General features: G+C 70.9%; 45 protein-coding genes, 1 tRNA gene and 4 pseudogenes (1 of these 50 running past the window's edge). 12 read left to right on the top strand and 38 right to left on the bottom strand.

Features of this window, described 5'->3' with window-relative positions; translation table 11 throughout:
- The 9 genes and pseudogenes from KIF24_RS00005 to KIF24_RS00040 form a co-directional block, all read right to left on the bottom strand.
- Nucleotides 1-535 (bottom strand): ISAs1 family transposase (locus KIF24_RS00005; protein WP_230414671.1); only part of this gene is annotated, 535 nt, incomplete at its 3' end.
- Between the two features lie 279 nt (nt 536-814).
- On the bottom strand, nt 815-1,396 hold the full coding sequence (locus KIF24_RS00010) for a hypothetical protein (protein WP_221082181.1): 582 nt from the start codon (nt 1,394-1,396) through the stop codon (nt 815-817).
- Between the two features lie 112 nt (nt 1,397-1,508).
- The gene (locus KIF24_RS00015; protein ID WP_331461041.1) at nt 1,509-2,852 is read right to left on the bottom strand and encodes an IS701 family transposase; all 1,344 of its coding nucleotides are present in this window, start codon (nt 2,850-2,852) and stop codon (nt 1,509-1,511) included.
- Nucleotides 2,853-3,173: 321 nt separating this feature from the next.
- Nucleotides 3,174-4,341, bottom strand: a pseudogene (locus KIF24_RS00020) (IS701 family transposase).
- 349 nt (nt 4,342-4,690) lie between these two features.
- Nucleotides 4,691-5,188, bottom strand: a complete 498-nt coding sequence (locus tag KIF24_RS00025; protein ID WP_221082183.1) for a restriction endonuclease — start codon at nt 5,186-5,188, stop codon at nt 4,691-4,693.
- A gap of 134 nt (nt 5,189-5,322) precedes the next feature.
- Nucleotides 5,323-6,324 carry a hypothetical protein gene (locus KIF24_RS00030; RefSeq protein WP_221082184.1) on the bottom strand — a complete coding sequence of 334 codons (1,002 nt, stop codon included), beginning with the start codon at nt 6,322-6,324 and terminating at the stop codon, nt 5,323-5,325.
- A 324-nt stretch (nt 6,325-6,648) separates the two neighbouring features.
- Complete coding sequence (locus KIF24_RS00035; RefSeq protein WP_221082185.1) at nt 6,649-7,143, bottom strand: SAM-dependent methyltransferase; 495 nt, start codon at nt 7,141-7,143, stop codon at nt 6,649-6,651.
- Between the two features lie 32 nt (nt 7,144-7,175).
- Nucleotides 7,176-7,388, bottom strand: a complete 213-nt coding sequence (locus tag KIF24_RS31975; protein WP_230414673.1) for a hypothetical protein — start codon at nt 7,386-7,388, stop codon at nt 7,176-7,178.
- 53 nt (nt 7,389-7,441) lie between these two features.
- On the bottom strand, nt 7,442-8,512 hold the full coding sequence (locus KIF24_RS00040) for a hypothetical protein (RefSeq protein ID WP_230414675.1): 1,071 nt from the start codon (nt 8,510-8,512) through the stop codon (nt 7,442-7,444).
- 974 nt (nt 8,513-9,486) lie between these two features.
- Here KIF24_RS00040 and murC point away from each other — a divergent pair.
- Entirely contained in the window at nt 9,487-10,932 is a 1,446-nt protein-coding gene (gene murC, locus KIF24_RS00045; RefSeq protein ID WP_221082186.1) for a UDP-N-acetylmuramate--L-alanine ligase, read from the top strand.
- Between the two features lie 3 nt (nt 10,933-10,935).
- On the opposite strand, the gene KIF24_RS00050 is transcribed toward murC, so the two are convergent.
- Nucleotides 10,936-12,333: a UDP-N-acetylmuramoyl-tripeptide--D-alanyl-D-alanine ligase gene (locus tag KIF24_RS00050; RefSeq protein WP_221082187.1), complete on the bottom strand. Its 1,398-nt coding sequence runs from the start codon at nt 12,331-12,333 to the stop codon at nt 10,936-10,938.
- A 543-nt stretch (nt 12,334-12,876) separates the two neighbouring features.
- Between KIF24_RS00050 and KIF24_RS00055 the strand changes: the two genes are divergently transcribed.
- The 3 genes and pseudogenes from KIF24_RS00055 to KIF24_RS00065 form a co-directional block, all read left to right on the top strand.
- Complete coding sequence (locus KIF24_RS00055; protein WP_221082188.1) at nt 12,877-14,088, top strand: esterase-like activity of phytase family protein; 1,212 nt, start codon at nt 12,877-12,879, stop codon at nt 14,086-14,088.
- Nucleotides 14,089-14,206: 118 nt separating this feature from the next.
- Complete coding sequence (locus KIF24_RS00060; RefSeq protein WP_221082189.1) at nt 14,207-14,425, top strand: hypervirulence associated TUDOR domain-containing protein; 219 nt, start codon at nt 14,207-14,209, stop codon at nt 14,423-14,425.
- Nucleotides 14,412-14,756, top strand: a pseudogene (locus KIF24_RS00065) (DUF3140 domain-containing protein); the annotation flags it as partial. The gene KIF24_RS00060 and the pseudogene KIF24_RS00065, both read left to right, overlap by 14 nt.
- A gap of 21 nt (nt 14,757-14,777) precedes the next feature.
- On the opposite strand, the gene polA reads toward KIF24_RS00065, so the two are convergent.
- From polA to KIF24_RS00105, 8 genes are all read right to left on the bottom strand, one after another.
- Nucleotides 14,778-17,477 (bottom strand): DNA polymerase I, encoded by a 2,700-nt coding sequence (gene polA / locus KIF24_RS00070; protein ID WP_221082191.1) that lies wholly within the window; start codon nt 17,475-17,477, stop codon nt 14,778-14,780.
- A gap of 120 nt (nt 17,478-17,597) precedes the next feature.
- Nucleotides 17,598-18,308, bottom strand: coding sequence for an ABC transporter ATP-binding protein (locus tag KIF24_RS00075; protein ID WP_221082192.1), 711 nt, complete (start codon nt 18,306-18,308; stop codon nt 17,598-17,600).
- The gene (locus KIF24_RS00080; protein WP_221082193.1) at nt 18,298-19,239 is read right to left on the bottom strand and encodes an ABC transporter ATP-binding protein; all 942 of its coding nucleotides are present in this window, start codon (nt 19,237-19,239) and stop codon (nt 18,298-18,300) included. The genes KIF24_RS00075 and KIF24_RS00080 overlap by 11 nt, the downstream gene beginning before the upstream one ends.
- A complete protein-coding gene (locus tag KIF24_RS00085; protein ID WP_407939842.1) occupies nt 19,232-20,410 on the bottom strand; it encodes a branched-chain amino acid ABC transporter permease in 1,179 nt (392 codons plus the stop codon). The genes KIF24_RS00080 and KIF24_RS00085 overlap by 8 nt, the downstream gene beginning before the upstream one ends.
- A complete protein-coding gene (locus KIF24_RS00090; protein ID WP_221082194.1) occupies nt 20,407-21,390 on the bottom strand; it encodes a branched-chain amino acid ABC transporter permease in 984 nt (327 codons plus the stop codon). The genes KIF24_RS00085 and KIF24_RS00090 overlap by 4 nt, the downstream gene beginning before the upstream one ends.
- 69 nt (nt 21,391-21,459) lie before the next feature.
- Nucleotides 21,460-22,611, bottom strand: coding sequence for a branched-chain amino acid ABC transporter substrate-binding protein (locus KIF24_RS00095; protein WP_221082195.1), 1,152 nt, complete (start codon nt 22,609-22,611; stop codon nt 21,460-21,462).
- Nucleotides 22,612-22,975: 364 nt separating this feature from the next.
- Nucleotides 22,976-24,196 carry a hypothetical protein gene (locus KIF24_RS00100; RefSeq protein WP_221082196.1) on the bottom strand — a complete coding sequence of 407 codons (1,221 nt, stop codon included), beginning with the start codon at nt 24,194-24,196 and terminating at the stop codon, nt 22,976-22,978.
- A 52-nt stretch (nt 24,197-24,248) separates the two neighbouring features.
- Nucleotides 24,249-24,869 (bottom strand): ANTAR domain-containing response regulator, encoded by a 621-nt coding sequence (locus KIF24_RS00105; protein ID WP_221082197.1) that lies wholly within the window; start codon nt 24,867-24,869, stop codon nt 24,249-24,251.
- Between the two features lie 107 nt (nt 24,870-24,976).
- Between KIF24_RS00105 and KIF24_RS00110 the strand changes: the two genes are divergently transcribed.
- Nucleotides 24,977-25,050: transfer RNA gene (locus tag KIF24_RS00110), tRNA-Leu, on the top strand.
- A 24-nt stretch (nt 25,051-25,074) separates the two neighbouring features.
- Here KIF24_RS00110 and KIF24_RS00115 read toward each other — a convergent pair.
- Complete coding sequence (locus KIF24_RS00115) at nt 25,075-26,250, bottom strand: trans-sulfuration enzyme family protein (protein ID WP_221082198.1); 1,176 nt, start codon at nt 26,248-26,250, stop codon at nt 25,075-25,077.
- A gap of 83 nt (nt 26,251-26,333) precedes the next feature.
- Between KIF24_RS00115 and KIF24_RS00120 the strand changes: the two genes are divergently transcribed.
- Together KIF24_RS00120 and KIF24_RS00125 are read left to right on the top strand one after the other, a co-directional pair.
- The gene (locus tag KIF24_RS00120) at nt 26,334-26,813 is read left to right on the top strand and encodes an Lrp/AsnC family transcriptional regulator (RefSeq protein WP_221082199.1); all 480 of its coding nucleotides are present in this window, start codon (nt 26,334-26,336) and stop codon (nt 26,811-26,813) included.
- Between the two features lie 121 nt (nt 26,814-26,934).
- A complete protein-coding gene (locus tag KIF24_RS00125; protein ID WP_407939846.1) occupies nt 26,935-27,936 on the top strand; it encodes an LLM class flavin-dependent oxidoreductase in 1,002 nt (333 codons plus the stop codon).
- 322 nt (nt 27,937-28,258) lie between these two features.
- On the opposite strand, the gene KIF24_RS00130 is transcribed toward KIF24_RS00125, so the two are convergent.
- On the bottom strand, nt 28,259-30,484 hold the full coding sequence (locus KIF24_RS00130; protein ID WP_221082201.1) for a rhamnogalacturonan lyase family protein: 2,226 nt from the start codon (nt 30,482-30,484) through the stop codon (nt 28,259-28,261).
- A gap of 219 nt (nt 30,485-30,703) precedes the next feature.
- Between KIF24_RS00130 and KIF24_RS00135 the strand changes: the two genes are divergently transcribed.
- Complete coding sequence (locus tag KIF24_RS00135; RefSeq protein ID WP_221082202.1) at nt 30,704-32,128, top strand: pyridoxal-dependent decarboxylase; 1,425 nt, start codon at nt 30,704-30,706, stop codon at nt 32,126-32,128.
- A 4-nt stretch (nt 32,129-32,132) separates the two neighbouring features.
- On the opposite strand, the gene KIF24_RS00140 is transcribed toward KIF24_RS00135, so the two are convergent.
- The 5 genes from KIF24_RS00140 to KIF24_RS00160 form a co-directional block, all read right to left on the bottom strand.
- The gene (locus KIF24_RS00140; protein ID WP_230414679.1) at nt 32,133-33,110 is read right to left on the bottom strand and encodes a sulfite exporter TauE/SafE family protein; all 978 of its coding nucleotides are present in this window, start codon (nt 33,108-33,110) and stop codon (nt 32,133-32,135) included.
- 148 nt (nt 33,111-33,258) lie between these two features.
- A complete protein-coding gene (locus KIF24_RS00145) occupies nt 33,259-33,720 on the bottom strand; it encodes an RrF2 family transcriptional regulator (RefSeq protein ID WP_221082203.1) in 462 nt (153 codons plus the stop codon).
- Between the two features lie 76 nt (nt 33,721-33,796).
- Entirely contained in the window at nt 33,797-34,678 is an 882-nt protein-coding gene (locus KIF24_RS00150; protein WP_221082204.1) for an acyl-CoA thioesterase, read from the bottom strand.
- On the bottom strand, nt 34,675-36,123 hold the full coding sequence (gene pyk / locus KIF24_RS00155) for a pyruvate kinase (RefSeq protein WP_221082205.1): 1,449 nt from the start codon (nt 36,121-36,123) through the stop codon (nt 34,675-34,677). Before pyk ends, KIF24_RS00150 begins: the two co-directional genes overlap by 4 nt.
- 243 nt (nt 36,124-36,366) lie before the next feature.
- The gene (locus KIF24_RS00160) at nt 36,367-36,732 is read right to left on the bottom strand and encodes a YciI family protein (protein ID WP_221082206.1); all 366 of its coding nucleotides are present in this window, start codon (nt 36,730-36,732) and stop codon (nt 36,367-36,369) included.
- Between the two features lie 176 nt (nt 36,733-36,908).
- On the opposite strand from KIF24_RS00160, the gene KIF24_RS00165 reads away from it, so the two are divergent.
- Nucleotides 36,909-37,265, top strand: a complete 357-nt coding sequence (locus KIF24_RS00165) for a hypothetical protein (protein WP_221082207.1) — start codon at nt 36,909-36,911, stop codon at nt 37,263-37,265.
- A complete protein-coding gene (locus KIF24_RS00170) occupies nt 37,262-37,780 on the top strand; it encodes a hypothetical protein (RefSeq protein ID WP_221082208.1) in 519 nt (172 codons plus the stop codon). The genes KIF24_RS00165 and KIF24_RS00170 overlap by 4 nt, the downstream gene beginning before the upstream one ends.
- On the opposite strand, the gene KIF24_RS34220 is transcribed toward KIF24_RS00170, so the two are convergent.
- Nucleotides 37,739-40,210, bottom strand: a complete 2,472-nt coding sequence (locus tag KIF24_RS34220; protein ID WP_331460974.1) for a CHAT domain-containing protein — start codon at nt 40,208-40,210, stop codon at nt 37,739-37,741. The two genes, KIF24_RS00170 and KIF24_RS34220, sit on opposite strands and share 42 nt — an antisense overlap.
- A 113-nt stretch (nt 40,211-40,323) precedes the next feature.
- On the bottom strand, nt 40,324-41,832 hold the full coding sequence (locus KIF24_RS31985) for a tetratricopeptide repeat protein (RefSeq protein WP_230414681.1): 1,509 nt from the start codon (nt 41,830-41,832) through the stop codon (nt 40,324-40,326).
- A gap of 204 nt (nt 41,833-42,036) precedes the next feature.
- Here KIF24_RS31985 and KIF24_RS00180 point away from each other — a divergent pair, with 204 nt between their 5' ends.
- Nucleotides 42,037-42,909: an aldo/keto reductase gene (locus KIF24_RS00180; protein ID WP_221082210.1), complete on the top strand. Its 873-nt coding sequence runs from the start codon at nt 42,037-42,039 to the stop codon at nt 42,907-42,909.
- A gap of 95 nt (nt 42,910-43,004) precedes the next feature.
- Here KIF24_RS00180 and KIF24_RS00185 read toward each other — a convergent pair.
- From KIF24_RS00185 to KIF24_RS00195, 3 genes and pseudogenes are all read right to left on the bottom strand, one after another.
- Nucleotides 43,005-43,348 (bottom strand): annotated as a pseudogene (locus tag KIF24_RS00185) (lipase); the annotation flags it as partial.
- A 187-nt stretch (nt 43,349-43,535) separates the two neighbouring features.
- The gene (locus tag KIF24_RS00190; protein ID WP_221082211.1) at nt 43,536-44,345 is read right to left on the bottom strand and encodes a TerC family protein; all 810 of its coding nucleotides are present in this window, start codon (nt 44,343-44,345) and stop codon (nt 43,536-43,538) included.
- Between the two features lie 71 nt (nt 44,346-44,416).
- Nucleotides 44,417-45,145 (bottom strand): transposase family protein, encoded by a 729-nt coding sequence (locus tag KIF24_RS00195; RefSeq protein WP_221082212.1) that lies wholly within the window; start codon nt 45,143-45,145, stop codon nt 44,417-44,419.
- Between the two features lie 472 nt (nt 45,146-45,617).
- Between KIF24_RS00195 and KIF24_RS00200 the strand changes: the two genes are divergently transcribed.
- Nucleotides 45,618-46,733: a tellurite resistance TerB family protein gene (locus KIF24_RS00200; RefSeq protein ID WP_221082213.1), complete on the top strand. Its 1,116-nt coding sequence runs from the start codon at nt 45,618-45,620 to the stop codon at nt 46,731-46,733.
- A 157-nt stretch (nt 46,734-46,890) separates the two neighbouring features.
- Here KIF24_RS00200 and KIF24_RS00205 read toward each other — a convergent pair whose 3' ends face one another.
- The 8 genes and pseudogenes from KIF24_RS00205 to gltB form a co-directional block, all read right to left on the bottom strand.
- Entirely contained in the window at nt 46,891-48,087 is a 1,197-nt protein-coding gene (locus KIF24_RS00205; protein ID WP_221082214.1) for a restriction endonuclease, read from the bottom strand.
- Nucleotides 48,088-48,495: 408 nt separating this feature from the next.
- Entirely contained in the window at nt 48,496-48,930 is a 435-nt protein-coding gene (locus KIF24_RS00210) for a hypothetical protein (RefSeq protein WP_221082215.1), read from the bottom strand.
- A gap of 46 nt (nt 48,931-48,976) precedes the next feature.
- Nucleotides 48,977-49,240, bottom strand: a complete 264-nt coding sequence (locus tag KIF24_RS00215; protein WP_221082216.1) for a DUF6244 family protein — start codon at nt 49,238-49,240, stop codon at nt 48,977-48,979.
- A gap of 192 nt (nt 49,241-49,432) precedes the next feature.
- Nucleotides 49,433-49,873: a hypothetical protein gene (locus KIF24_RS00220; protein WP_221082217.1), complete on the bottom strand. Its 441-nt coding sequence runs from the start codon at nt 49,871-49,873 to the stop codon at nt 49,433-49,435.
- A 482-nt stretch (nt 49,874-50,355) separates the two neighbouring features.
- Nucleotides 50,356-52,940 (bottom strand): annotated as a pseudogene (locus tag KIF24_RS00225) (FtsK/SpoIIIE domain-containing protein).
- 149 nt (nt 52,941-53,089) lie between these two features.
- Nucleotides 53,090-53,890: an SGNH/GDSL hydrolase family protein gene (locus KIF24_RS00230; RefSeq protein WP_221082218.1), complete on the bottom strand. Its 801-nt coding sequence runs from the start codon at nt 53,888-53,890 to the stop codon at nt 53,090-53,092.
- 206 nt (nt 53,891-54,096) lie between these two features.
- Nucleotides 54,097-55,608, bottom strand: coding sequence for a glutamate synthase subunit beta (locus tag KIF24_RS00235; RefSeq protein ID WP_221082219.1), 1,512 nt, complete (start codon nt 55,606-55,608; stop codon nt 54,097-54,099).
- Nucleotides 55,601-57,671 carry the end of a glutamate synthase large subunit gene (gene gltB / locus KIF24_RS00240; protein ID WP_221082220.1) on the bottom strand. It continues 2,678 nt past the right edge of the window, so only the last 2,071 of its 4,749 coding nucleotides appear in the window; its start codon lies off the right edge, out of view — the gene reads right to left on this strand; its stop codon occupies nt 55,601-55,603. The genes KIF24_RS00235 and gltB overlap by 8 nt, the downstream gene beginning before the upstream one ends.

The following is a 57,671-nucleotide window of genomic DNA, read 5'->3' on the forward strand; positions in this document are numbered from 1 at the left end:
TACCCTTGGCCTGCAGTAGCAGATGTGCTCCACGGCCGGTGATCTGCTCGGCGTGGCCGGTCTGGGTGTGCATGGCGTCGGCGACGAACAGGATATCGGTCAGGCTGCCGAGCACGGCCTGCACGGCGTCGAGCAGTGGGGTGAAGGCGGGAATCTCGTTGCTCTTCGTGTCGACGGTGACCTGGGCCAGGACGATGCCGGTGCTGGTGTCCAGCGCCGACAGCAGATGCGTCTGCCGGCCGCCACGCTGGCGTGCGCCACGCAGGGTCTTGCCGTCCACGGCGATCACCGTCCGGTAGCGGCGCGGCCGAGCGGCCACCGGTGGCGTCCGGGTGTGCAGCCAGCCGGCCAGAACCTTGCTGATCACAGTCGCGTCCAGGCGGATCAGCAGCCGCCACACCGTGGTGCCGGCCGGCACGCCCCGGGTGAACCCGAGCCGCCGCTGGTCCGCCTCGTCCAGGTCGTACAGCCAGTCGGCGATCGCGGCGAACGACGTGGCGCCGGCCAGGACCGCGCAGACCGCGACGGTCAGCAACGCGGCCAGGGATACCGCACCCCGTGCGGGTTGCGCGGGTCCGGGATCACGCTGACAGCGTCCAGGAGCCCACGACGTTCACCCTCGGTGATCGGCGGTGGTGGCGTCTCGCCGCTGGGGGTTGTCACAGTCAGTACGGAGATCAGGGATGATGACATCTGCGGGTGGAGTCCTCGGTGTCGTGCAGTCCTAGAGAAACTCCATGATCACCTTGAGGGCTTCACCCGCTTCAACCGCCTCCACACAGGCCAATCACCCAGCATCATCCCAGCTCACCGGCTAGCCGAGCGAGAACGCAACGGCCCTGGTACCAGACCGCCGTGCCAGCTTCGGTCGCCATACCTCGGGCTTGGGGTGAAAGGTTCGTCGGGCAATGCCTCTGCGGATTTCCTGTGGTGCCTTGGCCAGGAACTCCTCTATCGTCTCCAGCCCGTGCTTCCACCCGTTCACAAACGCTAGACAGTCATCAAGCCATGCACGCTCTAGCTTGGCTTGGCCGTGCCGACACCCCACAGGCCACCAGACGACAGGCCCACCCCAGTCATCGGAGAACGCCCAGTTTAGGAAACCTGGAACGGTCTCGCAGCGAGCCGCCTGTCCGAGAAACAGGTACCGCTGCCCGCCGGACGGGAGATCGATCCGGTACACCTCGGCCAGCTCGCATCCATGCGGAGGGCAGCGGACTATTAGTTCACGCTGCCGCCTGATCACCGCGTCAGGAAGGCTGCGGAACCAGACCGCCGCCTTGTAGACCCGAGCGTCGTACTCCTCGCGCTCTGCGGCCAGGTCACCGTACGACTCAAAGTTTGGATCTTGTTCGCCTGGCGCCAACACAAGAAAAAGTATGGCGAACAGCCGCAACCGGGCGCACTAGCTCCACGCCACCTGCGCCGGGAGAGCACCGGCCGCTCTCCCGTCCGCCTGACGCTGTCCGGCACGCTAGAGGCCACACTAGTACGGCAGCCGCCAATTGCTAGCTGACCAGGGCGTAGTTCCTGTTTAGGCGTGCGCGTTGGTGGAACCAGCGGGCGCGGGCTTGGTGTCGGCGTCGCCAGGTGAGCCAGTGTGTGTCGTGGCCGGGCGGCTGGGGGTGGTGGAGGGCGGTGGCGAGTATCCGTTTGACCTCGGGCACGGTCAGCGGGATCAGTCCGGGGTCGGCTGGTGGCGGCTGATCCGGTGTGTTCGGTGGCGGGGCCTGGGTGTCGGTGCGGTCGGCGAGGTGGGCGGCGGTGACCGCGCAGACGGCGAGGGCGGCCATGACCAGCACGGTGTGATGCTGGATCGCGGTGTAGAGGCGGGCTTGGCACTGGTCCAGGCCGAAGTGGTCCTTGCCGAACTCGAAGTCCTCCTCGACCGGCCAGCGCAGCCCGGCGGCGCGGATCAGCCTGGTCTTGGTCAGGATCTGTCCCTCGGGCACGTGGCAGTAGTGGAAGGCCAGTTCACCGGTGCGCAGGTGACGGCGCACGAGTAGATGGTGGCGGGGTGAGGCGGTGGCGAGCCACGCCCAGGCGTACCAGCGTTGTCCCTTCGACCCCGCCCCTGCCGAGCGGACCTCCCACCCGCGGTTGTCCCCGGCCAACTGGGTGACGGCCTGCGCGCAGGTCAGCCTGTCACCCGAGGGCAGGTCGATCATGAACGTGGAGGCGACTCGCAGCACGTACGCCTGCCCGCGAGTCTCGAAGAACTCCCGCAACTGGGTGCAGTTTCCGTACACCTCGTCGCCGCAGGCGACGTCGAAGCGCAGCCCGTCGGCGTATGCGTCCGCGCACAGGTCGATGGCCAACTGGCCCTTGGTGCGGAACTTCAACCCGGCCGGTAGTCCCATGCCGGCCGCAGCCTGCGCGTCGGTGATCTGCTCGGCCGGGATCCACTGACGCGCCCCGACCAGGGCGTGCCCGATCCGCTCCCGCACATACGACAGGTGCACCGTGTTGATGCCGTTGGCGACCCTGCCCGCGCACCCCATGTACTGCCGCTTCACCCCGGCCGTCGCGACGCCCTGCTTCGGCTGACCCGTCTCGTCCAACGCCCCCACGACCAGGCCACGCCGCCGCCGACGGCTCGCCGCCTCGTCCAGACCAGCAGCGGCGAACCGCCGCACCTGACTCATCGCGGCCGTCGTGTCCCACACCGCCCGGTTCAACAGCCGCTGCGTGCGATCCGGCGTGACATCCCCGACCTGCTCGGCGATGCTCCACCCGTTGCGCTTGGGCACCTGGCTGACCAGCGCCGACACGTATCTGCCCGCGTGTTGCCATGTCTGCGTCCGCACGAAACACGACCGCAGCCGCTCCAACAGGCCAGCCCGTGCCCGCACCGCCCGCCCAGCCGCTACCCTGCCAGCAGCAGCCGCCTTCGATCTTGTAGTTCTCACAAACACATGATCGACAGGCGGCTGCGTCCACTTCGCACACCCCACCACCGCATCCCGCCAGGTCAGACCGCCAATGGCGGCTGCCGTACTAGTACTGCTACGGCGGATCGTCACCTTTGAGTGCTGCGAGTCGTTTGTGGTAGTGGCTGGCTTTCGCTTGGGCTTGCCGGTGGCGGCGCCAGTGCGACCAGTGCAGCACGTGCTCGGCTGCGGTGCGTCCTTTGAGGACGAGATTGGTGAACAGGCGGCGGATCTCGTTGCTGCTCAGTGGGATGAGCGTGTCCGGGCTGTGATCGTCGCCCCCTTTTCGGGTTCCTTGCCGGTTTCGGTGGCGCGGGTGGCAGCCAGGAACGCGGCGGCGGTCATGGCGAGAGTGATGTGGGCGTACCAGGCGTCGTAGCGGCGGACCTGATACTGGTCGAGACCGACCTCGTTCTTCGCGGTCTGGAACGACTCCTCCACTGCCCACCGGGATCCGGAGACGCGGACCAGTTCCCGCAGCCGCGTGCCGCGTGGGCCGAAGCAGATGTAGTAGGCGATGTCGGTGGGGTCGCTGATGCTGCGTCGGGCAAGGACCCAGCCGCGGCGGCCGTGCGGGAACTCCCGGCGGATCGGCAGCCGCGCCCAGTCGTAGCGACGCGGGCCGTGCGCACCATCGCCGCACGACAGCCTGGTCCACGCACCGGCCGGCACCCTCGCGATGAGCTGGTCGACCCGGGTGGTGGTGAACAACCCGGAAGCGACTGCGTCGTCGCAGCGGGTCGCCATCACGTAGGCGACGTCCTGCTCTTCCAGCCAACCGCGCAGGCCGGGGTTCTGCCCGTACGCCTCATCGGCGGTGAACCACGCGAACGGCACCCCAGCGGCGATCGCCCTCTCCAGCATCGCCCGCGCCTGCTGCGGCTTGGTCGCGAACTCCACCTCGTCCGGCACCGCCGCAGCCCGGCACCGCCGCCGGTCCTCGGTCCACGACTTCGGCAGGTACAACTCCCGATCGATCAACGCCCGCCCCGAACCGGAGGCGTAGCACAGGAACGTGCCGATCTGACAATTCTCCGTACGCCCAGCCGTCCCCGAATACTGCCGCTGCACCCCGCCGACCGGGCCCCTTCTTCAGGAACCCCGTCTCATCGGCAACCAGCACCGCACCCGAGTCCCCGAGATGCTCCACCAGGTAGTCGCGGACATCATCACGGACCGCGCCGGCGTCCCAACACGGACTGCACAGCAACGCCTGCATCCCATCCGGTGACCGGTCGCCAGCCTGCTCGGCGAGCGTCCACCCGTTCCGGCGCTCCAACGGCGCGAGCAACCCCCGCACGTAGGCGAACGCCCGCTTCCGCGGCTCCACCCGAGAAAACCGGCCCGCGATCCGGGCGAACAAGTCACCCAGCTCGTCTTCCCACGACTCAACGAGCGCTACGCCAACCACAATCGACTAACGACCCAAAACCACCCAAAGTTGCTATCCGCCGTTGCAGTACTAGAACCTTGTGGAAGATCCGGAGGGGACGACATATGCCCTGGTCGGGAGGTGTGCGCCGGGCAGGATTCGAACCTGCGGCCTTGGGATTAGAAGTTGAATCCCTCAAGGGTTAGCTCGCCGTCATGAGTGGCTAGGGGTGTCTATCTGTCCAGGTAGACACCCCTATGCTTGCCGGTCCGTGTCGGCTCGTGATGCCGGGTCCGACGGTGTCCGGGCTCTCGACGGGCATACCTGCATCGACGGTCGGCGCGTAGTGCAGGCGTGGGTAGGTGGCCTCTGTAGAGCTGAACCCAATCTAGCGTAAACCGAAGCTGCGGACGAGATGAGGTCGCTCATTCAGTAGAAACTCCAAGCGGGCGTCATTCCAAACTTCGATTATTGGGCGCTGCCCACGGGAATTGTGTCGTTCAATCCAGGCGATGGCGTCAGAGGTAAAGCGTCCACTCGTTGCCAGAACAAGCACATCGAATGGCGGATTCTCCCAGTGACTGATGCTTACGATGGCCTGATTTGCGTCAGTATCACGGACGGCGCGTGAGAGCCAATGCTTGCACTGAATGGCGACTCGCTGTGAACTGTGCCCGCTCAATGGATCTTTGCGAAGGCGCACGGCACTCACATCGCGACCATGGTCGGCAGCGTTGGTATGCATAAGCCAGTCGACGTTTTCGTAACCTTCGGTCTCGACCACAAGCTGGAAGATGAGGCGTTCAAAGGCGGTGAAGTCAATCTTTTCCCATGCCAACTCTAGGCCCGCTCGCCTGACGGGAAGGTCAACCGGCGAATATGCCATAGCGTCTTCGAGTTGGAGTGCTCGGGAGAAAAGTATGTGCGAAATCGTCGACTGTGGTAAGCGTGAGTCTCGCCGATAAACGCTTACGTCCCAACCTTGGGCGTAGGCACGATCGACGTCCCCCGAGATTCTAGTTATTGCGCTGTTCGCGGCCTGCTTTGCAGGCACCCTTTCCTCGCCGCGTAAGCGGCGCTATCTCTTGCTGCTCGCCAGATGAAGTAGTACATCTGACCGATTGAGTACCAACGCAGCGCGTGGCGGAAAACCTCTTCTGTCCGCTGCCCTGGCGTAAAGTCGAGCCCATGCCGTTTGAGCATGTGAACCAAGTAGGCTTTACACTCCGACACCGCCAGGTCGAACCAGAAGTCCGAGAACTGGTCTGTCCAACGGTCGGGCCAGTTGTCCCGGGAGATTATCTGGGAAAGTCCCTTGAGGTATTCCCGTAGCCGAGTCTCCACATCGCCAACACCTGTCAGATAATAAGACGCGAGCATCGGATAATGTTGGTTGTCGAGCGTGCCATCATCCTTCCACACGAAGGCATCTGGTGACGAAGACGGATGTATCCGTAGAATCCCTTGATCGATGAGTGCTTTGAGCAGCTTTAGATTAAGGTCTGATGTAGGCGTTAAGGGGTTGCCTCGTTCCATGACTGGAACGGTAACTCCTTCAGAAACCTCTTCTCCGTCTTCGAATAATGCGGCCACCGCTAGAGCCGATGGCAGATCGAGATCCTCGGCGCGAATTGGTGCCTCGCCCTCCGCTACTTCGAAATGCTCGGAGATCGCAGCTTCCATAGCTGCCTCCGCTTTACGTCGGTCAGCTTCCAGCCGTTGCTTTTCTGATTCGACGCATGTCCGGCAACGGGTGGGCGCGAAGCGGTGGCCCGAGGTCCATTCCGAACGAGTTCTGTAAATGAATCCCCTGCCGCACTCAATGCAAGACTTGCTCGACGAGCGAGCATAGCAAGATTCCGAGACGGTCTTGCTGATCTTATGTGCGGGCTGTTTAAAGCGCTCTGATAATTCCTTCACCGTGAATGAAAATGAGCCGTCATCTTCGGTGGCCCAATACATCGAGCAGAGGTCAGCAAGTGCCGCATCCTCAGCGTCGACCTCGACCTCGAACTCCGGCACGAGACCTCCTGACCGTTCGGTAACTCCCCTTGGGGACTTACAAATACTCGGCGGGGGTAGGTTATGTTTCATTGTAATTCGACTGCTGCGAGTCATGTCAGCGGCCAGTCTGGCGCCGCTTCCCCTCGGAAGTCGAGTTTCACGCGAGTTGAGCTACAGGATACGCTAGCTGCAAGGTGCGTCCAAGTCCGCCGTCGCCGCATTGTGAGGGATAAGTGCTAGGTTGGCAGGGTGTTAGTGCTAGCGCTCGCGACTAGCTGTCGGGCGAAGTAACAGGTCGGAGTGGTATGCCCGTCCGAATGCTGTCGATCCTTCGGCTATTCGCTATTTCTGATTTTGAATCGGCGGCGCAAAGTACTGTCCCAACATCTGAGTTGCCCAGTCGGCTTGGTAAACTTCGCCTCGCGGACCGAACTCCGAGAACCAAGGCTTGATGTCAAAAACGGGGGTACCGTTTACCGCGTCCAGATCCTCAACGTGAAGGTCAAGGCCGTCAACTTTGATAAGGCGACACCGGGATACGCCTAGCCAGTTGATCCGGCGCATGTTGCGGTGGCCGAAGATGCCTACCTCGGGCCACTCGGGGTTGTCTCTCGGGCGGCGAGCGCCCAGATGCAGATCGGTGGGATCGGTGAGGTGGAAACGGAAGACGATTTCTAGGTGAGAGAACTCGTCAAGCCCTTGGGTGGCGGCCGGCGTGAAGCGCTCACCATCGATTCGGAGGATTGCGCGGCTACCGCCCCAGTAGTCGTCGGTCGGCTCGGTCCGCCCTCCGACGACATGCGCAATGGGCTCGACGGTGAAATATTCGGCTGTCATCGTAGCCTCCGGTCTTCTGGGTTTGCTGTCGCCTAGGCGAACGTTGACAGGTACGTCTTCGCTCGGACGTCGATGTCTCGGACCGCTCGGATATTGCGGCGCGTGTAGGGGGCCAGGATGGCACGCATGTCGGCAGCCACTTGGCGGGTGCGGCCCGAGCGGACGCCGTCCATCGCGTCCAGCGCCCGGGACCATGTGCCGCAGGCTTCTTCGATTTCACCCTGTCGTGCCTGCACTGCGCCCATGTACCCGAGGGTGACTGCATGGGTACGCGTGAAGGCCGAGGCTTTCCGGGTCCTCACGCTGCGGCGGAAGTGTCTCGCCGCGCCCGCCAGGTCGCCCGTGTCGCGAAGCGCGCAGGCAGTCTCATGAGCCATGCTGGCTTCCGCGAAGAAGAAGCCCTCCCGGGTTCGTCGTCGCCCTGGGTAGCCGAGGACAGGTCATCCTCGGCGCGGAGTAGCGCACGGGCTGAGCGTTGCTTCTCGCCGTTCACCGCCAGCGCGCGAGCGTAGACAACTCCGAGTAGTGCGCGCTCTCGTGAGGACGCGGATTCGTAGCGCTTGCCGTCGACGGAAGCCGCCGCCAGGTCGAGAGCGTGCTTGTGGTGTCCGAGGTCGACGGCCTGGTGCGCCATGGCGCGTAGGACGTGACCTGCCATCGATGGATTGTCGGCTTCGGCTGCCAGCTTCACCGCCACATTGAAATAGTGCTGGCCGACGTTGTGCTCGCCGTTGTCGAATGCCATCCAGCCAGCCAGATAAGCCAGTTCACTGGCGGCGGTGAACATGTCACGTCTCAGGGTCTCGTCGGCGTACCGTCCGCGTAGGTAGGTCGCCACGTCGGAGGTGAGGTACTGGACGACTGCCGAGCGGGCGTGTCCGCCACCCCGCCGTTGGTCGACGCGTGAGAACAGCGAAACCATGTCGATCACTGCCTCGACGTCGCCCTTGCTCACGTGCCGGCCGACTGCTGCGCCGCGTGTCTGGCCGCGCTCGGCCATGTGCGTCCACCAGCGATCGGACGGCAGCGCCAGTGCGGCGAGCGAGTAGGCGGCAGTGCTGAGAACGCGTCTGCGTTCAGCGTCCACGTCGACTCTCCCGAGTTCGGTTAGCGCTGACAGCGTATCGACCTGCCAACCGAGCATGTCCGCTGAGGACAGCGGTTGGCTGGGCAACCCGATCTCGTCGAGAGTGACGACCCGGCCTAGCTTTCGAGACAGTGCTTCACAGAGCAGCACAGGTGCGCGGCCCGAGGGCTTGGAGCCGGCGATCCAGTGGGAGACGTGGGAGCGGCCCACTCCGGCGAACTCGTTGGCGTTGCTCTCCTGGGCGACGCGGACCAGCGCTCGTGCAACCTCGGCGTGGGACATGCCTGCTTCCGCGATGACGGCTGCGAGCTTGGCGTTGCCGGGTCCTGGTTGCGGCACAGCGCACCCCCGCCTTTAGTCGATCTTTCACCACGTTCACCGCTTCGACGTGCGTCACAGCGTACCTACGGGCTGTGGTTTGCGATTCGCTATAGGTACGCAAGACAGCGGCCAACCTGGTGCAGATTAGGCCATATCGCCTCGGTCTTGCGTACCGGAGACCGCAGCGGGCTCCCCATTGCTACGAGCGGTGCGCGCCGTGGTGGTGGGCGATGGGCGGGGCACGCCGTGTGGCCAGCGTGGATGGATCTATGCGGCGTGCCCCACCCCCTTGGGGAGGCAAATCACGTGACGACTTACCTCGGTGGTGGTCAGGTCGACATCGCGCAAGCCGAGCTGAACCGGCACGCGGTATCGAGTGCGGATGGGCGGTGCATCGGCTGTGGGTCGCTCGGGTCCTGCTCTGTCCGTGACAGCGCCGTGCGGGTGTTCCGCCTCGCGCTGCGCCTACCGCGCCGGGTCCCGGGGGCAACGCGTCCGGAGTTGATCGGCGCACGACGGGTGGGCGGATCGCACTACTTCGGCGCAGCGCCACGGACCGCTGCTGAGCCGGCCTCTTCTCATGGATGACGACGATGACCTGATCCGTCCCAGGCACCGCCCGCACCGCTCGCGCCGCTTCCCCGGCGGCCGGCCATGCGCCTGCCCAACCTGCCGCACCGCGCGCAAGGGACGCCGGCCTTCTCCTGCGCCAATCTGGCCTACCTACTCGGCTTCTGGCCCCGTTTTCCCGCCTTCTGAGGCCGAGCCGGCGAGCGGGCCGGCGCAGATCAATTGGACTCGCGCGGCCGAGGTGGTGACCCGGGGCCATCTCGGCCGCGCACAAGGAATCGCACGAGTGGAAGGAGTCAATCCCTCTAGCACGTCCGCTCATGGCCCCAACTTGTCAGCTCTTACACCGAAGGAGACACGGCACCATGACCGACACGATCACTGGTAACCCGACAATCGAGGCGTATACCGGCCCGCTGGACCTGTCCCGCCCGCACTTCGTGGGCGTCGGCGGTTGCGCGATGTCCGGCCTGGCGCGGCTGCTGGCCGAGATGGGCCACCAGGTCAGCGGCAGCGACATCCACGACTCGGCCACCCTGGTGACCCTGCGCGCGGCTGGCGTCCTGGTGTACCTGGGGCACGACGCGGCGCACATCGAGGGCGCGAGCTGCGTGGTCTACACGACGGTTGCGCAGAACGCGCCGGAGGTCCGCGCGGCTCGCGTCGCCGGCATTCCTGTGGTGCACCGGGCGCAGGTTCTGGACAAGCTGGCCGCCGCGCGGCGGCTGGTGGCGGTGTCCGGGTCGCACGGCAAGTCCACCACGGCGGGCATGCTCGCCCACATCCTGCGCACCCTTGGGCAGGGCCCGACGTACCTGATCGGTGCCGACCTGACCGGGGCGGGCTCTGGCGCCCACCTCGGCGCGTCCCGGCTGCTGGTGGCGGAGGCGGACGAGTCGGATCGCTCGTTTCACTTCCTCACTCCGTCGATCGCGGTCGTCACGAATGTGACCGACGACCACCCGGAGAACTTCGTCAGCCACGCCGAGGTCCTGCGGGCCTACGTCGAGTTCGGCGGCCGGGTCGCGCCGTACGGCTTCCTGATCGTCAACGCGGATTGCGTTGGCGCGACGGTGGCCGCCGATGTGATCGCCGACGAGCGTCCCGACCTGACGGTACTGCGGTACGGCCGGGACCGGACGGCGGACGTACGGCTGTTGGACGTGCACGCCGAGGGCTGGAGTGCGTCCGCGACGGTGCGGATGCCGAACGGAACGGAGGTCCGGCTGACGCTGCCGACTCCGGCGGCGCACCACCTGGACAACGCGGCGGCGGCCATGGCGTGCGCGGCGGCACTGGGCTTGGACCCCGGCGACGTGGCCGGGGCGGCGTGCACCTTCGCCGGGGTGCGTCGGCGGTTCGAGCACATCGACACCCGGGCCGGGGTGACGGTCATCGACTCCTACGCCGACCACCCGCACGAGATCGCCGCCGACCTCGACGCCGCGCGGACTCTGGCGCGGGGACGGGTGTTCGTGGTGTTCCAGCCGTCCGGTCACGCCCGCGTCCTGGCCTTCGGAGACCGCATCGGCGGCCTCTTGGCGGACAAGGCCGATCATGTCCTGCTGCTCGACGTGCACGGCACTGTGCCGGCGGGGCGGCCGGTCGCGGACGGCACGGCCATCATGACGCGACTGCGTGACGGTTCCTACTGTCTGCCGCTCGGCCCGGACCACGCGGCCCGGGTCATCGCGCGGATGGCCGGCCGCGGTGACGTGGTGGTGACGATGGGAACCGGTGACGTGACCGGCTACGGTACGGCGATCCTGGACACCCTGAGCAACCGATCCGAGGTCGCGCTGTCCGCGTGACGGCTACGCCTCGGCGGTGACGGTGCCGGGCTCCTCGGTCAGCTTGTCTGCCAGTGCGAGGAGTCCGGCGCTGTTCGCGGCCTTGACCAACACGACATCGCCTGGCCGCAGCCCGCCGCGCAGCAGTTCCCATGCCTCAGCCACGTCCGCCGCCCGATCTACTGCGGTGCCGTTGCCGGCGGCTGCGATCGCGTACTGCTCGGCGTTCGTCGCACCGATCGCCACCAGCCATCCGGCCCCGATCTCGGAAACCTGCTGCCCGATCTCACGGTGTACCCGCGCAGCGTGGTCGCCCTGCTCGGTCATCTCACCCAACACCGCGACAGCACGGCGACCCTCCCCGGTCATCGCGTGCAAGGCTCGGAGCGCGGCGCGCATGGCGTCCGGAGCGGCGTTGTAGGCGTCGTTGATGACCGTCACGCCGTCCGCGCGAGTGATCACCTGCATCCGGCCCGGCGACATCGCCTCCGCCCGCGACACCGCATCGGCCACCGCATCGACCGGATGTCCCAGCCCAAGGGCGACCGTGGCGGCGGCAAGGGCGTTCGACGCCTGGTGCAGCCCATAGAGCCGCAACCGCACCTCGGCGGACTGGCCGTCGTGCACGAGCCGGAATCGGGCACGGCCCAACTCGTCCACGCTCACGCTCTCGGCGCGCACGTCGGCCGGTTGCTCGATGCCGTACCGGAGCACTCGGGCGACGGTGCGGGGCGCCATCGCGGTCACCAACGGATCGTCGCCGTTGAGTACGGCCAACCCTCCCTTGTCGGCGGAGGGCAGGGTTTCCACGATCTCACCCTTAGCCTGGGCGATGTTCTCCACCGACCCGAACTCACCGATGTGCGCGTGCCCCACGCGGGTGACGACGCTGACCGTGGGCGGGGCGATACGGGTCAGGTAGGCCACGTGCCCGATGCCCCGCGCTCCCATCTCCAACACCAGGTAGCGCGTGTCGGCGGTGGCTCGGGTGACCGTGTACGGCAACCCCAGCTCGTTGTTGTTCGATGCCCGGTTGGCCACCGTCTCACCCCACGCGGGCAGCACCTGGGCGAGGATGTCCTTGGTCGAGGTCTTGCCCACGGAGCCGGTCACCCCGATCACCGTGGTCTGCGGAAGCCGGTCCACCACCGCGCGGGCCAGTCGCCCGTACGCGGTGGGTACGTCCTCGACGACCACCGCCGGCACCCCGACCGGCCGTGACGCCAGCACCGCCACCGCGCCTGCTTCGATGGCTTGGGCGGCATAGTCGTGCCCGTCGACGCGCTCACCGGGCAGCGCCACGAACATCCCGCCGGGCTCCACGCGCCGGCTGTCGAACACCACCGGGGCTGTCACCGTCACCGGGCCGGCGGCGTCGTGGATGGCTCCGCCGACGACGGCCATGATCTCTTGCAGGCTCATCGGTACCACGTGATGAACCTACCGTGCCGGGCGAGCGGGGTGGGTGTCTCACCGATGTGTGTAGCCGGATCGTGGGGCCTGCCCGTCGACAGCTACTGGCAATAGGCCAACTGGCACGAGGCCAACCTCTGTCTGAGGTTGCTCACGAGGAGGTGTGGCGCGCTCAGGTGGCCGGTGACGACACGCCGATGATGGTGCTGCCGGTGGGTGATCCAGCCATGCCGTTCGGCAAGCGCGCTGCGGAACCTCGGGGGTTGTCGGAGGCGGCACGGCGTCGTCGGGCGCTGGCCGATCAGGTGGCCAACACTCTTGCGAATCGGGCACCCCTTGGCGTGTGGCGCGGTGAGACGGATGTGATCGCGCAACAGGTGATGCCGGCTCGATTGGGCGAGGATCCGGCCATGCTAGCGCCCCAGGGCCCGTCGATCCGGACCGGCCGCGGCGGCTGCCCCCCAGAACTCACCTGCCCGGCTCACCGGACGCCTGACGGGCGCCACCGGCAGGTCTTCTTCGGTTCATCCGCGCTCCCTAATGTCCGGTCTCATGAGAGAGATCAGCACCAGGCGCCTGGGGCGGGCCCTCGCCGGCGCCGGCGTCCTCGTCCACGTCCTGACCCTGGGTGGCACCGCGTCCTTCGCCGGCGGCCCGAAGGTCGGCACACCGACGCTGACCGGCTTCGCCGCGCTGCCGGCCGCGACGTTCGTGGCGGGCAGTGAGCCCTCCGGCAGTCTCGTCACCGGCAACACCAACGGCTACTCCACCCCGTTCGCCGACCAGCCGATCCAGGGCTTCTCCGGCATCGCCGACAACGGCGACGGCACGTTCGACGTGCTGTCGGACAACGGCTACGGCAACATCGCCAACTCGGCCGACTTCCTGCTGCGCATCCACCGGCTCGCCCCGGTCTTCGCCACCGGCACCGTCGACGTGCTCGGTGGGATCAACCTCACCGACCCGGGCCACCACGTCCCCTGGGAACTGACCCGCCCGGACCGGGTGCTCACCGGCGCCGACTTCGACGTCGAGTCGATCGTCAAGGCGGCCGACGGCACGTACTGGATCGGCGACGAGTTCGGCCCCTACCTGCTGCACTTCGACCGGGCCGGCCGGCTGCTCGCCGCCCCCGTCCCGCTCGACGGCGTGGTCGCCCCGGAGACCGCCGCGCGCACCGGTGTCCCCGCCACCCTCGGCGGCAGCAAGGGATTCGAGGGCCTCGCCGCCTCCCCCGACGCCCGCCGCCTGTACGCGATGCTGGAGGGCAGCGTCGCCGGCGACCCCGCAGGGCACCTGAGGATCAACGAGTTCGACCCGCGGACCGGCGCGTACACCGGTAAGCGGTACACCTACCGGCTCGATGCGGCCAACCTGGCGATCGGCGACGCGATCGCCATCGACAGGCACCGCTTCCTGGTCATCGAGCGCGACGGCGGCCAGGGTGCCGGTGCCGTGATCAAGCGGCTCTACGTCGCCGACAAGCGCGACCGCAACCGCGACGGGCTGCTGGACAAGACGCTGCTGGTCGACCTGATGGACATCGCGAACCCGAAGCGGCTGGGCGGCTTCGGCAGCACGTTCACGTTCCCGTTCCAGACCATCGAGAACGTGGTGATCCTGGACGACAGGACGGTCGCCGTGCTCAACGACAACAACTTCCCGTTCTCCACCGGCCGGGCGGCCGGCGTGGCCGAGGACAACGAGTGGATCACCATCAGGCTGCCCGCGTCGCTCGACCCGGACCGGCGCATTCTCAAGTGAGCCGGTGACCACCCGTCGGCCGGGCCGCGCCCTGGCCCGCCCCAGCGGGGCGGGCCGGTGGTTGCGGCCCGGACCGCCAGGGGCGTTTCCGCCCACCCGGCCGGGGTATCCGGGCGGCATGGCCGAGACGGAGTTCCACCCGGGCGACCACGTCTCCTGGGCCAGCCACAGCGGCCGGGGGCACGGCGTGGTGCAGGAGAGACTGACCGAACGCACCCGCCTGCGGGGTCGCGCCGTGAACGCCTCCCCGCAGGCGCCGCAGTACCGCATCCGCAACGACGACTCGGGCCGGGACGTCGCCCATCGCCCGGAGGTGCTGCGCCGTGAACCGGGATGACGACGACCAGCAGACCTACCGGGAGTTCACCGACGCGGTGAACATGAAACCCGCCGAGCTGCGGCGATGGCTGGAGACCCCGGAGTCCAAGCACGTCGGCTGGCGGAGGAGGGGCGCCGGGGGCGGCGAGTCGGTCGGCCACGAGTCGGGCCGGAAGATCATCGACCTGCTGCGCCGCAAGCGGGACCAGTTCACCGCGGCCGACTACAAGCACATGCGCAAGGTGATCGGGTACGTGCACCGGCACATGGCGCAGCGCCCCTCCGGCGACGTCCAGGACACGAGGTGGCGCTGGTCCCTGATGAACTGGGGCCACGACCCCCTGAAGGGCTGATCGACAGCAGGAGACCGGTCAGTGGTCGGCGGTGTTCCAGTCCCGTCCCTCACCGACCGACACCTCCAACGGCACCGAGAGCGGGTACGCGCCACCCATCTCACGCCGCACCAGCTCCTCCAGGGCCGCCCGTTCCCCCGGCGCCACCTCGAAGACCAACTCGTCGTGCACCTGTAGCAGCACCCGGGAACCCGAGCCGGCGTCGCGCAGCGCGGTGTCGACGTGCAGCATGGCGACCTTGATGATGTCCGCCGCGGAGCCCTGGATCGGCGCGTTGAGCGCCATCCGCTCGGCCATCTCCCGCCGCTGCCGGTTGTCGCTTACCAGGTCGGGCAGGTAGCGGCGGCGGCCGAGGATGGTGGAGGTGTAGCCGTCCTGCCGGGCCCGGGCGACCACCTCCTGCAGGTAGTCGCGGACGCCACCGAAGCCGGCGAAGTAGTTCTCCATCAGCCCGCGCGCCTCCTCGGCGCTGATGCCGAGTTGCTGGGACAGGCCGAAGGCGCTCAGCCCGTACGCCAGGCCGTAGTTCATTGCCTTGATCTTGCGGCGCTGGTCCGGGGTCACCTCGGCCAACGGCACCACGAAGACCGAGGAGGCGGTCGCCGCGTGGAAGTCGGCGCCGGAGTTGAAGGCCTGGATCAGCGCGTCGTCGGCCGACAGGTGCGCCATGATCCGCATCTCGATCTGGCTGTAGTCGGCGGTGAGGAGGCATTCGTACCCCTTCCCCACCACGAACGCGCGGCGGATCCGCCGCCCCTCCTCGGTGCGGATCGGGATGTTCTGCAGGTTGGGCTCGGTGGAGGAGAGCCGGCCGGTGGCGGCCACCGTCTGGTTGAAGGTGGTGTGGATCCGACCGTCGTCGGAGACCGACTTGAGCAACCCGTCCACGGTCGACTTGAGCTTGGCCACGTCCCGGTGACGCAGCAGATGGGCCAGCACCGGATGTGGATTCTGTGCGTGGAGCCACTGCAGGGCGTCCGCGTCGGTGGTGTAACCCGTCTTGATCCGCTTGGTCTTGGGCAGGTTCAGCTCACCGAAGAGGATCTCCTGCAACTGCTTGGGCGAGCCGAGGTTGAACTCCCGCCCCACCGCCTCGTACGCGCCCTGTGCGGCGGCCTTCACCTCGGCGGCGAAGTGCGCCTCCAACTCGGAGAGGTAGTCGGTGTCGGCGGCGATGCCGGTGCGCTCCAGTTGCGCCAGCACCCGCATCAGCGGCAGTTCCACCCCGGCCATCAGCCGGGCCGACTGCTCCCCGTCGCGGGACAGCTCGGCGTCGATCGCCTCGGCCAGGTCGAGGGTGGCCCGGGCGTGCAGCATGAGGTTCTGCTCGGCCACGCCGTCGCCGCCGAGACCGTCCAGCGTCAGCTGGCCACTTTCCGGAGCGTCGACCCGCAGCTCCCGGTGCAGGTAGCGCAGCGCCAGGTCGGTCAGGTCGTAGGAACGCTGGTCGGGGCGGGCGAGGTAGGCCGCGATCTGGGTGTCCCGGGCGATGCCGGCCAGCGACCAGCCGTGCGCGGCGAACGCGAGCACCGCGGGCTTGCTGTCGTGCAGCACCTTGGGCCGGGTCTCGTCGGCCAGCCAGCCCGCGAGGGCCGTTTCGTCGGCCTGCGCCAGCCCGCTCGGGTCGAACCAGGCCGCCGCGCCGCCGGTGGTGGCCAGTGCCATCGCGCTGACGGTGGCGGTGTGCCGGCGGTTGGGGCCGGTGTCGAGCTTGACCGCGACACCGACCGGAACGCCGGCCGGTGCGTGCGTCTGGAGCCAGCCAGGCAGGGCACCGGGCGCCGCGAGCACCTCGCCGGCCAGGTCGAAGCCCGCCTCGGCCTCCGGCTCGACGGCGTCCAGGTACTGGTAGAGCCGGTCGCGCAGGATGCGGAACTGGAGGGTGTCGAAGACCTGGTGCACCGCCTCGCGGTCCCACCCCTGCCAGCGGGCGTCCTCGGGACGCAGCGGCAGGTCCAGGTCCGACACCAGGCAGTTGATCTCGTAGTTGCGGATCACGTCGGCCAGCCGCTCGCGCAGGCTGTCGCCGGCCTTGCCCTTGATCTCGTCGGCGCGGGCGATCACGCCCTCCACCCCGCCGTACGTGTTGATCCACTTGGCCGCGGTCTTCGGGCCGACGCCCGGGACGCCGGGCAGGTTGTCGCTGGTCTCACCGACCAGCGCGGCCAGGTCGCGGTAGCGGCCGGGGCCGACGCCGTACTTCGCCTCGACCGCCGCCGGATCCATCCGGGCCAGGTCGGAGACGCCCTTGCGCGGGTAGAGCACGGTGATCTGGTCGTCGACCAGTTGGAAGGCGTCCCGGTCGCCGGTGGAGATCAGCACCGGCATGCCCTGGTCGCGAGACTGGCAGGCCAGGGTGGCGATGATGTCGTCGGCCTCGTAGCCTGCCATCTCCACCACCGGGATCCGCAGCGCCGCGAGGACCTCCTTGACGAGGCTCACCTGCCCCTTGAAGTCGGTCGGGGTCTCGCTGCGGCCCGCCTTGTACTCGGCGTACTTCTCCGTCCGGAAGGAGCGGCGGGAGACGTCGAAGGCGACCACGATGTGGGTCGGCTGCTCGTCACGCAACACGTTGATCAACATCGAGGTGAAGCCGTAGACCGCGTTGGTCGGCTGCCCGGTCGTGGTGGAGAAGTTTTCCACCGGCAGGGCGAAGAACGCCCGGTATGCCAGGGAGTGTCCGTCGACGAGGAGCAGGCGCGGGGTCGTAGCTGTCACGGCAGCGACTCTAGTCCGTACCGCCGACAAGCCTGGCGCGGCGGCGCCGCCGGGGCCGGACGGAACGCCGACGGCCGTCCACCCGCGAGGGACGGACGGCCGCCGACGGTACGACGCACCTCAGGCCACGCCCAGGTACGCCTCCTTGATCGAGGGGTCGTGCAGGAGTTCCTCGCCGGAGCCCTCCTTGACGATCCGCCCGGTCTCCAGGACGTAGGCCCGGTGCGCACGGGAGAGCGCCTGCTGCGCGTTCTGCTCCACCAGCAGGACGGTGGTGCCCTGCTGGTTGATCTCCACGATGATGTCGAAGATCTGCTGAATGATCATCGGAGCGAGGCCCATCGACGGCTCGTCCAGCAGCAGCAGCTTCGGCCGGCTCATCAACGCCCGACCGACGGCGAGCATCTGCTGCTCACCGCCGGAGAGCGTGCCACCGGCCTGCTTGCGCCGCTCGCGCAGCCGGGGGAACATCTCCAGCACCCGCTCCAGGTCGGCGGCGATGCCGGCGTGGTCCCGCCGGGTGTACGCCCCCATGTCCAGGTTCTCCAGGACGGTCATGCCGGGGAAGATCTGCCGGCCCTCGGGGGACTGGCACAGGCCCCGGACCACCCGCAGGTCGGCGCGGAGCTTGCTGATGTCCTCACCGTTGAAGGTGATCCGGCCGCCGGAGAGCGACCGGATGCCGGAGATCGCCCGCATGGTGGTGGTCTTGCCGGCACCGTTCGCGCCGATCAGGGCCACCACCTCGCCCTCGTTGACGGTAAGGCTGATGCCGTGCAGCGCCTCGATCCGGCCGTACGAGACGCTGACGTCGTCCAACTCAAGCAGCATCGGCGGGCTCCCCCAGGTAGGCCGCGATCACCCGCGGGTCTCGGCTGACCTCGTCCGGCCGGCCGTCGGCGATCTTGCTGCCGAACTCCAGCACCACGATCCGGTCGGTGACACCCATCACCAGCCGCATGTCGTGCTCGATCAGCAGCACGGTCACGCCCCGGTCGCGGATCCGGCGGATCAGGCCCAGCAGTTCCTCCTTCTCGGCCGGGTTGAACCCGGCCGCCGGCTCGTCCAGGCAGAGCAGCTTCGGCTCGGTGCCGAGCGCCCGGGCGATCTCCAGCCGACGCTGGTAGCCGTACGGAAGGTTGCGCGCCTCGTCGTTGGCCCGGTCGGCGATGCCGACGAACCGCAGCAGATCCATCGCCTTGTCCTCGGCCGCCCGCTCCTCCAGGATGTGCCGGGACAGCCCGAAGGTCTTGGCGAAGCTCCGGCGCAGCTGCTGCCAGGTGCGCACGATGCCGTCGGGCGCGGTCACCTGGGGCAGTTGCTCCGGCGTGGGCCGCACCCGGTAGAGCCGGAACAGCGCGCCGGGGACGCTCGTCTTGTGCCGGGAGTCCGTCCCGACCATGACGTTCTCCAGCGCCGACATCTCCGGGAACAGCCGGATGTTCTGGAACGTCCGGGAGATGCCCAGCCGGCTGATCTGGTGCGGCTTGCGGCCGGTGACCCGCTCGCCGCGGAACCGGACCGCACCCGAGGTCGGCTTGTAGACCCCCGTCATCACGTTGAAGCAGGTGGTCTTGCCGGCACCGTTGGGCCCGATCAGGCCGAGGATCTCGCCTTCCTGGATGTCGAAGCTGATCCCGTTGAGCGCGACCACGCCACCGAACCGGAGCAGGACCTCGTCGACCTCCAGCAGCGTCCTGCGCGGCCCCGGCTGGGCCGGGATCTTCGGCGCCGCCGGGGTGGTGATGTTCTCGTCAGACATGAGCGGGTGCCTCCTCTGCCTGCGCCGCACGGTCCTTCAGCTCGCGGGCCCGCCGGCGACTGGGGATCAGACCCTGCGGTCGCAGGATCATCACCAGCACCATGGCCAGGCCGAAGGCCAGCCAACGGTAGTCGGCGACCTCCCGGAACCGCTCCGGCAGGTACGCCAGCAGCACCGCGCCGACCGACACGCCGATCATGTTGCCGGACCCACCGACCACGACCATCGCCACGAAGAGGATGGAGAGGTTGACGTTGAACTGGGTCGGGTCGATGAAGGCGTACCGGCTGGCGAACAGGAAGCCCGCGAAGCCGCCGAGCGCAGCGCCGATGGCGAAGGCCCAGAGCTTGAACTTGAACGGGTAGACACCCATCACGGCCGCGGCGTCCTCGTCCTCCCGGATGGCCAGCCAGGACCGGCCGACCCGGCTGTGCTCCAGCCGGCGCACCGCGAAGACCATGAGCAGCACCACGGTCAGCGCCAACCAGTACCACGGCTTGACGTCGATCAGGCCGAAGACCTGGTTGTCCGGCGACGGCGGGCCCTCCGGCCCGGGGATCGCCGAGATGCCCTGAGGCCCGTTGGTGACGTTCTCCGCGTTGCGGGCCACGATCCGGATGATCTCGCCGAAGCCGAGCGTCACGATGGCCAGGTAGTCACCGCGCAGCCGCAGCGTCGGCCAGCCCAGGATCACCCCGGAGATCAACGCCAGCACCAGCGCTATGAAGGCGCAGATGGCCCAGGTCACCGCCCAGGTCGCCGGCAGGTTGAACTCCGCCTGGAACCACTGCACCACCGGCGAGTTGACCGAACCGAACAGCGCCACCCCGTACGCCCCGATGGCGAAGAAGCCGATATAGCCGAGGTCGAGCAGGCCGGCCAGCCCGATCACCACGTTGAGCCCGATCGCCACCAGCACGTAGACGGCGCAGGTGAACAGCACGCCGGACCAGTTGCTGCCGCCCGAGATCGAGTCGGTCCGCAGCCCGTTCAGCCCGGGAATCACCAGGCCGCCGGGGAGCTTGCCCAGGTAGGGCAGGTGGTAGAGGAACGCGACGAAGGCCAGCAGGCCGAGAGACCGCTGCCACTTCGGCAGTGTTTGCCAGCGGTCGCCCATCGAGGCCAGGACGCCGGCCCGGCGGCGCTCCATCCCACGCAGTTTGTTGATCATGCCCGGGCCCTCCCCAGCGACTCACCCAGAATGCCGGTGGGACGGAACATCAGCACCACGACCAGCACCACGAAGGCGATGACGTCCTCCCAGTTGGACGCGAAGAGGGTGGCGCCGTAGACCTCGACGATGCCGAGGAACAGCCCGCCCACCAGCGCGCCGCGCAGGTTACCGATGCCACCGAGCACGGCCGCGGTGAATGCCTTGAGGCCGAGCACGAAGCCGATGCTGTTCTGCGTGAAGCCGAAACGCATGCTCCACAGCAGCGCCGCCGCCCCGGCCATGATGCCGCCCAGCACGAAGATCAGCATGATCACGCGCTCTTGGTTGACGCCCATCAGCGCCGCCGTCTCCGGGTTCTGCGCCACCGCCCGCACGCCCCGGCCGTAGCGGGTGCGGTTGATGAACCAGTCCAGCAGCGCCATCATCACCACGGCGGCCACGAAGACGATCAACTGGATGTTGGTGATCGACGTGCCGAGGACCGTGAAGAGCGTCTCCTGCTCGATGATCGTCGGCATGCCGAGGATGATCCGGGCCCGGCCGAAGATCGAGGGCACCGCCTCACCCAGCAGCTTCGGCAGCACCAGGCCGAAGATCTCCACCAGCACCAGCGACAGACCGATCGCCGTGATGAGGAAGATCAGTGGGGGCGCGTTCTTGCGCCGCAGCGGGCGGTAGGCGATCCGTTCGAGCGCCAGCGCCGTGCCGCCGGAGGCGACCGCCGCGACTATCAGGCCGAGCACCAGAAACAGAATCGCCTGGCCGATCGGCGGGTTGTTCTCCACCCCGAAGGCGGTCCACAGGCCGAGCACCGCGAAGGTGCCGACCATGAAGACCTCGGAGTGCGCAAAGTTGATCAGGCGCAGCACGCCGTACACCAGGGTGTAGCCGAGGGCGATCAGGGCATAGATGGCCCCTTTGGACAACCCGTCGACGGTGTGCTGGCCGATGTGGCCGAAGAGATCGTCGAAATTCACCAGGTCTCCTTGCATGGAGCGCGGCCGGGGCTACGAACAAGAAACCCCGGCCGCACTCGGTGCCGATCGTCAGCTGAGCTTGAGCTCCTGCAGCGGCTCGAACGCCGTGCCCTTGATCTCGTACGACCAGATGACGACCCGCGACGGGTCCACGTCACCGTTCTCGGCGAACTTGATGTACTTCGACACGCCCTGCTTGTCGTACGCCTTCACGTACTCCAGGATCTCGGCACGGGTCTTCTTGCCGTCCTTGAAGGCGTCGGCGAAGATCTGCGCGGCGTCGAAGCCCTCAGCGCCGTAGGAACCCGGCGCCTGACCAAACTCGGCCTGGTAGTCGGCGGTGAAGGTGCCGCCGGCCTTGTCCGCCGGGAGGCAGGGGCAGGTGATGATGGAGCCCTCGGCACCGCCGGAGGCACCCGCCGGGAAGGCCGGGTCGTAGAGACCGTCCGGGCCGATGAACTTGGCCTCGACACCGCCGGCGCGCATCTGGCGGACCAGCGGCGCGGCCTCACGGGTGTAGCCGCCGTAGAAGACGAAGTCGGCGTTCGCCGCCTTGATCTTGGAGATCGTCGCGTCGAACTGCGCCTGCCGCTCCTGGATCTTGTCGCTGGCGGCGAGCGTGGTGCCCAGGTTCTTGGTCAGCTCGGCGGTGATGCCGGCGCCGTAGGCGCTGGCGTCGTCGATCAGGAAGACCCGCTGCGCGTTCTGCGCCTTGAGGTAGGTCGCCACGGCACCCGCCTGGGTGCCGTCGTGGCCGACCACCCGGAAGAAGGACTTGTTGCCCTTCTGGGTGAGGTCGGTCCGGGTCGCCGACGGGGCGACCATCACCAGGCCGGCGGCCTCGTAGACCGGCATGGTGGCGTCCGACTCGCCGGAGAAGTGGCCACCGATGACACCGAGGAACGAGGCGTCACCCGCGACCTGGTTCGCCACCGGAGTGGCCTGCGCCGGGTCACCCTGCGTGTCGAACTCGACCATCTCGATCTGGCAGTCGGCGTTCGCGTCGTTGTGCTGCTTGATCGCGAGCTTCGCGCCGTTCAGCGACGGCAGCACCAGACCCGCGTTGTCACCGCTGAACGCACCGAAGATGGCGATCTTGCCACCGCAGTCCCCCGACGCGACGTCGTCGCCATTGCTGCTGGTGTCCTGGCACCCCGCGGCGGCGACCAGCACCGCGGCGAGCGCGGCAGTACCCAGCGCCCTTGAATAGCTTCGCCTCACGGCTTCCTGACCTCCTCCAGAAGCAGGCCGGCACCCGGCCCGACCGGCGACGACGGGCTGTGGCCCGCCACCACCAGCCAAGCAAGGGCGCCCCCTGCGTTACGGCTCGTGATGGCGGAGCGTACCCACACTCATACGGTCAAGGAAGGGGCTGGAGCGGGGTCTGCGAAACCGTTACGAAGAAGCCCCCAAACGCTGCCAAGCCCGTAACAGATCAATCCGCTGACCGGTCGTTGAGCGGCCGGCCGGCCGCCGCCCGGGACGCCATCGAGCATCGTCACGAACCGGTCCAGGCGGCCGAGCCCGCTCCTCCGAGCGGTGGCGCCGACAACCAGGTCGGTTACTCACAGTAGCGATGCGGCCACTATGTCGCCGCGCTGTGGCCGATCCACAGCGACGTGCCGGTGCCGTCGTCCACCGCCAGCCACCACCGCTGCCCCACCGCGGCCAGGCTCACCGCCCGACCCGCGCCGACCGGAGCCGCCGCCGGCAGCTCGACCGGGCGCCACCCGTCGCCCCCGTCGGTGGACAGCCACCCGCCGTACCGCTCGCCGTCGGAGACCACCGCCATGACCCGCCCGGCCGAGGCGGTCACCGCGCCCACGGAGGGCACGCCGGCGCCGACCCGACCGAATCCGCCGCCGGTCACCCAGCCGGCGTCCGCCAGCCGCCACGCGCCGAACGCCCGACCGCGCAGGCCCACCCCCACCGGCGTGCCGTCGACCAGGACGACCCGTTGCAACTCCTCGTGCTCCCCGGTGCCCGGCAGCACGGTCCGTCGCCAGTCGCGCCCGTCGGCGGAGGTCCAGACCACCGGATCCCGGTCGATCCGCCCCGGGAGCAGCACGCCGCCCACCGCCAGCCAGCCGGCCGGACCGCCCAGCGCGTCGAACGCCCAGGTCACACCCTGCTCGTCGGTGGACAGCTCCGGCGCGCCCTCGACCAGGGTGAACTCCGCCGCGTCGGGCGACACCCAGGCCGCCGCGCCGCTGGACCGGTTGCCGACGATCAGCCAGCCGGCGGGACCGGCCGCCAGCCGGGACACGTTTACCGCCCTCGGCCCGCCGTACAGCTCGAATGACGCCGCCACCTCGACCAGCGTGCCGTCACCGCGCTGCCACCAGGTGCTCACCCGCGGGTTGCCGTGCGCGCCACCGACCTTGCCGCCCACGGCGGCGACGGCCCCGTCGCGGCAGGCGATCGAGAACAGCACGCTCCGCCGCCCGTAATAGGAATCGGCCACCACCGGCACCGGCGTCCACACCGCACCGTCCCGGCTGGACCAGACGGCCGGGCGGGTGTCGCCGGAGTCCTCGGCCACCGCACCTGCCGCATACCACCGGCCCTCGCAGGCCGCGAGGTCACGGAGCAGGATCCGCCCGGCGCCGTCGGGCGACGGCAGCCGGACCTGCTGCCAGTCCATCCGGAGCGGCCCCGGGTCGGCATCGCGCCGCGCGGGCGCCGGACAGCCGACCAGCAGCACGGCGAGCAAGCCGCACGCCGCCAGGAGGAGCCGGCGGCCCCCGGGTACGCGGGGACGGCGCACACCGGGCTGCCGGGTTCGCGCGAACCGCCGAGCACCCATTGGCCAGATGCTAGCCCCCGCAGCCGACCACCCGGCCCGGCGAACAGGTCGGTCAGGGGGTCGGCTCGGCCACCTCGCCGCCGGCGGTCTCGGCGAGAATCCGCTCGGCGACCTCCTTCATGGTCATCCGGTGGTCCATCGCCGTGCGCTGGATCCACTTGAACGCCTGCGGCTCGCTCATGTTGTAGGTGGTCATCAGCGCGCCCTTGGCCCGCTCGACGGCCTTGCGGACCTCCAGCCGGTCGGTCAGACCGGCGACCTCGGCCTCCAGCGCGGCGATCTCTGAGTAGCGGGACAGCGCGATCTCCACCGCCGGCACCAGGTCGCTCTTCTGGAACGGCTTGACCAGGTACGCCATCGCACCGGCCGCGCGGGCCCGCTCCACCAGGTCGCGCTGGCTGAAGGCGGTCAGGATGATCACGGGGGCGATCCGGGTGCCGGCGATCCGCTCGGCGGCGGCCAGCCCGTCCATGATCGGCATTTTGATGTCCAGGATGACCAGGTCGGGCTTGAGTTCCTCGGCCAACCGGACGGCCGCCTCGCCGTCACCGGCCTCGCCGACCACCTCGTAGCCCTCCTCGGCCAGCATCTCGGCCAGGTCCAGCCGGATCAGCGCCTCGTCCTCGGCGATCAGTACCCGCCTGCGCGCGGCATCCGTCTGCGTCTCGGCCACGAGCCACTCCCACCCAGTCTGAGCCCTGACACCCGCGGTACCGGGTGTCGCCGCCCCTAGCGTAGTGGGTAACCTATGGGGCGACGCGACAGGCGTTGAGCGAGAAAGTCCCCGTATTCCAACAGGTAGAGAAACGGAGCTCAAACCTCCGACAGTGTGGGTTCGAATCCCACCGGGGACACCCTCTGTGCCGTACGGGCGGTCGTCAGCTCGACGCGAGCGCCTGCTCCAGGTCGACGCGCAGGTCCTCCGGGTCCTCCAGGCCGACCGAGAGGCGCAGCAGCCCGCCGCGGGGCTTCGCCTCCCCCTCGACCGGGCGGTGGGTCAGCGACGCCGGGTGCTGGATGAGGGTGTCGACCCCGCCGAGCGAGACGGCGTGGGTGATCAGCCGGCAGGCGTCGGCGACCGCCGCCGCGGCCGGTGCGCCGCCGCGTACCTCGAAGGCGAGCAGGCTGCCCGGGCCGGCCAGCTGCCGGCCGACGAGCCCGGCCGGGTCACCGATGCCGGGGTGGTGGACCCGCTCGACCGCCGGGTGGTCGGCGAGCCAGGCGGCGAGTTTCTCCGCCCCGGCCTGCTGGGCACGCACCCGCAGCGGCAGCGTCTGTAGGCCGCGGTGCAGCAGGTACGCGCCGAGCGGGTGCAGGATCGCGCCGGTGAGGGCGCGGACCTGACGTAGCCGCACGGCCCATTCGGTGTCGCAGGCGAGCACCCCGGCGAGGACGTCGCCGTGGCCGCCGATGCTCTTGGTGGCGCTGTGCAGCACCAGTCGGGCGCCGTAACGGGCGGGCTGTTGGAGCACCGGTGTGGCGACCGTGTTGTCGATCAGCAGGGGCACCTCGCCGGCGGCGTCGGCGAGGGCGGCGATGTCGACCAGGTCGAGCGTGGGGTTGGCGGGGGTCTCGGCGATCACCAGGGCGGTGTCGGGGCGGACCGCGGCGGCGACCTCGTCGGGGCGCGCCCAGCTGATCTCGGTGCCGAGCAGGCCGGTGGCGAGCACGTGGTCGGTGCCGCCGTAGAGGGGGCGGACGGCGACCAGGTGTCGCTTGCCGTCGCGGGTCGCGGCGAGCAGGGCGGCGGTGAGCGCGGCCATTCCGCTGGCGAAGGCGACCGCCTCGGTGGTGCCCTCCAGTTCGGCGAGGGCGGTCTCGAAGCGGGCCACGGTCGGGTTCCACAGCCGCTGGTAGACGGCGCTGGCGCCGGCGGGGAGGGTGCCGCCGGTGGCGAGGGTCTCGTACGCGTCGCCGCCGGTGGCGACCGACGGCAGGGGGTTGGTGGTCGAGAGGTCGATCGGCGGCACGTGGACGCCGAGAGCGGCCAGGTCGTCGCGGCCGGCGTGCACGGCTCGGGTGTCCACGGTCGTCATGGGAAAAGGGTCGAACAACCCACCTGTGGGTGGCAATAGTTTCGAATATCATTCGTCCAATCCTCTTTCTGATCCGATGTTGTTCGATGGAGGATGGCGACATGCCCCCCGCATCGAACGATGTGCGGCCGTTCGCGGCCCTCGACGACACCGACCGCGCGATCCTGACCGAACTGGCCGTCGACGGCCGGCTGGCGAACAACGCCCTGGCCGAACGGGTGGGGGTGGCCCCGTCGACCTGCCTGGCGCGCACCCGGGCGTTGCGGGAGTGCGGGGCGATCCGGGGGTTTCACGCGGAGGTGGACCCGGCGGCGGTGGGGTTGCCGTTGCAGGCGCTGGTGTCGGTGCGGCTGACCGAACACGCGCGGGCGGCGGTGGACGCGTTCCGGGCCCGCTCGGTGCGGTTGCCGGGCGTGGTGTCGGTGTTCCACGTGGCCGGCGCCGACGACTACGTGCTGCACGTACGGGCGGCGTCGGCGGAGTCGCTGCGCGACTTCGTCCTGGACCACCTGGCCGTGGACCCGGCCGTGCAGCACACCCAGACCAGCCTGATCTTCGAACAGGCTCGCGGCCGGGGTTGAGCCGCCGGCACCGCCACGGCCGCGAGCCCGCCACGGTTGTCGACCTCGCCACGGTTGTCGACCTCGCCACGGTGCGGCCCGAGGGGGAACAAATGCCGCACCCGTCGGGTTGGCCAGCCGTGTGATCGACGTACCGCTGTCTGTCCTCGACCTCGCCCCCGTCGCCGCCGGCGCCACCGCCGGTGCGGCGCTGCGGCACACCACCGAACTGGCCCGGCGCACCGACGAGCTGGGCTACCGCCGGTTCTGGGTGGCCGAGCACCACAACATGCCGGCCATCGCGTCCTCGGCGCCCGCGGTGCTGATCGCGCACCTGGCCGCGCACACCAACGACATCCGGCTCGGTTCGGGCGGGGTGATGCTGCCCAACCACCCGCCGCTGGTGGTCGCCGAGCAGTTCGGCACCCTGGAGGCGTTGCATCCCGGGCGCATCGACCTGGGCATCGGCCGGGCGCCGGGCACCGACCAGGTCACCGCGCTGGCGTTGCGCCGGACCATGGAGGGCCTCTCGGCCGAGGGCTTCCCCCGGGAGCTGGCCGACCTGATGGGCTACTTCGACGACGCCGCGGGACGGATCACCGCCACCCCCGGGCGCGGCCAGCGACCGGCGGTGTGGCTGCTGGGCTCCAGCGGGTTCAGCGCCCAGCTGGCCGGTGCGCTGGGCCTGCCGTTCTCGTTCGCGCACCACTTCAGCTCGCAGAACACGCTGCCCGCGCTGGCGCTGTACCGGCAGAGTTTCCGCCCGTCGCGCTGGCTGGACCAGCCGTACGCGATGGTGGCCGTCAACGCGGTCTGCGCGGACACCGACGAACGCGCCGAGTGGCTGGCCGGGCCGGCCGGGCTGTCGTTCCTGCGGCTGCGGGCCGGGCGGCCCGAGCCCCTCGCGACACCCGAGGAGGCGGCGGCGTACCCCTACCAGGACATCGAACACGAGTTTCTGGCGCAGCGCCGGCAGGGCCAGGCGACCGGCTCGCCGGGGACGGTGCGCCGGCAGTTGGGTGACCTGCTGGCCAGTACCGGCGCGGACGAGCTGATGCTGACCACGATGGTGTACGACATCGACGACCGGGTGCGTTCGTTCGAGCTGATCGCCACCGAGGTCGCCGGCGGCCTGGGCCGCTGATCCCGCGCGCCGCGCGCCGGCGGGCCGGTGGGCCGGGCGGCCTCTCCGCCGGGCCGGCCGGCAAGCGGGACGGGCACCGACCGGCGGGGGGCATGGTGGGCCAGGTCACAGCGTTGCCGGGCCGCGAAACACGATCTTCACGGCAGCGTCACCCTCGCGACGCGGAGGCGGCCTAACTTTAGACCCGGTGGTGGTACGGCACTCCCCGGTCGGGACGGGTCGGGGGTGCCGCGGTGTGGGGCACCGGGCCGCAGTTGTGCGGATTCCGCGATTGCGGCCCGGTGCCTGTCCCGTTTACTTCTATCGCCTTCTCACCCCCGGGTCAACGCAGGTGGATGCGCGGCGCGGGCGGGGCGGCCATCCCGTCGCCGAGGAAGAAGCTCGGGTGCGGTGGCTGGTTGTAGGCGGTGTTCTGCCAGGCGATCGCGACCCGGTACTGCAGGTCGTGCATCAGCGTGTGGACGCGGGTACCGGTCACCGCCGGGGTGCTGTAGATCCGCAGGGCCCGGCTGTCGGTGGTACGCCACACCACCTCTTCCCGCCAGTCGCCGAGGATGTCGGCCGACAACGCGGGCGTTGCCTTGGTGCCGTTGTTCGAGGCGACGTCGCTGCCGGTGAGCAGGCGGGTGTCGCCGCCGGTGCCGTACTTGTCGATCCGGGTGGCGTCGAGCAGTTCGCGGACCGGGTCGCCGTCCCACCAGACGAGGAAGTTTGTGGAGGAGGGCTTGCGGCCGACGTTCTGGCCTCGGGTGTTGGCCAGGCCGCCGACCGCCGACGACCAGGACTCGGCACCGGGGCTGCCGGCCCAGATGTCGCCGGCGACGCCCCGGCCGTTGTCGCCGGCCGCCGACGTGGACCAGATGAGCTGGCCGGTGCGGGCGTCGGCGAGGTAGGAGCTGGGCTTGCTGCCGTCCTCGTTGACCTTGAAGACCTCCAGGCCGGCGCGGGCCGGGTCGAGGTCGCCGACGTGCATCGCGTCGCCGTGGCCGCTGGCGGTGGAGTGCAGCAGCCGGCCGTTGTCGTCGATGGTGGCCGCGCCGTAGACGATCTCCTGGCGGCCGTCGCCGTCGACGTCGGCCACCGACAGGTTGTGGTTGCCCTGGCCGGCGGCGGCACCGTTGCCGCCGGTGTTGGAGTCGAAGGTCCACCGCCGGGTCAGGCCGCCGTTGCGGAAGTCCCAGGCGGCGATCACCGCACGGGTGTAGTAGCCCCGCGCCATGATCAACGAGGGTCGCTGCCCGTCGAGGTACGCGGTGGCGGCGAGGAACCGGTCGACCCGGTTGCCGTAGGAGTCGCCCCAGGAGGAGACGTTGCCGCGCGGCGGGTCGTAGTCGACGGTGGAGAGGGCGGCGCCGGTGCGGCCGTCGAACATGGTGAGGTACTCCGGACCCGCGAGGACGTACCCGCTGGAGTTGCGGTGGTCGGCGCCGGCGTTGCCGATCACCTGGCCGGTGCCGGAGCGGGTCCCGTCGGCGGTCTTCATGGCCACCTCGGCGTCACCGTCACCGTCGAAGTCGTACACCTGGAACTGGGTGTAGTGGGCGCCCGCGCGGATGTTGCGGCCCAGGTCGACGCGCCACAGCCGGGTGCCGGTGAGTGTGTACCCGTCGACGTGGACGTTGCCGGTGTAGCCGGACTGCGAGTTGTCCTTGGCGTTGGACGGCTCCCACTTGACCACGAACTCGTACCGGCCGTCGCCGTCGAGGTCACCGACGCTGGCGTCGTTGGCGGAGTAGCTGTACGCCTCGCCGGTCGGGGTGGTGCCGCCGGGCGGGACCTGTAGCGGCACGTCCAGGTAGCCGGCGGGGAACTGCACCGCCGGTGCGGACGGTGCCTGCTCGACGCCGTCGACCACGGCCCGCACCGTGTACGCGGCACCGGCGGCGGCACCGCTGTCCAGGTGGTTGGTCGCCCCCGTGATCGGGCTGGCGTTGACCCGGGTGGCGCCCCGGTAGAGGTTGAACGCGACGCCGGAGGTCTCGGTGCCCAGCAGCCGCCAGGAGACCAGGTTCCCCGATCCGGAGCGGACACTGACCAGGCCCCGGTCCAGGTCCTCCGCCTGCATCGAGCCGGTCGGCGGCGGCGTGGTGGGCGACGGGGGCGGTGTGCTCGGCGGCGCGGTGGTCGGGGTGATGGCGCCGGTGCAGGTGGTGCCGTTGAGGGCGAAGCTCGCCGGGGTCGGATTGCTGCCGGTCCAGGAGCCGTTGAAGCCGAAGTTGGTGCTGGCGTTGGTGCCCAGCGTCGCGTTGTAGTCGACGTTGCGGGCGGCGACCTGGGTGCCGGACTGGGTGACGGCCGTGTTCCAGGCCTGGGTGACCTGCTGGCCGGCCGGCCAGGTCCAGGTCAGCGTCCAGCCGGCGAGCGGGTCGCCGAGGTTGGTCACGGTGACGTCGGTGCCGAAGCCACCGGGCCACTGGTTGGTGACCCGGTAGTCGACGCGGCAACCGGCGGCGGCGGCCGAGGCGGTCAGGGTGGTCAGCGATCCCGCGACGAGGGTGGTGGCGGTGACCGCCGCGAGCAGGGCGACCCGGCGGGTGGAGACGGGCATGGGGTGTCCTCCGGTGGAGGTCGGGGCGGCCGTTCGACCGCCGGCGTGCCCAGGCCGGCGGGACGCGCCGCGCTGGCGGCAGGGATCACAACTGGTCGACGTTGCTGAATGCGTTCCCGCGCAACTGCGATGCTAGGGCAAGCGCTTTCTGCACACAGTCGGCCGCGATCCTTGCCCCCGGGCCGGATTTCTTGATCAACTCTAGGGGTGGCGACGCACATGACACCCGACGAGTTCCGCCAGGCCGGTTACGCGGTGGTCGACTGGATCGCCGACTACTGGGCGACGCTGGACCAGCGGCCGGTGACCTCCCAGGATCCGCCCGGTGCGGTGGCCGCCGGGCTGCCCGCCGGACCACCGGCGCACGGCGAGCCGGTCGCCGCGCTGCTCGCCGACCTGGACTCGCTGGTCACGCCCCGGCTGACGCACTGGCAGCACCCCGGCTTCTTCGGCTACTTCCCGGCGAACACCTCGGGGCCGAGCGTGCTGGGTGACCTGGTCAGTGCCGGGCTGGGCGTGCAGGGGATGCTCTGGGCCACCGGGCCGGCCTGCACCGAGCTGGAGACGGTGCTGCTCGACTGGCTGGCGGACATGCTGGACCTGCCGGCACGGTTCCGCTCGACCGGGTCCGGCGGCGGGGTGATCCAGGATTCGGCCTCCTCGGCCACCCTGGTGGCCACCCTGATCGCGCTGCACCGGGCCGCGGGCGGGCGGTGGCGCCAGGTCGGCGTGGACCGCCGTTTCCGGGTGTACGCCTCCACCGAGGCGCACTCGTCGGTCGAGAAGGCGGCCCGCATCGCCGGCCTCGGTGCCGACGGGGTACGCCTGATCGAGGTGGATCCGGTGACCCGGGCCATGTCGCCGACGGCGCTGCGGGCCGCGATCGAGGCGGACCGGGCCGCCGGGGTGGTGCCGGCCCTGGTGGTGGCCACGGTCGGGACGACCTCCACCACCGCCGTGGACCCGTTGCCGCAGCTCGGCCCGTTCTGCGCCGAGCAGGGCCTGTTCCTGCACGTCGACGCCGCGTACGCGGGTGCCGCGGCGGTCTGTCCGGAGCTGCGCTCCGGCCACGCCGGGCTGGAGTACGCCGACTCCTACTGCTTCGATCCGCACAAGTGGCTGCTCACCGGCTTCGACTGCGACGCCTTCTGGGTGGCCGACGCGGCGGAACTTGTCGACGCGTTGACCGTGCTGCCGGAGTATCTGCGCAACGCGGCCACCGAATCCGGTGCGGTGATCGACTACCGGGACTGGCAGGTGCCGCTGGGCCGCCGGTTCCGGGCCCTGAAGCTGTGGTTCGTGCTGCGCTGGTACGGTGTCGAGGGCCTGCGCGCGCACATCCGGCGTGGCGTCGCACTGGCCGCGCGGTTCGCCGACCGGGTACGCGCCGACGACCGGTTCGAACTGGTCGCCCCGCACCCGTACGCCCTGGTCTGTTTCCGGCTGCGCGGCCCGGACGGGCCGAACGAACAGCTGCTGGCGGCGGTGAACGCCACCGGACGGGTGTACCTGACCCACACCCGGGTCGGCGGGCGGCACACGCTGCGCCTCGCCGTCGGGACGCCGCAGACCGCCGAGGCGCATGTCGACGAGGCGTGGGAGCTGATCTGCCGGGCCGCGGCGGCTCTCCCGGAGCGCGGCTGAGGGGTCAGCGGTCGGTGCCGGAGGAACCGACGCCGACCGGGTCCGGGTCGGCCGGCCGGGTGCCCTCGGCGGCGTCGCCCTGGATCGCGGTCCCGGTCGCGGTGGCCGTGACGAGCGCGCGCTGGCGGCGGGTACGCAGCAGGATCCGGATCGCCAGGGTCAGCGCCGCGATCCACCCCGCGGCCAGCAGCAGGTAGGCGACCGTCGGCAGGGCACCGCCCAGATCGGCGGTGCGCATCAGGACGCGGGCGTTGGTCAGCACGATCACACCGCCGACCGCGGCGCCGAGCAGCTGTGCCGGGACGATGCGTACCAGCCATGCCGCGATCGGTGCGGCGATCAGGCCGCCGGCGAGCAGGGCGAGCACGATCGGCAGCAGGAAGCCCTCGGTGCCCAGGCCGATCAGGAATCCGAGACTGGCGGCGGACGCCACGACGAACTCGGAGGTGTCCACCGAGCCGATCACCTTGCGGGGCTCCAGCCGCCCGCTGACCAGCAGGGCCGGCGTCGCCACCGGGCCCCAACCGCCACCGCCGGTGGCGTCGACGAAGCCGGCGACCAGGCCGAGCGGGCCGAGAAAACGCCCGCGCAGCTGGCCGGCCGCCGGGTTGCGGCGCAGCGGCCGGGAGAACCGGACGAGCAGGTACGCGCCGAGCGTGAACAGGATCGCGGCCATCCACGGCGCAGCGGACTCGGTGGAGAGCGCACTGAGGAAGGTGGCGCCGGCGAAGGCACCGACCGCGCCGGGCACCGCGATCCGGCGTACCACCCGCCAGTCGACGTTGCCGAACCGCCAGTGCGCCGTGCCCGCGGCGAGGGTGGTGCCGATCTCCGCCAGGTGCACCGAGGCGGACGCGGCGGCCGGGGCGACCCCGACCAGGAGCAGCAGCGTCGAGGAGGTCAGGCCATAGGCCATGCCGAGCGCCCCGTCGACCAACTGCGCGGCCAGTCCCACCAGCGCGATGACGAGTAACCTGCGCATCGGCGCCCCCTCACTTTTCGGCATCTCCTATCGACTTGGTCGACAATGCGGCATGGGGGCGCCCCGGGTCAAGCCCTGATCGCTCGGTGAGATGTCCTCGCTGCCGGGAACGCTGCCGGCCCCGCCTGGGGCGGGGAGGCCGGCGAGGTCAGCTCCAGGCGCGGGGATCGGCCGCCAGCCTGGTGACCGGCTCGGGCAGCGTCCCCTGTGCCACGTCGGCCACCGTGACCAGTTCGAGGATCTGCCGTTCACTGGCCCGCAGGGCGATCCACACCTCCTGAAGCGCCCGGGCCGCGCCGTGGTAGCCCAGGTGCTCCGGGCGCTGGCCCCGGATGTTGGCCAGCGGTCCGTCGATCACCCGGATCACCTCGGCCAGGGTGATCTCCTCGGCGGGACGGGCCAACCAGTAGCCACCCTCGGGACCGCGCTGGGCGTGCACGACGCCGCTGCGGCGCAACTGCAGCAGGATGCTCTCCAGGAACTTCGGCGGGATCTGCTGAGCCCGGGCGATCTGGTCGGCGGTCACCGGGCGACCGCGCCCAGCCCCGGTCACCGAGGCCAGTTCGGTGACCGCTCGAAGGGCGTAGTCTACCCGGGCTGAGAGACGCATGACCGACAGGTTAACCGTCCGGTACCCAAATGTTCACCGGCGGCCGGTCGGTCCGCCCGGGTGTCCGTCGGCCGGGCTATTCGCCGACCCGGCGCAGCAGGCCTTCCTGCACGGCGCTGGCGATCTGCCGGCCGTCGACGGTGAACATGCGGCCGGTGGCCAACCCGCGGGCGCCGGAAGCCGACGGGCTCCAGCAGTCGTAGAGGAACCACTCGTCGGCCCGGAACGGCCGGTGGAACCACAACGCGTGGTCGAGGCTCGCCCCGACCACTCCGCCCGGCCCCCACACCTCGCCGTGCACCGAGAGCACCGAGTCGAGCAGGGTCAGGTCGGAGGCGTACGTCAGGGCGCAGGCGTGCAGCAGCGGATCGTCCGGAAGCTTGCCGTCGATGCGCATCCAGACCCGCTGGTGCGGGTCGGCCGGCCGGTCGCCGGGACGCACCCAGCCGGGCTCGCCCACGTAACGCACGTCGATCGGGCGGGGAATCTGCCCCCAGATGCCCAGCCGCTCCGGATAGCGGGCGAGCCGGTCGGTCATCGTCGGCACCGCCGCCGGCTCGGGCACGTCCGGCGGGACGGGGGCGTGGTGGTCCAGCCCCTCCTCCGGGCGTTGGAACGAGGCCGACATGAAGAAGATCGGCTCGCCGTGCTGGAGCGCGACCGAGCGGCGTACCGAGAAGGAGCGGCCGTCGCGGACGTTCTCCACCTCGTACGCGATCGGTTCCGCCGCGTCGCCGGCCCGCACGAAGTAGCCGTGCAGCGAGTGGACCACCCGCTCCGGGTCGACGGTGCGGCCGGCGGCGACCAGGGCCTGCCCGGCGACCTGCCCGCCGTAGACCCGCTGCGGGCCGACCGGCGGGCTCATCCCCCGGAACGACATGGCGCCGGTCGGCGCGAGGTCGAGCACCTCCAGCAGCTGGTCGACGGCGGCCTGGCCGACGAGCGTGCCGTCGGTCACTGCAGTGCCCGCGCCGACGCGGCGTCGACAAGCGAACCGAGCTGGTGCACCCGCAGGGTGTTGGTGGAGCCCGGCGTGCCGGGCGGGCTGCCCGCCACGACCACCACCAGGTCGCCGGGGTTGCCCCGGTTCAGCCCGAGCAGAGCCTGGTCGACCTGGCGGAACATGTCGTCGGTGTGCTGCACGAACGGCATCAGGAAGGTCTCCACCCCCCAGCAGAGGGCGAGCTGCGCACGCACCTCGGGCACCGGGGTGAAGGCCAGCAGGGGCAGGTCGCAGTGCAGCCGGCTCAGCCGGCGCACGGTGTCGCCGGTCTGCGAGAACGCGACCAGGGCCTTGGCACCGATGGCCCGGGCGATCGAGGAGGCGGCCACGGTGAGCGCGCCGCCGTGCGTACGCGGGTCGTGCTGGAGGCGGGGCACCGCGATCGAACCGGACTCGGTGGTGCTGACGATCTTGGACATGGTGCTCACGGTGAGCACCGGGTACTTGCCGACGCTGGTCTCGCCGGAGAGCATCACCGCGTCCGCGCCGTCGAGCACCGCGTTGGCCACGTCGGAGGCCTCGGCGCGGGTCGGCCGGGAATTCTCGATCATGGAGTCGAGCATCTGGGTGGCCACGATGACCGGCTTGGCGTTCTCCCGGCACAACTGCACCGCGCGCTTCTGCACCAGCGGCACCTCGTCCAGCGGCAACTCCACGCCCAGGTCGCCTCGGGCGACCATGATCCCGTCGAAGGCGAGCACGATCGCCTCGAGGTGGTCGACCGCCTCGGGCTTCTCGACCTTCGCCAGCACCGGCCGGTGCACACCGACCTCACTCATGATCGCGTGGCAGAGCTTGATGTCGTCGGCGGAGCGGACGAAGGAGAGCGCGACCAGGTCGACACCGAGGCCGAGCGCGAAGCGCAGGTCGGCGGCGTCCTTCTCCGACATGGCCGGCACGCTGACCGCCACGTTGGGCAGCGAGACACCCTTGTTGTTGCTGACCGGCCCGCCCTCGGTGACCAGGACCCGGATGTCGTTGCCGCTGACGTCGGTGACCTCGACGGCGACCCGGCCGTCGTCGATCAGCAGCCGGTCGCCCGGCCTGACCTCCTGCGGAAGCTTGCGGTACGTGCAGGAGACGCGGTCCTTGCTGCCCACCGCGTCGTCTCCCGTGATCACCACGGAGTCGCCGGTGCGCCACTCGTGCGGGCCGTCGGCGAACCGGCCCAGCCGGATCTTCGGCCCCTGCAGGTCGGCCAGGATCGCCACCGGCTGACCGGCCGCCTCGGCGGCCTCCCGGACGAGCCGGTAGACCGCCTCGTGGTCGGCGTGGCTGCCGTGGCTGAAGTTCAGCCTCGCCACGTTCATGCCGGCCTCGACGAGCCCCCGGATGCGCTCCGGTGACGAGGTGGCGGGGCCAAGAGTGCAGACGATCTTCGCGCGGCGTGTCACGCCCATCAGGCTAGTCTCTCCTCCAGGTCGGACCGCGGGCCGACCCCTTGCGCATGGCGGAACAGTTGTCCAACGGCACGCGGCTCAGGCGCGCGGCCGGCGGGCGTGGGCCGCTCCGGACGTCGATGGCGGGCAACGGCGACCGCGCGCCGGAATGGTACGCCCCCGGCGCCAGCCGGCACCGCGGCGCTCCACGGCGACAACCGGGAGTAGGTGGCCGATGACATGCGGTGAAGACCCCCGGTCGGCTCAGCTCTCGGTCTTGGCCAGCGGGAACTCCAGCGAGCCGGCCGGGCAGAGAAAGGTCATCACGTCCACCCGGTAGAGCCCGGCCCGCACCGCCGGGTCGGCCTCCATCACGCTGCGGACGTCGTCGACCGAGCCGGTGCGCGCCAGGCCGAACCCGAGCGGTGGGTCCGGCTCCCGGGCCGGCCCGTCCACCGCCCCCGCGAGCAGGACGATCCCGCGCTGCCGCAACGCCTGCATGTGCCCGGCGTGCTCGGCCTGCAACCGCTGAACGGTCTCGGCGGGCAGTGCCCGCCCGGCCGCGCCGGGATACAGCACGATGCACTCGTACGTGTCGAGTGCGAAATCGACCTGCGGCTCTCCTGACATGGCATTCCCTCTCCGCGGCCCGCCGACGCGGGGTGGCGCGCGCACGCGGCGGTACCGTTCAGCGTCGCACGGACCGCCCGGCCGTTTCCGACGCTCGGGCGATCCCGTCCCCGCCGACGCGGCCCCGGCCCACGCGCCGGATGACCGGTGGGCCGCCGGCCGCTACCGTGTGGACGGTGGCGGACGACCGGCGGCGAGAGGACACGACGGTGCAGGGTGCTGAGCCGGCGGCGGAGCCGCTGCCGTACGCCGAGGTCACCGACGCCGGATACGCCGCCCGGGTCGCGGAGACGTTCACCGTGCGCCAGTTCGGGCCGGCCGTGCTGCTCGACGGTGACTGCCCGCGCTGCCAACACCCGATCACCTGCCCGATCGTGGGCGAGGTCTACCGGCGGGAGGAGGAGGCGCCGACGACGGCCGACAGTGGCTACCGGACCGTGCTGTGCGGTTGCGCCGCCGACCATCCGGCGCGCCCGGACGGGCTGACCGGCTGCGGCGCGTACTGGACGCTGCTGCTGGAGGTCGAGGCGTGATCCGGCTGCGTCCCGGGCCCCCGGCGACGGTCGCCGACCTGCGTCGGGCGCAGGAGCTGGCCGGGCTGCTCCGCGGCGAGTTGGACCGGGTGCGGGCCGCCGCGCTGGCCTGGCGCAACGGCCTGGGCGGACTGCTGATCGCGCTGGTCGGCTTCGGCCTGATCCGGGGCCGCTCCGACGTCAGCACGCTGGCTCCGGGCTGGGGCGCACTGGTCGGAGTGCTGCTGCTGGCCGCGATCACGGCCGGGGTGGCCGGGGCACTGGCGCTGCTGCGGGCCGCGCACGGGCCGCTGTCGGTGACGCCGGTGGCCACACTCCCACCGGCCCCGCTCGGCGAGCATCGGGAGGCCCTCGCCGCGGCCCGCGCCCTGCGGGTCGGCGTGCGGCTGGTGCTGCTCTGCACCACCCTGCTCGTCGCGGCCGTGGGCGTGACCTGGTACGCGCCGGGGCACCCCGCTCCGGCCCCCGTGGGGTCAGGGGCCCAGGTGGGCGTAGCCGGCCCAGAGTTCCGGTAGGCCGGGCAGCGCGGCGCGCAGCTGCCGGACGGCATGGTGCAGGGCGGACGCGGCGCTCTCCGGGTCGATGCCGCCGGGCAGCGCCAGCCCGGCGTAGAGCTCCACGCACAACTGCACCGTCATCGCGTCGGAGATGGACCAGAGCGCACCGATCACGTGCCGGAAACCGGCGAGTTGGAACGCGGTGCCCAGGGTCAGCGCCTCATCCGGCAACCGCGCGCCGCCGCGCGCCGTGTCGCCGGCGGAGAGGACGGCGAGCGCGGCCGTGCTGCCGGCCGGCCGCCACAGGTCCCGCACGCGCAGCGATCCGCCCGCCAGCGCGAGCCGGCCCCGGGCCGGTGCGGCCAGGTCCTGGGTGCCGTGGCAGCAGAGATGGGCGACCGACGCTCCGGGCAGCGCGCCGAGCACCGCCGCGGGCGTGGCCGCCGGGCCACTCAGCGACGTCACGTGGGCCAGGTGCCCACGGACGATCGCCTCCTCCTGCTCCGCGCCCGGCAGGTCGGCCAGGCCCGGCGTCTGCGGCATCCCGACGAACAGGGCCGAGGTGACCGGTGCCGGCCCGGGCGGCACGCTCTGCCGGGCGCGCCGCAGCGCCCGCAGCGAGGCCGTGTAGGACGACACGACCCGGTCGAGCACCCCGTCGCCGCCACTCGACGGCGCCGCGGCGTGCAGCGGCAGCAGGGCGAGATGACCGGTCGGGCACCACCACAGCCGGGGCGGCTCCGAGCCGGCGCCAGGTGGCGCGGCGGCCGGGCCGAGCGCGTCGAGCACCGGGGCGGCGACCACCCGCCACAGCCAGTCCAGGGTCTCCGGGATCCGCCGCCGCAACGCCGCCCGACGTCGTTCCGCCTCGACCCCCGCGCCACCGGCCGTCGTGGTCACCTCCGCGAGGCCGACCAGGAAGTTCGCGAGCCGCACCTGCAGGTCGCCGAGGGTCAGCCCGGGCAACGGCACGAGTTCCACCCCGTTGCCGGTGACCACCAACGCGTCACAGCGCCGCGTGGCCACGTTGACCAGCACGACCGGACCACCGGCGGCCGACTGGGCCAGGTCGGCGAAGGGCGGCGGGCGCAGGAAGCCGGCCAGGCCGGGCAGCCGCCGGATCTCGGCCAGCACCTCGCGTCGGCGGTTGGCCAGCTCGTACCGGCCTTCCGGCCCTCGGGTCGGTGCCACGGACCCGGGGAACGGGGACATCCCGGCTGCTCCGGACGCCAGGGAGGGGGCGTCCAGTCCGTCGAGGGCGGCCTGCAGGTCGGCGAGCCGGCCGGCCAGCCGTGGTGCCCGCTCACGCAGCGCCGCCAGGTCGGCACCGGCGTCGTGGGCCCTGGTCAGCAGCACGCCGCGGCCGTACTCCAGCAACTCCACGGCGCGTTCCGGCCGGTCGAGCGCGATCGCCACCGCCGCGGCGTCGCCGGCCAGCCCGCGGAACTGCTCGAGCAGCCGGCCCTGGTCGTCGGGGTCCATGCCGTGCCAGGCGACCAGGTCGATCAACTCGATCGCGGTGGCGTAGCCGTCCAGCGCGGCCGGCAGGTCGCCCGACTCGGCGGCGAGGGCGGCGTACCGTCGGGCGGCGCCGGCCCGCAACAGCGACGGTGCCGCCTCGGTCGAGGCGGCCTCGCGCAGCGCGGCGATCGCCTCGGCCAACTCGACGGCCGGCAGTTCGCCGGAGCCGGCCGAACGGGCGGCGGCAGGTGCGGCGGGCCGGCCGGGGCCGGCCGGGGCCGGGCCGGCGACCCCGGCGTCGGCCGGCGACTCGACGTCCGCGGCGGTGCCGGCCGCCCGCGCGATCTCCTCGACGGCGGTGGCCAGGTTGCTCAGGCACATGGTCCGGTCCGGGTGGCCGGCGGGCAGCGCGGCGACCGCCGAGCGGTACGCCGCCAGCAGTTCGTCGGCGTCCCGGCCGGATCGGGTGGCCTGGAACCGCAGCAGCAGGGTGTTGCCGAGATTGGTGAGCAGCCGGCGCCGGTACGAGCCGGCCGCCGGCAGCGCCTCCTGGGCCCGCCGCAGCAACGCGATCGCCTCGTCGAGGGCGCCCGCCTCCCCGGTGAGCTGGTGCCGGAGCAGGTGGGCGAGGGCGAGGGTGCCGACGACCCGGGCGTACTCGTCGGGTTCGGCCTCCCGTTGCGCCAGCTCGGCCGCCTCCCGCAGCACCGCGACCGCCTGCGCGGCGTCGTCGACCGTGGCGGCCCGCTCGGCCTCCGGATCGCCCTCGCCGGCCGGCAGTGCCCGGTTGACCGCCAGCTCGGTCCGGCGGTTCAGCGCCGAACCGAAGTTCGCCAGGCCGGGCAGCCGGTCCGGGTGTCCCGGCGGGGTCGCCTCCACCGCCCGGCGCAGCATCGCGACCGCCTCGGTGAGAGTGCCCAGATCCTGGGTGCGGCCGAAGATCTCCTGCAAGGCCAGCCCCAGGTTGGACAGGTAGCGGGGCAGCATCGCCGGATCCACCGTGGCCGCGACCGCACCCCGCAACGCCGCCACGGCCGGTTCCAGCAGCTCGGGCTCCCCCGCCGCGTCGGCCAGCTCACGCAGCAGGTTGCCCAGGTTGTTCAGCAGGTCGGGCCGCACCGGATGCTCCGCCGGCAGCAGTCGCTCCGCATCGGTGAGCAGGGTGCGTGCCTCCCGCAGGGTCTGCACGCCGGCCAGGTCGGCGTGCCAGCGGCCGAGCGTGTACCCGAGATCACCGAGGCGCACGGCGCGATCCGCCGGGTCGGCGGCCCCCGCCGACCCCGCGCGCAGCAGCCGCAGGGCCTCCTGGAGGTCCTCGTGCCGGCGGTGCAGCAGGTAGCGGGACTCCAGCAGTTTGCCGGCGGCCTGCCCCAGCCCGGCCGCGTCGTGCCCGTCGAACCGGGGCCCGCCGCCGCCGTCCGGTACGCCTCGATCGCCGCGTCCAGATCGGCCGGGTCGCGCCGCCGCTCGTAGCGCTCGCCGACCAGCCCCGCCAGGGTCGCTCCGGCCAGGCCGCCCAGGGCGCCGCTGAGCCCGGCCGCCAGTGCCACGCGGTTGGCGTCGATCGCCGCGTCCAGGTCGCCGTCGGCGCCGTTGACCACGAAGCGCCGACCGGCCAGCGACGCGTACACGGCGCTCACCTGCGGGCCGGCCCCGGCGGACACCGCCTGTGCCAGCGCGTCGACAGCCCGGTCCAGGTCGGCCGGGTCGCCCCGCCGCCGCCAGCGTTCCCCCAGCCGCTGACCCAGGTTGGCCTGGGCCATCATCCTTACCGGTGACCCGTCGGGCGCGGCCCGCGCGGCGTCGCCCAGCAGCCGGACCGACTCGTCCAGCGCCGCCGCGTCGCCCACCGCGTCGAACCGGTCGCCGAGCACGTTGCCGAGGTTGAACAGCCGGGTCGGCCGCTCCCGGTCACCGGCCGGGGTCGACTCCAGACTCTCCCGATGTGCGTCGATCGCCGCCGGCAGCGACCGTGCCCGGCCGAGGTGCAGGTACTGGTCCCGGTGCACCCGGCCGAGCGCGGAGAGGTAGTGCAGCCGTTCCGGCGCACCGGACGGGGTCTCGGCCAGTGCCTGCTCCAGCAGGGCCTGGGCCTGGTCGGCCACCCGGTAGTCACCGGAGCGTTCGGCACCGCCCATCAGGGTGACCGCCTGGACGAACAGTGCGGCCGGCACGTCGTCGGCGGACCTGACCGGGCCGCTCGTGCCCACGAGGGAGCGTGCGGCGGGAACCCGGGAGGCGGGGCGGGGCGGTCCGGCCGGACCACCGGCGTCGGAGCCCGCCGGGCCGCTCGACGTGGGCACGTGCGTACGCAGCAGGGCCAGCAGCGACGGCGGTACCCGCTGCGGCGCCAGGGTGAGCAGCAGCCTGGTCAGCATGACGGCCTGGGCGAGGTCGGCGGCGGCCACGCCCGGCGGCAGGGCCTGGAACCGGTACCAGTGCAGACAGGCCAGCAGGAAGATGCCCTCGGCCTGCTGCTCCGTCACCGACCGCCCGATCTCCACCCCGTCGACCAGGTCCAACACGGCCTCCGCATCCCGGACCGCGTCGGCTTCCAGCACCCGCCGAGCGTCACCGGTGGCACCGAAGCCGTCCAACCTCTCGCGCAACCGCCGCACCGGATCGGACCTGAACCGTCGCCACATACCGGCCCCCCGTCGCAGGCATCGATGCCCTGTCAGGGGTAGCAGAGCGGGGGGTCGACCGCTAGCCCGAAGCCGACCGGAGAACGGGGTGGGTGCCGGCCGGCGGGTAACGGGTGCGGACGGGGGTTAGATTGCGTTGACCGCGAGCGACACGATGGGAACCGACACATGACGATCGACGCTGATGCCCGACCCGCGAAGGATGCCGGTACCTACCGCATCGGCGGGGATCTCCAGGTCAACCGGCTCGGCTACGGGGCGATGCAGCTCACCGGGCCCGGCGTCTGGGGCGATCCGTCGGATCCGGCCGAGGCGCTGCGGGTGCTGCGCCGGGCCCACGAGCTGGGTGTGACGTTCATCGACACGGCCGACTCGTACGGCCCGTTCGTCTCCGAGCTGCTGATCCGCCGGGCGCTGCACCCGTACGCCGACGACCTGGTCATCGCCACCAAGGCCGGTCTGGCCCGCGGCGGCCCGGGTGACTGGCGACCGGTGGGCCGCCCGGAGTACCTGCGCCAGCAGTGCGAGCTGAGCCTGCGGCACCTCGGCCTGGAGAGCATCGGGCTCTACCAGCTGCACCGGATCGATCCGGCGGTCCCGCTGGCCGACCAGCTCGGTGAGCTGACGCTGCTGCGTCAGGAGGGGAAGATCCGGCACATCGGACTGTCCGAGGTGACCGTCGAGCAGATCGAGGCGGCGCGCCGGATCGCGCCGATCGCGTCGGTGCAGAACCTGTACAACCTGGCCAACCGCGGCGCCGAGGACGTGCTCGCCTACTGCGAGGGCAACGGGATCGCATTCATCCCGTGGTTCCCGATCGCCACCGGCGACCTGGCCCGGCCGGGCGGCCCGCTGGACGACATCTCCGCCGAGCACGGCGCGACGCCCGCGCAACTCGCCCTCGCCTGGCTGTTGCGTCGCTCGCCGGTCATGATCCCGATCCCGGGGACGTCCTCGGTAACCCACCTGGAGGAGAACGTCGCCGCCGCACGGGTGCGGCTCACCGACACCGACTACCAAACCCTGTCCACCACAACCTGACCGGCCCACCCGCACCTGTTGATCATGATGTTGACGGCACCAACCGATCTCCACGCTGCCGCTAACCTCATGATCGACAGGCAAGGGTGGGTGGGTCACAGGGCGAGGCAGTTGGGGCGGATGGCGGCGTCGCGCAGTGCCTGCCGGACGACCGTGTACGTGGTGCCGTCCAGCACCAGCCCGAGGTGCCCGACGACGCGCAGCGGGCACTGGGACTGGATCAGCACGTTGGTCGCCCCGTCGGCCAGCCGGGCGTTGTCGACCGGCCGGACCAGTTCGTCCTGCCAGGTCCGCACGCGCCGGGGGCGTCGTCGCCCGCGTCGAGCACGGTGAGGAACGACGAACCGATGGTCATCTGCTGGCAGGCGACGACGCCGGCGCAGCTGCCGAGGCCGAGGAAGGCCACGATGTTGGCGACGTACGTGCCGTACCGCGGGGTTGCCGGGTGGGAGGCGGTGGGATGTCCGGCAACAATTCATGAACGTCAATAAGACGTTACGCACGGGTAGCGGCATTCCGCCATCGCCCCGGCCGGCTGACCGGATCCTGCACGCAGGGACCGTCCGCAGACGACGGACGCCGCACACGCCCACGTCGGGCGTGTGCGGCGTCGAGGTCCGCGCGGGTCAGCCGGCCGGCGTCGGCTCCGACTCGGGTTCCGGCTCGGTCCGGGCCGAGCCGGGCTTCACGTACGTCGGGTGCAACTGCACCGGCTGCGCCTCCTGCCGGAGGCGCTGCCGCGCCCGAACCCGCAGGTTGAGGACCTCCACGAAGATCGAGAAGGCGATCGGGCCGTACACGTAGCCCTTCGGGATGTGCTGGTCGAAGCTCTCGGCGATCAGGCTCGCGCCGATGATCAGCAGGAACGACAGGGCCAACATCTTGACCGTCGGGTGCTGGTTGACGAAGCTGCTGACCGCACCGGCGGAGACCAGCATGATGATCATCGCGATGACCACTGCGGCGATCATGATGGCGAGTTCGTCGACCATGCCGACGGCGGTGATCACCGAGTCGAGCGAGAAGACCACGTCCAGCACCAGGATCTGCGCGATGACGCTGCCGAACGAGGCGACCTTCTTGCCCGAGCGGGCGTGATCGGATCCCTCCAGATGCTCGTGGATCTCATATGTCGCCTTGCCGACCAGGAACAACCCGCCGAGCAGCAGGATCAGATCCCGTCCGGAGATCTCCTGCCCGAGCACGGTGAACAGCGGCGCGGTCAGGCCGATGATCCAGGACAACGACGCCAGCAGCAGCAGGCGGGTGATCAGGGCCAGCGAGATGCCGATCGTCCGGGCCCGGGCCTGCTGGTGCTCGGGTAACCGGCCGGACAGGATCGAGATGAACACCACGTTGTCGATGCCCAGCACGATCTCCAGCAGGAGCAGGGTCGCGAACGCGATCCACAGCTCGGGACTGGTCAGGAACTCCATGCCATCCTCGACTCTCACGACCGGCCGCCGGGTCGGCACCCGGACCATCGGCTGATCTGCACAATGATGAACTACCGGGCCAGCCGCCCCGCCGCAACCCCGCTCCCACCTGCGGCAGCGTGGCGGGTGAATCGACGGGGTCGGGGCGCCTCCTGGAACCACCACACCCACGCCGAGTCGGAGAATCGACAGGTGTTGTTACCAACACCGCGACGAGCGCGTCCGGCACTCATGAGGATCCGGCGAATAGATGTCCCCTGGCGAGCAGGATCCGTACGTGCTCCTCGGTGTCTCCCCGGAGACGTCGCTGACGCAGATACGTCGATCGAGGCGGCCGGTAGCAACCCCGCCGGGACCGGATACGTCACCGCCCGGGTCGCGGCGCGGCGTTGTTCGCGTTCGACCGGCCCGGCCGCAGCGGGCAAGACCGGGGCCGGGCTGACACCCCGCATCACGTCAACGAGATACCCGCTGACCGCCGCATCCAGGGCGTCACCGTCCAGCTTGGTCAGAACCCGGCGGAAGGTCCGCTCGCTGGGAACCACATACCGGCCGGTCAACGCGTCGTAGCGGGCGCCGATGCGGGCCAGGACCTCTTGCCCAGCACCGGTCGCCCACTGCCAGATCGCCGCCACCGAATCGTTGCCCACGACCAGGGTCACGCACGCGGCCAGCACCAGGATCACGACCAGCCGATGCCGGCGGCCCCGCAGGGCACGCGGGTCCGGCACCGCGGCGAGGCGGTCGCTGATCGGTTGCCGCCGCGGGTCCGTGTCCAGCGGGCCGCGACTCCGTTTCACGGCGAGGTGCTGCTGACGGCGTCACCGCGGGTCCCCCTGAGCACACACGGACCGACGACGAGCAAATCTACGGTCTGAAGGCGAGGCTCTTCGCCGCGAGCGCCCCTGCGCTCCGCTCGTCGCACCTGCCACGCGCAGCGCCCCGCCTGGCGAAGCTGGCTTTCCCGGCGCCGGAACAGGCAACTGGAGCTGTGCGCGACCACCCGAATCAGGAACCAGGGCAGCATCTCGGGCCCCAGAACCCTCGCCGCCGGCATCACAGGTAGGGCTTGCCCAAAGAGCCGGACAGGGCCTTGAACCGCCTCAGACGGATGCGGTGGAACGTGCCGCATGATCGGCCTAGAAAATGGGCCGCTCGACTCGATATCCGACCCCAGATGTTCTGGTTGTTCTGCACCGTGTTTGAGACACTAGCGGGTTCGGCCGAACCCAGCGCGCTGGCAACCCGCTGAACCTCCTGGAGGAACTCGCTATGACCGAAGCTCCGACTGGTACGGGTGACGCCGACGACAATGCCGCCCGGGAGGCTGTCGAGCGAGAGCGGGCCGAGCTGCGCCAGTTCATCAAAGGGCTGGATCCGCATGACATCAAGTCAGGCGACTGGTTCTCGAAGCTCGTCGCGCAGGCCCTGAGCTCCTACACCGCTAAGGTCGACTGGCAGTACTTCCAAGAGAAGTACAAGGGCGTACCGGCAGATGGCATCGTCGAGCAGCGGATCACGATGGCGTCGCGATATGCCGCGCTCGAAGGTGGGCTATCGGCCGGAGCGTACTCGGCGGCCGTTGCCGCCACGATCGGCAGCGGTGGTGGCGCGTCACCGCTTACTCTGCCGGCCGCTGGCGTGACCCTCATGGTCGACCTCACTTACATCACCCAGCTTCAGCTGCGCCTGGCCTACGACATCTCCGTGCTGTATCGGGTTCCGCTCGACCTGTCCGACCCGGATGACATGTGGAAGCTCATTCGTGTGGCCTTCACGATCAAGGGCGGAGAACTGGCACGGGAGGGCGTCACCAAGGCGGTCCCTTTTGTGGTGCGTCCGTTGATCAAAAAGTTCTATTCCAAGACCGTCCTGACCGCGGCGAAAGGGCTCCCCATCGTCGGGAAGCACCTCTTGCAGCGCAACGTCATCAAGGTCGGTATCCCTCTGGTCGGCATTCCCCTCACCGTCGTGCTGAACCGCTACACGACACTGGTCGCTGGCCGACACGCGCGAGCCGTACTCCGTAACGAGGCGCGGGTGATCGAGCTCGCCGTGAGGCTGAGCACCGGAAGTCAGTACCCGCAGCTGATGCTGTGGGTCGCATGGCTCGTCATTACAGCGGACAACAAGATCGGCGACGATGAGACGCTGCTGATGAAGCACCTGGTGCGAATCGTCCGCGACCTGCACGGGGTAGTCGACGAGGAACTAGCCAACGTCGTCGACATCGACCCCGACGATGTGTGGAAGCGTCTGGACGCTGAGCCCGGAGACCTGACCGAACTCCTTGACGTCGCCAATCGGGTGGCCACGGTAGACGGCGATCTCACCGCACGTGAGAAGGAAGTCATTGCCGAGCTTCATGACCGCTGCCGTCGACACTGACGGCACTGCCTTCTTCCGTAGCCTTGGTGGTCTGGCCAGCCTCCGCCTTCACTTCCCGTGCAACGTTCAACGAGTGGCGTGTCGAGATCGTAATAGACCCGACGACCGCGTCGCTCGTCGTGCCGTTCTGCCACGCACGTATCAACCTGCCTACCGTTCAGTTGTAGAACGAGTCCAAGGTGTCAGGATCAGGCTGCTGCCGGCCGTCACCACCTGGATACGACACCCCCATCTCTCGGAACCAGACGTGGGCCATCAGTTCCGTGTGGTGGTAGTAAATTGCTGCGGAACGCAGCGCCTTGGAGGTGCTTGGCCCAGTGAACTCCCGCGGCGCCCCCTCTATCTTCTTCCACGCCATGATGAGATATCGGACTGCCCGGTCGTGGTGCCCCGAGTATCGACCGGTTCGGCCGGGTGCCTCCAGATCGGTAGCCGCGATCGCCGCCCCGATCCGGTCGACGACATCTTGGACGTACTTCCCGACAATTTGCCGCACGTTGGCCGCCTGGACCACGTCCGGATCATGGACGCCTGCATCGGCGAGTTCGGTAGCCGCATCACCGACCGGTGATATCGTCCCGTCCGGTCTGATCGTGAATAGGCTTACGCCGGCCTCCTTAGCCGCCTCGCACGCTGCGGTCGTGTACCCGGAGGTCGAATAGAACAGGTGATGGGCTGTATGCGGCCGGGCACCACGCAGTTGACGTACTAGAGGAGAACCTACTGGCATTGCCTGCATCTTTACCTGTGCGACACCCGCCCGAGAGACGACATCGAGTCCACCATCACGATTGCCACCGGTCAGCTCTGCATCGGAGAAGCCAAGCGCTCGCATGTGGGCGGTGGCGATCTCCTCACTCGTGCGCCAGTCGGACGGCAGGAGGCGCTGCGCCGTCGCAGCCTTGCTTGTGGCCGCGCCATCAAGCTCGGGAAGCGCAGGTACCTCAGGGTGCTCGGGCAACAACATGATCTCATTGGCTGCCCCGTTTGTGATGAGCCGTACCAGTTGATCCACGTCTTCGTTTTCTGAGAAGACCTTGAAACTGACTTCGCGACCGTCATCAGCCGTGCAGGCCAAGGCACAGCCGACGTTCGGCCAGGATTTGGTGCTGCTCGCCATCAAGCCCGGCCGTCCTGGGCCGGTGAAGACCACGACCGCGCCGATAGCGCGTTCGGCGAGGATCCACCGGCGCATGGTCCGGACAGCGATAAACGGAGCTGTACCCTCGCGGGTCAGCTTGGCGGCTACGACGCAGTCCTGAGAATGGAACTCCACGGCGGCTTCAGCGACGATTTCAATATGATCGTCCGGATCGACCGCAGCCAGCACTCGCGCGCCGACCTCGGGGTTCAACGGTTCGGCACCAGGCGTACGTAGATAGGTCCGGTAAGCCCACGCCGCCCGGGTATCTTCCTTGAGCGGGTCCAAACCACGGCCGGTGGGCACAGCGGCCGGAGTCGATGAGCTGGGAGAATGCTCCGTCACACGCCAGGGCACCGGAAATGTCCTCACCGAATTGCCCCGCCATCCTGTGGAGAGATCCTGGTACCAGGGTCCCGGTTGGTGAGCGTCGGGTCGCCGATCGACACATTCGATGATCCGATGCGGGTCGCCGACCGACCGCTTGCCGGATGGAGCGCTCGCCGCCAACTCGGATCTCTTCAGTCTGCCTATGCGAGCACCGCGTGGCGCAGGGTGATCCGCCACACCGAGAAACGCGTACGCTGGCTGCGTTGAGCACTCGCGGGCCACCCGCCCGCGTCACACCGTGCCGCTGCTGCTCCCGGCCCGCACGGACAGGGCGGTCGGCAGGAGCGACTCGCTGAGCTCCGGGACCGTCAGCACGCTGACCGCGACGCCGGGTTCGACCAGCCAGAACGCCTGGACGCCATCGGTCAGACCGAGGCCGTCACCGTGCGGGAACTCGACCAGCCGCCACTCGACGGGGTCACGCTCGTGATATCCGCAGAGAAAATCCCGTAGGGCGGTCAGGTCGGTCAATCGGTCCCCGCGCAGCACGTGGACCCGCAGGTCCGCACGGTAGCCGTCCGGCACCTGCCGCTCCCAGACCCGGCTGGCGAAGCGTACGTCGTCCCACTCGCTGGCGAAGTCCGACACCTCGTCGCCGACACCGACCGGCACCTGCCCGATGTGGAACCCGTCCAGCAGCCCGCCGTCACACGTCTCGTCGCTCATCCCACCGCCCCCGTCGCACTCTCGATCCGATCCCGACGATCCCGGCTCAGCTGCCCAACGCGCGTACCTTGGCGATGGTCTCCTGGACGTGCTGCCTGGCGGGCTCATTGCCCTGTGCGGCCTGCGCGAGCGCCTGCCGGTACGAGTCGATCATGCTGATCAGCGGCCCGCCGGCGACGCCCTGCAAGGCGCCCGCGACGAGCTGCCGCGCCTCGGCGGCGTCCTGGGCCGCTGCCGCCGTCTTCGCCTTCGCCTCGTCCAGCTTCTGGGCGGCCGCCGCCAGCCTGGCGATCATCTCCGCTGCACTCACACACCCTCCCCCCACGCTCGCCCACCCGACCACAAAGGAGCCTACGAGATCCGCACCCCCACCGCGACCGGCCTGGTCCACTCGCGCCGATCATGCAGTTGTGGCGCCGGAATGCTCCCCAATGTCCCACTTGTCAGGCACCACAACTCCAAGATCGCCACGTCGCTGGGGGTGGGGGGAGCGGCATTGGGGTTAGCGGAGGGTGCGGACGAGTAGGAGGTAGCCGCAGTAGGCCAGCGGGACGGCCAGGAAGCAGAGGAGGAAGCCCAGCACGGGATAGCGTGGCGGGGTGGCGGCGCCCACGGCGGGCCGGCCCCAACGGCCGAGCACCAGCCAACCGCCGATCAGCGAGACGGCGGGCAGGCCGGCGCACATCCAGGCGTAGAGGGTGAAACCGTCGACCACGCCAATCCCGGAGGCGAGCACCATGACCAGCATGAGCACCACGGAAACGGCGGCGAAGCCGAGGTAGACGGCGACCGCCCGGGCCATCGGCGACCAGGTCGGCAACAGTGCCGGCCGCTGGGCGAGCAGCTCGGCCAGCTGCCCGTGCCGGTCGGCCTCGTCGGCCCACCGCCGGGCCAGTTCCAGCTCCGTCGCCGGATCGACCTCGCCGCCGCGCGGCGCCGGCACCCGGCCGCCGTCGAACTCACCGCCACCGGAAGCGCCCGGCCCGACTCCCCCACACCCGTTCGCGGGTACGCCTCGACACCCGGCCACCCCGGCGCGGCGGCTGCGCCGCCGTCCGGCGCCATCCCCGGTTCCGGGCCGGCGCCGGGGTGCGCGGACGGCGGAGACGGCGGACCCGGCGTGGACGGACCGGGCGGCGGAGCAGGCCACGAACCGGGCGGACCCGACACCGGCGGACCCGACACCGGCGGACCCGACACCGGCCGTGGGCCCGCTGGGGCGGCGGCGTCCGGCGCGACGCCGATGGTGCGGCCGAGGTGGTCGAGGCGCTGCCCCTGGGCGACGAGTCGCCGGTCGAGATACTCCACGGCGGCGCCGAGGTCGCGCCGCCGGTCCGCCTCGACGGCGGCACCCTGCTCGCCGGCCCGCTGCTGCACGGCCAGGTGGCGGGCCAGCGCCGCGTACTCCTCGAAGGTGGACACGCCTCACTCCTGCCCGTCGGGAGAATGCGCGTCACGGACGAACGGCACGATCAACCGGACCCGCTGGTCGTGCCGGTCCACCAGCAGCGCCCGGTCCGCCCGGGGCGTGTACGCCAGGTCGTGCACGCCGAGGTGCAGGCCGAGGTCCGCGCCGGGCACGTTGAGGGCGACCAGGCAGGCGACGTCGTCGCGGTTCTGCGTGCCCCCGAGGTCGTCGGCGAGCCGGCGCAGCCCACGCCACCAGCCGAGCAGGTGCACGCCGTGGCCGGGCCCCTGTCGCAGCAGGGTACGCAGGTCGTCGTGGCCGGAGCGGAACGTGCCGGGGTCGTTCTCGCCGAGCAGCCCCGCGGCGGCGTCCATCCCGAACACCACCAGGTAGCTACGGCCCGGCGACCCGGCCGCCGGAGCGTCGTCGCCGGCCGTCGCCGGTGGACCGGCGTCGCTGCCGTCCGGTGCGGCGGCGAGGGCACGGATCCGGTCGCGCAGCGCGACGGCGTCGAGCCGCTCGACCCGGTGCCCGGCGGTGGTCAACGTGGCGGCCGTGTCGTCGGCCGCCGGGTCGGCGGCGGCGACCAGCGCGGCGAGCAGGAACACCACCTCACCGGGCGGGTGCTGCCGGGCCAGGCTCAACGTCGCCGCCCGCAGCACCTCGGCACCGGCCGTGGCGGTCCCGACCACGGCCAGGTGCCGCCCCGGCGCGGTGTCCATGATGAAGAGCGCGGTGGTGCCGTCCACGTCGACCGTCCGGCCCACCAGGGCCAGTGGTCGCCGGCCGCCGGGACGCAATCCGGTGAAGGTCGCGTCGTCCTCGACGCGCGCGGTGTCGTACCCCCGGAAGACCGACGGTGGACGGGCACCCGACGCGCGGGACTGCCACAGGTCGTGGCGCAGCCGGGTCAGCTCGCCGGTGGCGGCGTGCGCGTCGGGGAAACGGATCACGGTGTTCGCCCCGGCGGCACCGGCGGCGGTGTTGACCACGGCCGAGCCGACCGGCAGCGTCGCCGCGGCGTCGTTGAGCTGGTCGAGCACTCCCCCGCCGCCGGGCAGCGCCACCCGGAGCGCGAACTGGCCGAAGACCGCCTCGGCCCGGCCGTAGAGCGCCTCGATCCCCGTCGTGCTCTGGCTAGCCAGCACCAGGTGTACGCCGTACGAGCGGCCCTTGCGGGCCAGTTCCTCCAGCAGGTCCACCGACTCCCGGGCGAGCGGGTCGTTGCCGGCGAGCAGCACGTGGAACTCGTCGATGACCGCGACGATCCGGGGCACCGGGGTGTCGGCCGGCAGGTCGGCCAGTTTGGTGACGCCGTGCCGCTTGAGTGCGGTGGCCCGCCGGTGCAGTTCCCGGCGCAGCTCGCGCAGCACGGCGACGCCGTACTCCCGGTCGCTTTCGATGCCGACGGCGCGGGCGTGCGGCAGCCACGACGGGTCGCGGTCGGTGGGCACGAATTCGGTGAAGCTCACCCCCTCCTTGAAGTCGAGGAGATAGAGCTGCAACTCGGCCGGAGAGTAGCGGGCGGCCAGCCCGTAGAGGACGTCGAGCAGGAATACCGTCTTGCCGGCGCCGGTGCGCCCGCCGACCAGCCAGTGCGGGGTGGCGTCGTCGAAGGCCATGCCGAACGGGTCGCGTCCGGCGCGGCCCACCACCGTATGCAGGCCGGCGCGGGCCGAGGCGGCCCAGCGCCGCCCGGGCAGCAGGTCGGCGAAGTCGACCTGCTCGCCGCGCCGGGCGGCCTCGCCCAGGTGGGTGGCGAGGGCGGCGACCGATGCCGGCGGCGGGTCACCGTCGAGGACCACCGGGGCGGACAGGCCGGTGCCGTCGGCGCTGAACGGCGCACCGGGCGGGTCGCCGACCCGGGCGTACGCTCCGGTCAGCCGCAGCATGGTGGTGGCACCCAGTGGCGGGGCTGGCTCACCCGGCCCGGCCGGCGGCCAGCCGCCGAGCAGCACACAGACCGCGGCGGCCGGTCCGGCGTGGGTGAGGGCGGCGAGGCGGGCGGCCTCACGTGGCGGCGGGACGGACGCGGCCACCAGCAGCAGCAGTTCCTGGTCCGGCCGGTCGGCCTGGCGGGCGGCGCGGGCATGCCGCTCGGCGGCGTCGAGCAGTGCGGCGACCTCCACCTCGGTGGTGGCCGGCGGGTCGACGACACCGGCGTCGAGCAGGGGCGCAGCGGGCCGAAGGTCGCGCCCAGCGCGGCGGTGTCCAGCGCGGCGACCCGGACGCCGCCGGGCGCGGCGGTGGCCAGCAGCCGCAGGACGAGCGCACGCAGCATCCCGGCCACCACCGGGTCGCGGGCGTCGCCGTCGATCGCCAGGTGGTGCCCGGCGCCCAACGGGAGCAGGACCGGGAAGCCGCCGCCGGCGGTGACGGCCGCACCGACGCGTACGGGCACGGGCCGGTGGGCCAGCGGCAGGCCGGGCGTCGGGGTGGCCAGCGCGGCGCCGACCCGGGCCAGCCGGGTCAGCAGGTCGGCGTCGGCCGGCGGAGCCGGCGGTGCCGCGCTGCCCAGCGCCGCGCGGGCGGATTCGAGGTGGGCCCGGGCGGCCCGGTGGGCGGCGACCGCCTGCCCGTACGCCGACGCGAGCCTGCCCAACCTCTGCTCCTCCGCCGACGGCCGCCTGGTCCGGTGAAACCCTAACGGACGGCGGCGATCCGGGCACGGTCACGAACCGGACGTGTCGGGCGGCGGGGACGTGCCGCGGCCGGCGGTCCTGATCGGACCGCCGGCCGCCACGGTCTCCGTCAGCCGGTGACCGCGTTGAGCGCCGGCAGGTAGCCGTACCGGTAGCCGTCGGCGTTGGGGTGGTATGCCTCGATGATCCCGGTGACGTCCCGGATCCACGGCTGGGCGCCGCAGACGCCGTGACCGGCGAACGTGGGCCGGGTGTCGGCGAAGGTGGCGCCGGCCGCGGCGGCCCGGTCGGTGGTCACCGCGGCGAGGACGTCGGCGGCCTCGTTGAGCAGGGCCCGCTTGTGGCTGCTCATCGCGAACAGGCCGCAGTAGCCGGTCTCGAACAGCCGCGGGTAGCCGAGCACGACCAGCCGGGCGTTCGGCGCCCGGTCCCGGATGGCGGCATAGGTGCCGTCCAGCCGGGACGGCAGCGTGCCGGTGGCGAACGCCTTGGCGGCGTTGACCGCGTTGGTGCAGGTGGAGGTGCTGCCGAAACGGCAGCTGGTCATCACGTCGGCGAAGCCGGCGTCGTTGCCGCCGATGGTGATGGTGACCATCGTGGTGGTGGCGCTCAGCGAGCCGAGCTGGTTGTCGAGCACGTCGGCGGTGACCGCGCCACCGCAGGCGGGGAAGCGGAAGCTGGCCACGTCGTTGGCGGCGGCCCACAGCGGGGCGTACGACTTCTGGCTGCGCAGGCAGGTGGACAGGTCGTACGGGCCGGCGCCGACGCCGGAGGAGTACGAGTCGCCGAGGGCGACGTAGTGGATCGGCGCGGCAGCCTGGGCGACGCCCGGAGCGAGCAGCGCACCGGCGGTGGCGGTGAGGAGGGCGACCAGCGCGCTCAGTGCGCGGGCCAGCGGACGGTGTGGCATGGGGACCTCCACGGGGGTGGTGGTGGAGCCCGAGGACCGCGCGCGTGGCCAGGGGTGACGGTTGTTACTAGTCGGTAATGATATCGAAACAGATGGATAAAGTGAATAGCCGTTAAGGCGCCGGACGCGACGCGGGCCGCGCCCGCGCGGTCGGTACGCGCGGACGCGGCCCCGTCACGTCCGGCGGCCGGCCGGACCGGATGCCGTCAGCGGGCGGCGAGGGCTCGGGTCGTGGGATCGACGGGGGCCGGTAGGGTCCCGCTGCCGCCCAGGTACGCGTGGATCGCCGCGGCGGCGGCCCGCCCCTCGGCGATCGCCCAGACGATCAGCGAGGCACCCCGGTGCATGTCGCCGGCGACGAAGACACCGTCGGCCCCGGTCTGCCAGTCCGCCCGCGAGTCGACGGCCCCCCGGGCGTTACGGGACACCCCGAACTGCGCCAGCAGCGGCTGTTCCTCGGTGCCCTCGAAGCCGATCGCCAGCAGCACCAGATCCGCGGGCAGCTCCCGCTCGGTGCCCGGCACCGTGGTGACGAAGCGCCGGCCGTCGCGCTTCTCCACGGTCACCTCGACGATCCGCACGGCCCGCACCGCGCCGGTGCCGTCGTCGACGAACTCCTCCACCGCCACCGCGAAGACCCGCTCGCCGCCCTCCTCGTGCGCCGGATACTCGCGCAGCACCCACGGCCAGGTCGGCCACGGGTCGCGCGCCTCGTCGCGGCCCTGCGGCGGGCGCGGGTACAGGTCCAGCTGGTGTACGCCGGCCGCACCCTGCCGGTGCGCCACGCCGAGACAGTCCGCAGCGGTGTCGCCGCCGCCGATGATGACCACGTGCCTGCCGGCCGCGTCGATCGGCGTGCCGTCCGGCAGCGTGGCCAGCGCGGGGCGACCCTCGCCGGCCGCCGCGACCACCCGGTTGGCGGCCACCAGGTGTGCCATCGCCTGGTGCACGCCGCGCAGCCGCCGGCCGACGGTGTCGGTCTCCCGGCCCTGCAACGCGCCGCAGGCCAGCAGCACCGCGTCGTGCTGGGCGCGCAGCTGCTCGGCGGTGACGTCGACGCCGACGTTCACCCCGGTGCGGAAGACCACCCCCTCGGCGGCGAGCTGGGCCAGCCGGGCGTCGATGTGCCGCTTCTCCAGCTTGAAGTCGGGGATGCCGTACCGCAGCAGGCCACCGATCGCGTCGTCCCGCTCGTACACCGTGACGGCGTGACCGGCGCGGGCCAGTTGCTGGGCGGCGGCGAGCCCGGCGGGCCCGGAGCCGACCACCGCGACCGACCGGCCGGACGGCGTCGGCGCCGGGCGCGGCGCCAGTCCCCGGGCCGCGGCCGCATCGGCGATCTCCACCTCGACCTGCTTGATGGTCACCGGCTCACCCCCGCCGATGCCGAGCACGCAGGCGGCCTCGCAGGGCGCCGGGCAGAGCCGGCCGGTGAACTCGGGAAAGTTGTTGGTGGCGTGCAGCGACTCCACGGCCGCGTCCCAGTTGGCGGTGCGGACCAGATCGTTCCAGTCCGGGATTCGATTCGCCAGTGGGCACCCGGCAGTGTCGCTGTGGCAGAACGGGATGCCGCAGTCCATGCACCGGGTGGCCTGCTCGCGGATCAGCTCCGCACCGGCCGGCGGGTACACCTCCCGCCAGTCGCTGATCCGCACCGGCACCGGCCGGCGGGCGGGCATCCGCCGCGGATAGCGCAGGAATCCGTTCGGGTCAGGCACGAGCCACCTCCTGGGCGACCGCCCGCGCGGCGGGCGCGACGGGCACGGACGAGTCGGCGGGCGCCGGCGGTGCCGGTGCGGCGGCCGGTGCCGCCAGTGCGCTCATCACCGCGTCGTCGACGTCCTGGCCGGCGGCTTCGGCGGCCCGCATGATCTCCATCACCCGGCGGTAGTCCCGGGGTATCACGACGGTGAACTCCTCCACCGCCTCCGGCCAGCGCTTGAGCAGTTGCTCGGCGATGGCCGAGTCGGTCTCGGCGAAGTGCCGCTGCACCAGCCCGTGCAGCACGGACCGCTCCTGCTCCCCGGGCAGAGCGAGGTCGACCAGCTCCGGGTTGACCCGCTGGCGGTCGAGGTTCCAGACGAACGCGGTGCCGCCGGACATGCCGGCGGCGAAGTTGCGACCCGTCGGGCCGAGCACCACCACCGTGCCACCGGTCATGTACTCGCAGCCGTGGTCGCCGACCCCTTCGACGACGGCCACCGCGCCGGAGTTGCGGACCGCGAACCGCTCCCCCACCCGGCCCCGCAGGAAGACCTCGCCCTCGGTGGCGCCGTAGAGGATGGTGTTGCCGGCGATGATCTGATCCTCGGCGCGGCGGCCCGCCTCGGCGTCGGCGGCGACGAACGGTGCTGCCGCGTCCGGCCGGACGACGAGCCGGCCACCGGAGAGTCCCTTGCCGACGTAGTCGTTGGCGTCGCCGTGCAGGCGCAGGGTGACCCCGCGGGGCAGGAACGCGCCGAAGGACTGCCCGGCGGTGCCGCGCAGGACGAACTCGATGGTCTCGGCGGGCAGCCCGGCACCGCCGTACCGGCGGGTCACCTCGCCACCGAGCATCGCGCCGACGCTGCGGTGCTCGTTGCGGATCGCCACCTCGGCCCGCACCGGCGTGACCTGCGTCCCGGTGCCGGCGGCGTGGCCCGTGCCGCGCAGCGCCGGGGCGGCCAACGCGATCAGCTCGTTGTCCAACGCCAGCTCCAGGCCGTGGTCCTGGGCGCGTACGCCGCGGCGGGCGCCGCCTTCGGGCAGTTCCGGCAGGTGCAGCACCCGGCCGAGGTCGAGCCCGCCGGCCTTCCAGTGCTCGACCGCCGGTGCCACGTCGAGCAGCTCGGTCCGCCCGATCGCCTCGTCGATGCTGCGCAGGCCCAGCTCGGCCAGGTAGCCGCGGATCTCCTCGGCGAGGAAGAGGAAGAAGTTCTCCACGAACTCCGGCTTGCCGGTGAAACGCTCACGCAGCACCGGGTTCTGGGTGGCGATGCCCACCGGGCAGGTGTCCAGGTGGCAGACGCGCATCATCACGCAGCCGGAGACGATCAGCGGAGCGGTGGCGAAGCCGAACTCCTCGGCGCCGAGCAGCGCGGCGACGATGACGTCCCGACCGGTCTTGAGCTGGCCGTCGACCTGCACGGTGACCCGGTCGCGCAGCTTGTTGAGCAGCAACGTCTGCTGGGCCTCGGCCAGGCCCAGCTCCCACGGGGTGCCGGCGTGCTTGAGCGAGTTCAGCGGTGAGGCGCCGGTGCCGCCGTCGTGGCCGGAGATCAGGATGACGTCGGCCTTGAGCTTGGCCACCCCGGCCGCGACGGTGCCGACGCCGACCTCGCTGACCAGTTTGACGTGCACCCGGGCGGCCGGGTTGACGCACTTGAGGTCGTGCACCAGCTGGGCGAGATCCTCGATGGAGTAGATGTCGTGGTGCGGCGGTGGGGAGATCAGGCCGACGCCGGGGGTGGCGTGCCGGGTACGGGCGATCCACGGCCACACCTTGTTGCCGGGCAGCTGCCCACCCTCACCGGGCTTGGCGCCCTGCGCCATCTTGATCTGCAGGTCGTCGGCGTTGACGAGGTACTCGCTGGTGACGCCGAAGCGGCCACTGGCGATCTGCTTGACCGCGGAACGGCGCGCCGGGTCGTGCAGGCGCTCGACGTCCTCACCGCCCTCGCCGGTGTTGGACTTGCCGCCGAGCCGGTTCATCGCGATGGCGAGCGTCTCGTGCGACTCGGCCGAGATCGACCCGTACGACATGGCGCCGGTGGCGAACCGCTTCACGATCTCGCTGGCCGGC

Source organism: Micromonospora tarapacensis (genome assembly GCF_019697375.1).
In the GTDB taxonomy this organism is placed as follows: Bacteria; Actinomycetota; Actinomycetes; order Mycobacteriales; family Micromonosporaceae; genus Micromonospora; species Micromonospora tarapacensis.

Bases quoted from the DNA above. Each gene is read 5' to 3' on its own strand.
- KIF24_RS00100 (WP_221082196.1), bottom strand. From the start codon at position 24,196: ATGGGTGCTCGGCGGTTCGCGCGAACCCGGCAGCCCGGTGTGCGCCGT.
- KIF24_RS00040 (WP_230414675.1), bottom strand. From the start codon at position 8,512: ATGTCCCACGCCGAGGTTGCACGAGCGCTGGTCCGCGTCGCCCAGGAG.
- KIF24_RS00200 (WP_221082213.1), top strand. From the start codon at position 45,618: ATGACCGAAGCTCCGACTGGTACGGGTGACGCCGACGACAATGCCGCC.
- pyk (WP_221082205.1), bottom strand. From the start codon at position 36,123: ATGGGCGTGACACGCCGCGCGAAGATCGTCTGCACTCTTGGCCCCGCC.
- KIF24_RS00075 (WP_221082192.1), bottom strand. From the start codon at position 18,308: ATGCTGCTTGAGTTGGACGACGTCAGCGTCTCGTACGGCCGGATCGAG.
- KIF24_RS00080 (WP_221082193.1), bottom strand. From the start codon at position 19,239: ATGTCTGACGAGAACATCACCACCCCGGCGGCGCCGAAGATCCCGGCC.
- KIF24_RS00190 (WP_221082211.1), bottom strand. From the start codon at position 44,345: ATGGAGTTCCTGACCAGTCCCGAGCTGTGGATCGCGTTCGCGACCCTG.
- KIF24_RS00060 (WP_221082189.1), top strand. From the start codon at position 14,207: ATGGCCGAGACGGAGTTCCACCCGGGCGACCACGTCTCCTGGGCCAGC.
- KIF24_RS00025 (WP_221082183.1), bottom strand. From the start codon at position 5,188: ATGGCATATTCGCCGGTTGACCTTCCCGTCAGGCGAGCGGGCCTAGAG.
- KIF24_RS00130 (WP_221082201.1), bottom strand. From the start codon at position 30,484: ATGCCCGTCTCCACCCGCCGGGTCGCCCTGCTCGCGGCGGTCACCGCC.
- KIF24_RS00160 (WP_221082206.1), bottom strand. From the start codon at position 36,732: ATGTCAGGAGAGCCGCAGGTCGATTTCGCACTCGACACGTACGAGTGC.
- KIF24_RS00140 (WP_230414679.1), bottom strand. From the start codon at position 33,110: ATGCGCAGGTTACTCGTCATCGCGCTGGTGGGACTGGCCGCGCAGTTG.
- KIF24_RS00145 (WP_221082203.1), bottom strand. From the start codon at position 33,720: ATGCGTCTCTCAGCCCGGGTAGACTACGCCCTTCGAGCGGTCACCGAA.
- KIF24_RS00050 (WP_221082187.1), bottom strand. From the start codon at position 12,333: ATGAGCCTGCAAGAGATCATGGCCGTCGTCGGCGGAGCCATCCACGAC.
- KIF24_RS00120 (WP_221082199.1), top strand. From the start codon at position 26,334: ATGCCCCCCGCATCGAACGATGTGCGGCCGTTCGCGGCCCTCGACGAC.
- KIF24_RS00135 (WP_221082202.1), top strand. From the start codon at position 30,704: ATGACACCCGACGAGTTCCGCCAGGCCGGTTACGCGGTGGTCGACTGG.
- KIF24_RS00210 (WP_221082215.1), bottom strand. From the start codon at position 48,930: ATGAGCGACGAGACGTGTGACGGCGGGCTGCTGGACGGGTTCCACATC.
- KIF24_RS34220 (WP_331460974.1), bottom strand. From the start codon at position 40,210: ATGCTGCCCCGCTACCTGTCCAACCTGGGGCTGGCCTTGCAGGAGATC.
- KIF24_RS00230 (WP_221082218.1), bottom strand. From the start codon at position 53,890: ATGCCACACCGTCCGCTGGCCCGCGCACTGAGCGCGCTGGTCGCCCTC.
- KIF24_RS00180 (WP_221082210.1), top strand. From the start codon at position 42,037: ATGACGATCGACGCTGATGCCCGACCCGCGAAGGATGCCGGTACCTAC.
- KIF24_RS00055 (WP_221082188.1), top strand. From the start codon at position 12,877: ATGAGAGAGATCAGCACCAGGCGCCTGGGGCGGGCCCTCGCCGGCGCC.
- KIF24_RS00085 (WP_407939842.1), bottom strand. From the start codon at position 20,410: ATGATCAACAAACTGCGTGGGATGGAGCGCCGCCGGGCCGGCGTCCTG.
- KIF24_RS31975 (WP_230414673.1), bottom strand. From the start codon at position 7,388: ATGGGCGCAGTGCAGGCACGACAGGGTGAAATCGAAGAAGCCTGCGGC.
- KIF24_RS00035 (WP_221082185.1), bottom strand. From the start codon at position 7,143: ATGACAGCCGAATATTTCACCGTCGAGCCCATTGCGCATGTCGTCGGA.
- murC (WP_221082186.1), top strand. From the start codon at position 9,487: ATGACCGACACGATCACTGGTAACCCGACAATCGAGGCGTATACCGGC.